Origin of the sequence: Streptomyces clavuligerus (genome assembly GCF_005519465.1) — a bacterium.
Taxonomy (GTDB): Bacteria; Actinomycetota; Actinomycetes; order Streptomycetales; family Streptomycetaceae; genus Streptomyces; species Streptomyces clavuligerus.
Genome location: NZ_CP027858.1, coordinates 4012488 through 4070158, shown reverse-complemented (window position 1 = coordinate 4070158; position 57671 = coordinate 4012488). Strand labels below are relative to the sequence as shown.

Below are 57671 nucleotides of genomic sequence, written 5' to 3'. Positions count from 1 at the left end.
TGACGAAGTTCTGCCCGCGCTGCTTGGTGGGGCGCACACCCAGCGCCGCCGCCAGTTCGCGGATGTCGGCGGGGCCGAGCAGCGCGGCGGTGTCGGTGCTCTCGGTGGTGCCGGTCGTCCCGGTCGCGTCGGTCGTCCCGGTCGCGTCGCCGGAAGGCTCGGAAGGCTCAGTGGTGCTCACCGATACAGCCTACGGGTGCCCACAGCCCACGGGCGCCCGGCGGAAGGACACGGCGGCTCGAAGGGCACGGCGACTCGAAGCACACAGCGGCTCACGGCACACGGCGGCTCACGGCACACGCGTCGGCTCAGCGGAAGAGCCGACGCCCGCAGTGCGGCCAGGGCGCGGCGCCCCGCCGCGCGTAGAGCCTCTTCGCGCGGTAGGTCTGCTCGGCGGCGGAGGCGTCCTGGGGCCGTCCGCTGCCGCCCGTCGAGTGCCAGGTGCCCTGGTCGAACTGGTAGAGCCCGCCGTGGGTGCCGGAGGAGTCCACCGCGCCCGCCCGGCCGCCGGACTCGCAGTGGGCGAGCGCCTGCCAGTCGAGCCCGTCCGAGCCGCCGGAACCCCCGGAGCCGGTGCCCGCCGTCCGCGCCCGCACGGGCGCGTTCCGGGTGCCGACGTGGACCCGGTGGGTGACCGGCGGCCGGACCACCACGTCCGCGATCCTGCGGGGCTCGCGGCGGACGCCGTCGACGGTGCGCAGCTCGTAGGTGACCCGGCGGACCCCGGGGACGCCCTGCTGGGCGACGGTCTCCGTCCCCGCCGCCAGCCCGGGGTCGGCGACCCTGACCACCTCGTAGGGGATGGACTCCTCACGGACCTCGCGGGCTCCGCTGATCCGCAGCACGCTCACGTTCTGCCCGTCGCGCGGGAAGGCGTCCAGGGGGACGGACGTGGTGTCCTCGTCGCGCAGGAGGATGCCCGCCTCGCTGAGCGCCTGGCCGACGGTGAGGGCGTGGGTGCGGACGCTGTGGGTGCGGCCGTCGGCGCGGAAGGTCACGGTCCGTTCGGTGCGGACGTCCAGCGCGAGGCCGGAGCGGGGGATGGGCCGGGAGCCGGGGGCGGAGAGCCGGGCGCCCGCCGTGGGGACGGCGAGCAGACGCAGGGCGTCCCCGACGGTGCGGGCGGTCGTCCACAGGGTGCGGCGGCGGCCGTCCAGGGTGAGCGAGAGGGGCCGACCATAGCGCACCTCGACGGCGTCTCCGCTGGTCAGCTCGGCGGTGGTGGCGGGGGACACCCGATCGTGCGCCCCGGTGCCGACGCCCGCGTCGGCCAGCAGCTCCCCCACGTCGTCGGCGAACGTGTGCAGGGTGCGGGTACGGCCGTCGACGGTGAGCCGGACGGCCTTGTCGCCCGCGACGAAGGCGGCGGTGCCCCCGGCGAGGACGGCGATCACCAGGGCCTGCGGGACGAGCCTGCGCAGCCCGGCGTCGGGCGCCCTGGTGGTGGACGGGGCGCGGCGGCGGCCCGAGGGCGCCCGGTGGGCGGGCTGCCGTCGGCGGGGCGGCGGGTCGGGCTCCCGCAGCGGACGGAAGGTGCCGAGGATCAGTTCGTCCGCCGCGCCCGCACCGGTCGCCTCGCTCAGCTCGTCCGGCTCGTGGCGGTCACGCGGGGGCGGGTGGGGCACCGGCGCGGGCGGAGGTGCCTGGGGCGGGTGGTACGGCGACTGCGGCGCGTACGGGGTTTGCGGCGCGTACGAGGGCTGCGGGGTGTACGCGGGCTGTGGGGTGTACGGCTCCTGCGGCGTGTACGCGGGCTGCGGAACGGTGGGGCCGTACCCCCAGCCGTACGCCTGCGGGTGGCCGTGGCCGTAGCCCTGGGGGCGCCCGTACCCGTACGCCTGCGGATGCCCGTAGCCGTGGCCGGGGGTGTACGCGGGCGGAGCGGTCTGCTGCGGCGGCACGGGCACGCCCCCGGGGCGCGGGTCGCCGACCGGGAAGGCCCGGACGAAGGGGTGTCCCCGGAGCGGACGGCCCTGACCGTCGGAGCGACCGGGGTGGTCCCGGTCGAGCAGGTGCTCCCCGGCGCCGTACCCGCCCTGCCCACCGCTGCCCACCTGGCTCAGATCGCTCACGACCACGCTCCGTAGGTCCGGGGTCCGGTGCCCTCGGAAGCGCTGCCGGACCCCGTGACGCTACCTGAGCGGCGGTCACTCTCCCAAGTGGTTCGACTACTCGGCGTTGCGAACGGTAGGCTCCAGCGGCCTTCGGGCCGGGCCCGGGGGCGCCGGAGCACGACCGGAGCACGGCCGCACCCGCCACCGGACCGGTCACCGGACCCGCCACCGGATCAGCGGTCCGGTCAGTGGCCGGATCAGTGGTCCGGTCAGTAGTCGAACGCCTCGGCCGTATTGGCCGCGACCGCCGCCGCGAGGGTGTCCTCGTCGAGCCCCTTCACCGCCGCCATCGCCCGCAGGGTCACCGGAATCAGATAGGGCGCGTTGGGCCGCCCCCGGTACGGAGCCGGGGTGAGAAAAGGGGCGTCCGTTTCCACCAGAACGAGTTCCTTCGGGGCGACGGCGAGAGCGTCCCGCAACGGCTGGGCATTCTTGAAGGTCACATTCCCGGCGAACGACATGTAGTACCCCGCGCCCGCGCACACCGCCGCCATTTCCGCGTCGCCGGAAAAACAGTGGAAGACCGTGCGCTCCGGCGCGCCTTCCTCCGCGAGAATGCGCAGGACGTCCGCGTGGGCGTCCCGGTCGTGGATGACGAGTGCCTTGCCCCGGCGTTTCGCGATCTCGATATGCGCGCGGAACGAGTGTTCCTGCGCGGCGATGCCCTCGGGACCGGTGCGGAAGTGGTCCAGGCCCGTCTCGCCGACCGCGCGGACCTGCGGCAGGGCCGCCAGCGCGTCGATCTCCGCCAGCGCCTCGTCCAGCGCGCCGGGGCCCCCGGACGGCCGCTCGCCCCGGCGCGACCAGCCGTCCGGGTCGCCCAGCACGATCCGGGGCGCCTCGTTCGGGTGCAGCGCCACCGCCGCGTGCACGCCCTCGTGCTCGGCGGCCGTCCGCGCGGCCCAGTGGGAGCCCTTGAGGTCGCAGCCCACCTGCACCACGGTGGTCACCCCCACAGCCGCCGCCCGGGCGAGCGCCTCCTCCACGGTGCCCTCCTGCATGTCCAGGTGGGTGTGGGAGTCGGCGACGGCGACACGGAGCGGTTCGGGCAGCGGCGGCGGGGTGGACTTCGAGGTCATGACCGCGATCCTACGAGGCCCGCGCGCCGGGCCCCGGGGGCGAGGGGCGAGCCTCCGGGACCCGGACGGAGGGCCCGACGACGGCGGGGCCCGGCCCTCGGGGCTGCTCGGGCGGCGCCGCTCAGCGGCGGCGGCCGGGCAGCAGGTCCAAGAAGCGCCAGTGGCGCTGGGGCTTGGAGGCCCGCTCCTCCCGTGCCTGGGCCTGGGGCGGGGACTGCGGGTCGGGCGGGGACTGCGGGGGCAGGGGCTCGGTCAGCGCCTCGGCGCCGATCGGCCCGGCGATGGGCGCGGGGCCCGTCTCCCGGACGGAACGGGGTGCGCGGGAGCCGCCCGAGCCCCGCGCCATCAGGTCCAGCACGGAGGAGACCTGTCCGGAGCGCATGATCCGGACAACATGGCCACCGCAGCTCATGCAGGTGGGACTCGACAGCGGGGACGGCACCCGGGCGCCGTTCGCCTTGTACACGACGTACTCGTGTCCGGCGGCGTCGATGTGGTGCTCTATTTCATAAGCCTGTTCCCAGCCGTAACCACACCGCATACAGGCGAAGGCGTATGCCTCATGGACCTTGGCGGCGCCTGCGATCTCAGTCATGCCAGCTCCTCTCCACCTGATCCAGTGGACGCCCATTCCGGCGGGAGCGCATCAATGACTGCCGAATGTTGAAGCGCTCTTTGGCCTTCCCTGGCCTTCCCGTTCCGAATCCGCCCCGGAGCCGGTCTGTGCTTTGCCTTCCACGGTAGTCCTTTACCGTTTCCGGGGTCCTGTCAAGCGAACGGGACCCCTCGGACAGGGGCACCCGGGGCCGGGGCGCGGGGCGGGGCAGGCAGGCCGGGCGGACGGGCGGGGAGCCGTCAGGCGGGGCAGGCGGGGCGGACCGGACGGGGAGCCGTCAGGCGGGGCCCGCCGCCTTCTTCGCCGCCACGACGGCGTCGAACACCACCCGCTTGGGCACCCCCGTCTCGGCGGCCACGGCGGCGATGGCCTCCTTGCGGCGCTCGCCCGCCTCCTCGCGCGTCCGGACCAGGGCGGCCAGCTCTTCCGGGCCGAGGTCCTCGGGCCGGGGCGCGGGCGCGCCCTCGACCACGATCGTGATCTCGCCGCGCACCTCGCCGTCCGCCGCCCAGGCCGCCAGCTCGCCGAGGCCGCCCCGCTTGACCTCCTCGTAGGTCTTGGTCAGCTCCCGGCAGACGGCGGCCCGGCGCCCGGCGCCGAAGACCTCGGCCATCGCCGCGAGTGTGGCCGCCAGCCGGTGCCGGGACTCGAAGTAGACGAGGGTGCGGCGCTCGGCGGCGTTCTCCCGCAGCCGGGCCAGCAGCTCGCCCTGCTTGCGCGGCGGGAAGCCCTCGAAGCAGAAGCGGTCGACGGGGAGCCCGGAGAGGGCGAGCGCCGTGAGCACGGCGGAGGGGCCGGGGACGGCCGTGACCCGGATGCCGCGCTCCACGGCCGCCGCCACCAGCCGGTAGCCGGGGTCGGAGACGGAGGGCATCCCGGCGTCAGTGACCAGCAGCACCCGGTCCCCCGCCGTCAGCGCCTCGACGAGCTGCGGGGTCCGGGCCGACTCGTTGACCTCGTGGTACGAGACCACGCGCCCCGACGGGCGGACGCCGAGCGTCTGGGTCAGCCGGCGCAGCCTGCGGGTGTCCTCGGCGGCGACCACGTCCGCGTGGGCCAGTTCGACGGCGAGCCGGGGCGGGGCGTCGGCGGGGTCGCCGATCGGGGTTCCGGCGAGGACCAGCAGTCCGGCGCCGCGCGCCGGGATCGGCGCCAGGTCCGCCACGGGCCCCGGCGCGCGCCCGTCCCCGTCGCCGTCCGCATCCGCGCCCCCGTCAGCGCTCTCGTTCCCGTCCCCGTTCCCGTCCGGGTCCGCGCCCCCGCGCCCGTCGCCGTCCGGGTCCGGGCCCCCGTCCCCGACGTCGTCCGGGTGGCCGCCCCCGTACACGGGGGAGGCGTCCGGGGCGGAGCTGTCGGAAACGGACCCGGCGGGGTCGGCGGAGGCATGCGCAGTGGTCACGCGCCCCATTCTCCCAGGGGACCCGCCCCCGCTCAGCCGGGCCCGTGCCACGGCGGCGCACCGCGCACACGGACGTTCCCTACCATGGCGCGGTGACCAGTACCGCGCCACAGACCCTCCAGGGCGGAGATGCCGACCAGCGGCCCCCGGGCCGACAGCAGCGGCTGCGCCGTTACGGCTATGTCCCCCCGTCCGTGATCGGGCTGCGCGAACGCCTGGTCCCGCCCTTCACCCGGCCCTCCGACCGGCTGTGGCCGGTCTTCGGACTCGGCCCCGGCGCCGCGGACGCCGTCGTCCGGGCCTCCGCCTGGCTGGGCCCCCTGCTCGTCGCGCTGATCGCGGGCCTGCTGCGGTTCTGGAACCTCGGCAGGCCCGACGCGGTGATATTCGACGAGACGTACTACGCGAAGGACGCGTGGGCGCTCGTCAACCAGGGGTACGAGGGCCACTGGCCCAAGGACGTCGACCGGAAGATCCTCGGCGATCCCTCGGCCGTCGCCGTCCCCACCGACCCCGGCTATGTGGTGCATCCGCCGGTCGGCAAGTGGGTGATCGGCCTCGGCGAGAAGATGTTCGACTTCACGCCCTTCGGCTGGCGCTTCATGGTCGCGGTGCTCGGCACCCTCTCCGTGCTGATGCTCTGCCGGATCGGGCGGCGGCTCTTCCGCTCGACCTTCCTGGGCTGTCTGGCGGGGCTGCTGCTCGCCGTGGACGGGCTCCACTTCGTCATGAGCCGGACCGCCCTGCTCGACCTGGTGCTGATGTTCTTCGTGCTGGCCGCCTTCGGCGCGCTGCTGCTCGACCGGGACTGGTCCCGGGCGCGGCTCGCCGCCGCGCTCCCCGAGGACGGCAGTGGGGTGCTGCGGCCGGACGCACGGCTCGCCGAGTCCTTCCGCTTCGGCTGGCGGCCCTGGCGGATCACCGCCGGGGTGATGCTGGGCCTGGCCGCGGGGACCAAGTGGAACGGGCTCTATGTGATGGCCGCCTTCTGTGTGATGGCGGTCCTGTGGGACGCGGGCGCCCGGCGCACGGCGGGCGCGCACCGCCCGTACCGTGCGGTGCTGCGCCGGGATCTGCTGCCCGCGTTCGTCTCGACGGTGCCGGTCGCGCTCGTGACCTATCTGGCCACCTGGTCGGGGTGGTTCGCCACGAAGGGCGGCTACTTCCGGGACTGGGCGGACCACCGCTCCGGGCTCTCCCCCGACCATCTCACGCTGCCCCTGCTGGGCCGGATCGAGCTGCCGCAGTTCGGGATGGACTGGGTCCCGGCGGCGCTGCGCAGCTTCTGGCACTACGAGTCCGAGGTCTACAGCTTCCATGTGAATCTGAAGTCCGGGCACACCTATGAGTCGAACCCGTGGAGCTGGATCGTCCTCGGCCGTCCCGTCTCGTACTTCTACGAGGACCCGGCGCCGGGCACGGACGGCTGTCCCGCGGGCGCCAAGGAGAAGTGCGCGAGCGAGGTGCTGGCGCTGGGGACCCCGCTGCTGTGGTGGGCGGCGTGCTTCGCGATCGCCTATCTGCTGTGGCGCTGGTTCTTCCGCCGCGACTGGCGGGCGGGCGCGGTGCTGTGCGGGATCGCGGCGGGCTGGCTGCCGTGGTTCCTGTACCAGGAGCGGACGATCTTCCTGTTCTACGCGGTCGTCTTCGTGCCGTTCCTGTGTCTGGCGGTGGCGATGATGATCGGGGCGATGCTGGGGCCGCCGGGTTCGGACGAACGGCGGCGCGCGGTCGGGGCGGTCGGCGCGGGGGTGCTGGTGCTGCTGATCGTCTGGAACTTCATCTACTTCCATCCGCTGTACACGGGTGCGCCGATCCCGATGGAGGAGTGGCGCGACCGGATGTGGCTGGACACCTGGGTCTAGGTCGTGTCGTCAAAATCCCGTCTGCGTCGCGACGCCTTGCACGCACATCTGCTGCGTTGTCGTCAGTCGCCGATGCTCCGCATGGACTCCCTCCTCCGCCTTGCATCTGCACGCACCATGCGCCGCACCGCCCGTCCTCCGGACAGACGACGCTATTTCGACGACACTCCCTAGCCCGGCCTGTCCCACGGGTCCGGCCCCGGGCCGGGCCGTGGGACGGCCCGTCGGCGGATGGTCAGTCGGTGAGGTTGCTGAGCGCCACGGCCTTGCTGACCCGGACCCTGACGGTCAGCTCCCCGGGGGTGCCGTTGCGGCGGCCGAACTCCTCGGCCTGCTCCTCCCCCATGTAGCGGGCGGCGATCCGGGTCGCCCAGTGCAGGGCCTGTTCCGGGTCGTCGCTCAGCTCGGCCTGGCCGTGGAGCAGGACGAAGCCGAACGGCGGCTGCTCGTCGTCCACGCAGATCGCGACCCTGCTGTCCCGGGCCAGATTGCGGCCCTTGACCGTCCCGGCACCGGTGTTGAACACCACCTCGTCCCCGTCGAGCAGAAACCAGACCGGGGCGACGTGCGGACTGCCGTCGGCCCGTACGGTCGAGAGCTTCGCCGTGCGCGTGCCCTCGGAGACAAACCCGTGCCACTCACTCTTCATCATAGTTTTAGCCATATGACCATATTCCGATGGTTCGGGATGACGGCCGGTCAGACGCGCCGGTGCGCACCCTCCGTGACCCCGCGTGTATGCCTTCCATGACGACCGTCCCGGGTCCGTAACAAGGAGGTCCCGGGTCCATGACGCCCTCAACCGAGTCCCTTAGGGTTCAGCGCGTATGACCTGCATGAACGTGACCTGCACGGATACGGGGGCAGACGGGCCGGGCGGGTCGGACGCCGAGGAGGGATGGCAAGCAAGTGCGCAGCGGAGCGAAGGTCGCCGTGGCCGGCGGGGTGTTTCTGATCGTCGCCGGAGGTGTGGGCTACGGGGGGTACACCGTGTTCGCCGGGGCGTCCGGGGAGACCAGAAAGACCGGGCCGCTGAGCACCGAGGAGATCGATCAGGCCGCCGGGGACTTCCTCACCGCCTGGGCGGGCGGACGCGGCGGTGAGGCGGCCCGGCTGACCAATCGGCCGGTGGAGGCGGAACCGCTGCTCAACGGGTACCGCAAGGACGCCCGGGTGTCCCGGGCCGAGATCACCCCGGGGACGCCGACCGGCGCCACCGTCCCGTTCACGGTGAAGGCGACCGTGACCCACGAGGGCGTCAGCAAGCCCTGGACGTACACCTCGCGGCTCACCGTCGTCCGGGGCGAGTCCACCGGACGGCCGCTGGTCGACTGGAAGCCCGCCGTGGTCCACCCCGAGCTGAAGCCGCACTCCCGGCTGCGGACGGAGGTGTCGGCCGCCCCGCCGATCAAGGCCCTGGACCGCGAGGGGCGCGAGCTGAGCCGGGAGACCTACCCGTCCCTCGGTCCGCTCCTGGACGTCCTGCGGCAGAAGTACGGCAAGGAGGCGGGCGGCACGCCCGGCGTGGAGCTGGTCGTCACCGGCAGCGGGGAGACCGCCGACCGCACCCTGCTCACGCTGGGCAAGGGGACGCCGGGGACGCTGAGGACCACCCTGGACGCCGAGGTGCAGGCGGCGGCCGAACGGGCCGTGAAGAAGCACGAGCAGGCGGCGGCGGTGGCCATCAAGCCGAGCACGGGCGAGATCCAGGCGGTCGCCAACAACCCGGCGCACGGCTTCAACGCGGCCATGCTGGGCAAGCAGGCGCCCGGGTCCACGATGAAGATCGTGAGCGCGGCGATGCTGCTCGACCGGGGGATCGTGGACGGTCCCGGCGCGAAGGTGGAGTGCCCGCCGACGGTCCAGTGGGACGGCGCCACCTTCCAGAACCTGGAGAAGTTCGGGCTGACCGACCCCACCTTCCGGCAGGCGTTCGCCCGTTCCTGCAACACGACGTTCATCAAGGCCATACCGGAGCTGGGCGCCGAGTCGGGCTCGGCGCTGGGCGCCACGGCGAAGAAGTACTTCGGCATCGGGCTCGACTGGAAGACGGGCGTCCCGAGCTTCGACGGCGATGTGCCGGTGTCCGCCGGGACCGAGACGGCGGCCTCGTACATGGGCCAGGGCCGGATCACGATGAACGCGCTGAACGTGGCGTCCATCAGCGCCACCGCGAAGAACGGCGCGTTCAAGCAGCCGGTGCTGGTCCCCGCGGACCTCGACGGCCGGAAGCTGGCGACGGCCGAGCCGCTGCCCGCGCCGATCGCCGCCGCGCTGCGGGAGATGATGAGGGCCACCGCCGTGGAGGGCAGCGGGGCCGTCGTGATGGGGGACGTCTCCGGCGACAAGGGCGCGAAGACCGGCTCCGCCGAGGTCAACGGGCAGAAGTCCAACAGCTGGTTCACGGCGTACGCGGACGATCTGGCCGTGGCGGCGGTCGTCCAGGCGGGCGGCCGGGGCGGTGAGGCCGCGGGACCGGTGGTCACCGAACTCCTCAACGCCCGCTGAGGGCGGGCCGGACGGCCGTGCGCCGGGGTCCGGCCCGGGTACCGGCCCCCCGGCGGCACCCGGTCCGCACGGCTGCCGCCGGCCGCGGTGACCGGTCCGGGAGCGCGCTCGCGGACCGCGCGGGCTCCGGCGGGGACGCGGACCGCGCGAGTTCCGGCGGGGACGGAGATCGCGCATCCTCGTCGCCCGGTCCGCGCGGCTACCGCTAGCGTGGCCGGGCATGAGCAACCCTGACACTTCCGAAACTCCCGCATCCCAGAACCCCGTTGCCCCGCAGGACCCGGCCCCGCAGGGTTCGGACGCCCTTCAGGACTCCGGCGCCCACCCGCGTTTCGCCGAGGCGCTGCGCGCGCTGGGCCTGGAGGTCCCCGTGCGCCGCTTCCCGGACGCGACCCGTACCGCGGCCGAGGCCGCAGCGGCCCTCGGCTGCGACATCAGCGAGATCGTCAAGTCGCTGGTCTTCGCGGCGGACGGCGTCCCGGTGCTGGTGCTGATGGACGGCTCGTCCCGGGTGGACGTGGAACGGGTCCGCGCCGAACTGGGCGCGGGCGCCGTCACCCGCGCGGACGCCGCCCTGGTGCGGAGCACCACCGGGTACGCCATCGGGGGCGTGCCGCCCTTCGGCCATGTCACCCGGACCCGGGTCCTCGCCGACCGGGGCCTGTTGAACCACCCGGTGGTGTGGGCGGCTGCGGGCACCCCCCACACCGTCTTCCCGCTCGAACCGAAGGCGCTGATCACGTACGCGGGCGGCACGCTGGTGGACGTCCGGGAACGCGCCGACGGCGTCTGAACGACGGCTTCCGCGCGGCGGGAGCGACCACGGCGACCGCCGTGACGACCGCCGTGACGACGGCCGCGGTGACCGCTGCGGTGACCGCTGCGGTGGCCGTCGCGGCGGCGAGCGGCGGCGGCGAGCGGCGGCGGTGGCTGAAAGTCAATGCCCGAGCATGCCCGGACTATTACCGAGAAATATTCATGTTCAGCGCAACCATGGTCATCGGTCGCGAGTCTGGAGTGAATGAGTCAGCAGACTCACCCGAACTCGGGTTCCTGGAGACGCGTGCACTCACCGCGTCTCGGAGCCCCTTGCGAACGGACTCATATGCGCTTCCGTGTTTCCGCGGCCGTGCTGACCGGCGCCCTCGCCGCCACGGCGCTCGCCGTGCCCGCCGCCGCGCACGCCGACGACAAGTCGGCCTTCCGCGCGGACCTGAAGAAGTACGCCGCCCAGGGCAAGGCCCGTGACGTCGCCCAGGGCGACACCCGCATCCTCAGCGCCTCCATCAACGGCGGCAAGCCGATCGTCCTCGGCACCCACGGTGAGAAGAAAGTCGACATCGTCATCACCGCGAAGGACAACAAGGGCATCGCCCGGGGCTACGCGCAGCTCTGGCGCGGCACCGACTTCGACAACCCCCAGGGAATCTTCTTCACCGACCAGGAGGATGTCGCCTGCTCCAACAAGGGCACGACGGGCACCTGCAAGCTGACGATGACCCTCGACCCGGAGCTGGAGTACAACACCGCCGCGGGCGGCGGCTGGAAGCTCCTCGTGGCCGCGCTGTCCAAGGACAACACCGCCGCCGCCAAGTACGCCGTCACGACCACCAGCATCCAGCGTGACTCCCGGCTGACCGTGGACGCCGCCCCGGAGCCGGTCACCAAGAACACCAACCTGACCGTCACCGGCGCCCTCACCCGCGCCAACTGGGACACCGGCACGTATACGGGCTACTCCGCCCAGCCGGTCAAGCTCCAGTACCGCGCCAAGGACGCCAAGACCTACACCACCGTCAAGACGGTGACGACCGACAACGTCGGCAAGCTCAAGACCACCGTCAAGGCCACCGCCGACGGCTACTACCGCTACAGCTTCGCCGGCACCTCCACCACCAAGCCGGTCACCACCGCGGGCGACTACATCGACGTCCGCTGACCCACAGCACACCACCCCACGGCGGCAGCCCGCGCACCCAGCGCCGGACTGCCGCCGTCGGCGTTCCCCCCTGCCGACGGGCCCGCGCACTCCCCGAAAAGAAGTGTCCCGGGGCGTACAACCATGGGACCCTCTTGCAGGTCTGAACCGGTGAGTCAATAGACTTATCGGACTTTCGGGGTTCTCACAGACGCGTGCACCCACGCGTTGCGGAGCCCCCCTGCCCACACAAGGACTTGCATGCGCTTCCGTGTTTCCGTCGCCGTGGTGACCGGCGCCCTGGCCGCCACCGCTCTCGCCGCCCCCGTGGCCACCGCCGCCGACAGCGTGCCGGCTCTCCCCGCCCTGTCCGGCAAGGGGTACGCGTCGAAGGCCAAGTCGGACGACGTGCGTGACGGCGACACCCGCATCACCAGCGTCAGCGTCAACGGCGGCAAGCCGATCGTCCTGCACGCGACCGACACGAAGAAGGTCACCGTGACCTTCACCGCGAAGGACAACCGCGGCATCGCCGCGGGCGACGTCTGGCTGTGGCGCGGCACCGACCCGTACGCCGCCGAGGCCCTCATCCTCTCCGACGGTGAGAAGGCGTCCTGCACCAACAAGGGCACCACCGGCACCTGCAAGGCGAACTTCACGTTCGACCCGTGGGACCACACCAACGACCTGGCGGGCGGCGGCTGGCGGGTGGCCATCTACGCCGAGGGCAAGGACGGCGACGGCGAGGTGAGGTTCCGCTATGGGAGCACCAGCATCCAGCGTGACTCCCGGCTGACCGTGGACGCCGCCCCGGAGCCGGTGAAGAAGAACGCGAACCTCACCGTCACCGGCGCCCTCACCCGCGCCAACTGGGACGTCAACCGCTACACGGGCTACTCCGCCCAGCCGGTCAAGCTCCAGTACCGCGCCAAGGACGCCAAGACCTACACCACCGTCAAGACGGTCACCACCGACAGCGTCGGCAAGCTCAAGACCACCGTCAAGGCCACCGCCGACGGCTACTACCGCTACAGCTTCGCCGGCACCTCCACCACCAAGCCGGTCACCACCGCGGGCGACTTCATCGACGTCAACTGACGTCCGCTGACCCACAGCACACCACCCCACGGCGGCAGCCCGCGCACCCAGCGCCGGACTGCCGCCGTCGGCGTTCTCCCGCCACCTGACCCGTCACCCGCCCACGGGGTCACACGGTGTGGATGTCCCGGGGCAGGATCGCCCCGTGGGGGGCCGGGGGAAAGGTCAGCCCGCTCTCCAGCAGGGCGGTGAGCCTGCGCCGGGGGACCAGGCGGAAGTAGGCGTCGCGCAGGGGGCGGCGGATCGGGTTCTCGGCCTGTTCGAAGTCGCTCAGCGCACGGGAGGCGGCGACCATGGCCCGGGTGCGCTCGCGGCGTTCGTCCTCGTAGGCGCGGAGGGCGGCGGGGATGTCGTCGGCGCCGCGCAGATGCTGGGCGAGGACCACCGCGTCCTCGATGGCGAGGCCCGAGCCCTGGCCGAGGCTGGTGAGCATGGGGTGGGCGGCGTCGCCGAGGAGGGTGACGGGGCCGCGGCCCCAGCGGTCCAGGAAGGCGCGGTCCCGGGAGGGCACCGCGAGCAGGGCGGACTCGTCGGTGACGTCGATGGCGTGCCGGACCTCGTCGGCCCACCCCGCGAAGGCGCGCGCCACATCCGCCTTGGTCCCCTGCCAGCCGTGGGAGAGCCGCGTGGGCATGTTCTGCGTGCCCCACCAGTAGAGCAGTCCGCCGCCCATGTCGACGAGGCCGAAGCGCTTGCCGCTGCCCCAGTAGTGGATGACGGACCCGGGCGGGAAGCCGGGGTGGCTGTACGGGGTGAGGGCCAGCCAGCAGACATAGCCGCTGTCCCGCGACTCCTCGGGGCCCACGAGCCGCCGCCGGACCGCCGAGTTGAAGCCGTCGGCGCCGATGAGGACGTCGCCGGTGGCCTCGGTCCCGTCGTCGAAGCGGACGGTGACCCGCCCCGTCGCCTCGTCCTCGGTGAAGTCCTCCGCGGTGGCGCCCAGCGTGATCGGAATCCCGTCCGCCGCCTCCAGCAGCGCCTCCTGGAGGGCGGAACGGGTGATCAGCACACTCGGCACCCCCAGCCTGCCGGTGATCTCCGGGAACGGGAACTCCCGGATGGGCCTGCCCTTCGGGGTCCGTACATGGTACGAGCGCAGCACCTCGCCGCGCTCCTCCAGCCGGAGGTCGAGCCCCCCGGCGGACAGGGCGGCGATCGCGTTGCTCATCACCGAGAGCCCCGACCCGGCGGCCCGCAGCCGCCCCGCCCGCTCGTGGACCCGCACGTCCCAGCCCGCGTCCCGCAGCGCGGCGGCGGCGGTCAGCCCGCCGATGCCCGCTCCGACGACAAGGGCCCTGCGCCTGCTCATCTCACTCCCCGATCAGTTCGGTGACGACCCGGGCGACGGCCGCGACCTGCGGCTCCTCCATGATCGTCAGATGGTCGCCCGGTACCTCGACCACGGTCAGCTCCCCGCTGGTGTGCCCCCGCCAGCCGTTGGCCGGGTCGCGGTGCAGGGAGCGCGCCGCGGTGTGCATGGTGTCGAGGACGGCGGGCAGCGGCTCGCTCGCGCGCAGCAGCGTCATGTCCTGGTCCACGACCCCGGGCCGGTACCCGGCGGCGGCCCGCCAGTTCGCCTCGTACACCTGGAACAGCCGGTGCACCACCGCGCCGGTGGCGCCCTCGGGCAGGACGCCCTCGTCGATCGCGAGCCGGGCGATGAAGTCGAACTTCTCCTCCAGCGTGGTCAGTTCCGGCGGCAGCGCCTCCTGGGGCGAGGCGCCGCCGCGCTGGAGCCACAGCAGCTCCCAGAAGAACCAGCCGAGCAGGGCCTCGTCGTCGGTTTCGGGGCGGTCGCCCGGGTTGAGGGCGGTGGTGTCCAGCAGGATCAGCCGCTCCACCTCCTGGCCCGCCGCGCGGAGCTGCCGGGCCATCTCGAAGGCGACGAAGCCGCCGAAGGACCAGCCGCCGATCAGATACGGGCCCTCGGGCTGCACCTGGCGGACACGTTCCAGATAGCCCGCGGCGATGGCCTCCAGCGTGCGGCGGGGCTCGGTGCCCGCGTCGACCCCGGCGGCCTGGAGCGCGTAGAACGGCCGCCCCGGCGGCAGATGTGCCGCGAACCGCACATAGCAGAGCACGTTCCCGCCCATCGGGTGGACGAGGAACAGCGGCGTCCGTCCGTCGGCGGCCCCGTCGCCGGGGCGCATCGGCACCAGCGGATCGAAGCCCCGGACCGCGTCGCCGCCCCGCAGCCGCGCGGCCAGCGCGGCGACCGTGGGCGCGGCCACGAACTCCGACAGCGGCACCCCGACCCCGTACCGCTGCTCGATCAGGACCACCAGCCGCATCGCGGTCAGCGAGGTGGCGCCGAGGCCGAAGATGTTGTCGTGGACGCCCACGGAGGGCAGTCCCAGCAGCTCGCCCAGGATCTCCGCGAGGGCCCGCTCATAGGCGTCCCGGGGCGCGGCCTGCGCGCCGGAGGAGGCCCGGTCCCGGGCGGACACCAGCGGCAGTCCGCCGAGCGCCCTGTCGTCCCGTTTGCCGCTCGGGGTGAGCGGCAGCGCGTCCACCCACTGGAAGTGGGACGGCACCAGGTGCCCGGGGAGCACGGAACGGAGCTGCTTGGCGAGGAGGTCCAGGTCCGCCCGGTCCGGGTCGCCGACGAGGAAGGCGGCGAGGAAGGAGTCGTTGCCCTCCCGGCCGCGGGCGACGACCGCCGCCTCCGTGAGCCCCGGGTGGTCGGCCGCGAACCGGGTGATCGCGATCTCCACCTCGGCCGGTTCCACCCGGAAGCCGCGCACCTTGACCTGGGAGTCCACCCGGCCCGAGCAGACCACCGAGCCGTCCGGCAGCCGGAAGCCGAGGTCGCCGGTGCGGTACAGCCGCTCCCCCGGTACTCCCGAGGGGCGCGGGACGAACCGTTCCTCGGTGAGGTCGGGGCGGCCCGCGTAGCCGTGGGCGAGGCAGCTCCCGCCCAGATACAGCTCGCCCGTGACCCCGTCCGGCACCGGCCGCATCCGGCCGTCCAGGACGAGCACCTCCGCCCCGTCGACCGGGGTGCCGATCGGCGGCAGCGCCGGGAACGCGTCCGGGTCGCCGCTCATCGTGTACCGGGTGACGACATGGGACTCGGTGGGCCCGTACTGGTTCTCCAGGAGCACCCCCGGCAGCGCCGCGCAGAGCGCCCGGATCTCGTCCGTCACCCGGAGCTGCTCCCCGGAGGAGAGCACCGCCCGCAGATGGCGGGGGACGGTGCCGAGCGCCTGCGCGGTCTCGGCGAGCTGCTGGAGGGCGACGTACGGGAGGTACAGCCGTTCCACGCGGGCGCGGTCCAGCAGCCGCAGCAGGGCGGGCGGGTCGCGGCGCTCGGCCTCGGGGACGAGGAGCAGGGTGCCGCCGCCGCACAGCGTGGAGAAGATCTCCTGGAACGAGACGTCGAAGCTGAGCGGGGCGTACTGGAGGGTGACACCGCCGACGACACCGCTGGGGACGGCGTTCTGCCAGGCGACGAGGCCCGCCAGGGAGCGGTGGGGCATCTCGACGCCCTTGGGGACGCCGGTGGAGCCGGAGGTGAAGAGGAGGTAGGCGACGCCGTCCGGGTCGGCCCCGGGCAGCTCCCCGGCACCGTCGGACACCCCGGCGCCGTCGGGCGCACCGCCGCCACCGCCGCCGGAGCCGCTGTCGGAGCCGCCGGAGCCGCCGCCGTCGAGGAGTTCGGCGACCGTGATCCGGTCGGTGCCGCCGGGGACGCAGGTGTCCTGTGCCGACCGGGTGACCACCGTGACCGGGCGCGCCTGCCCGATCATCGCGGCGATCCGTTCGCAGGGGTACGAGATGTCCAGCGGCACCGTGGCCGCCCCGGCCCGCAGCGCCCCGAGGAGGACGGCGATCGTCTCCGGCGCGCGGTCCAGACAGACGCCGACCCGGCTGCCGGGGCCCGCGCCCAGGGCCCGCAGCCGCCGGGCGGCCCGGTCGGCGGCCCGGTCCAGTTCCGTGTAGCTCCACCGCCGGTCGCCGTGGACGAGGGCGGTGGCGCGCGGGGTGCGCGCGGCCTGCGCGGCGAAGGCCGTGACGACGTCCGGCGCGTCGGCTGCGGCCCCCGCCCCCGGCCGCCGCCGCGGCTCCGGGGCGAGGAAGGAGAAGTCCACCGCCTCCCCGGGGTGTTCGACGGTCCGGCGCAGGACCCGCAGGAAGGTGTCCCCGTACAGCTCGGCCTGGGCCGGGGTGAAGGTGCGCGCCGCGTGGTCCATGCGCAGCCAGATGCTCTGGTCGCCGGGGTCGGTGACGGCGTTCACCAGCAGCGCGAAGTTGGTCTCCTCCCAGGTGCGGAAGGACAGCACCCGGATGCCGGGCAGCGCGTACACCTCGGTGAGCTGCCGGAAGTGGATGTAGTTGAAGGCACTGTCCAGGACGGTGCGGCCCGACTCCTCCTGGATGGCGCTGAGCGGGTAGCGGCGGTACGGGTGGCTCTCCTGCTCCTGCCGGAACGCCTCGCGGACCACCGCGAGCCAGCTCCCCCCGCCTCCGTCCGTACCGGTCGCGGTGTCGACCCGGATCGGCAGGGTGTTGAGGAAGAGTCCCGTCATCCGCTCGGCCCCGGCCCGGTCCGGGCGGCCGTGCGTCACCAGACCGGTGACCACGTCGGCGCTCCCGGAGAACAGCCGCAGGGTGAGCACGTGCGCCGCGAACAGCACCGACTTCACCGGCAGGGTGTGGACGCGGGAGAACTCCCGTACGGCGGTGACGAGATCGGCCGGGAGGTCGACCCGGCGGGTGATCTGCTGGTCGCTCCCCGGCGTCTCGTGCGGACGGAAGCCGGTGGGCTGCACGAGCGGCGCCCCGTCCAGGCGGCGGCCCCAGTACTCCTTGGCCTCGGCGGAGCGCAGCGCCTCCCGTTCGGCCAGGATGTGGTGCGCGGCCCGGACGGGGGCGGCGTCGGACACGGCGGGGACGTCCTCGCCGAGCAGGTGCGTGTAGTCCTGGAGGAGTTCCTGGACGAGGGTGGCGACGCTGCCGCCGTCGAGGATGGCGTGGTGGAAGCTGAGCACCAGCTCCGCGCTCCCGGGCAGCAGATGGACCCGCAGGTGGTACAGCGGGGCCTGTTCGAAGGCGTAGGGGAAGAAGCGGCGCTCCTCGATGTGGGCGGCGATCCGGGTCTCCGCCTCCGGCACGGTCGCGGACCGCAGATCCACGACGGAGAGGGAGCGTTCCACCTCCGGGTGCACGATCTGGAGCGGTTCGGAGCAGCCGCCGAGGTCGAACGAGGAGCGCAGCGCCGGGTGCCGGGCGGTGAGCCGGTCGAACGCGGCGGTGAACTGCTGCTCGTCCCAGGGCAGGAGAAAGCTGTAGCGGAAGACGTCCCGGTAGACGGCTGAGCCCTGTTCCACGACGCTGTGGTAGAGCAGGCCGAGCTGGAGGCGGCTGACCGGGAAGGCGTCCTCACGGCCTTCGAGCCGGGCCCGGTCCACGCTGGAGACCAGGGCGAAAGGCCCCAGCTCCGCTCCTTGTTCCGCCTCGTCGCCGATGGCTTCGGTGAGCGGTGCGAGCGCGGCGACCGTGGGGTTGCGGACCAGGTCGCTCACCCCGAAGCGGAATCCGCGCCGCGCGGCCAGGGCGCGGATGCGGAGCATGAGGATCGAGTCGCCGCCGAGGGCGAAGTAGTCGTCGTGGACGCCGACCCGCTCCGTGCCGAGGACGGTGGCCCAGACGGCGGCCAGCGCCTCCTCGGTGGTGTCGCGGGGCGCGGTGTACGGGCGGGGGCCCGGGGCGGCGGCCGGGTCGGGGGCGGGCAGGGCGCGCCGGTCGGCCTTGCCGTTGGGGGTGAGCGGCACCGCGTCGATGCGGACGAAGTACGCCGGGATCATGTACTCGGGGAGGCTGCGGGAGAGTTCCGTCCGCAGCCGCAGCGGATCGATGACGGCGTCGGCGACGTAGTAGCCCGCGAGGCGGACGCCGCCGTCGCCGCCGTGGTGGTCGACGACGAGGGCGTCCCGGACGCCGGGCAGGGCGGCGAGGGCATTCTGCACCTCGCCCGGCTCGACCCGGTTGCCGCGGATCTTCACCTGGCCGTCGATGCGGCCCAGATACTCGACCGACCCGTCCGCGAGGAAGCGCGCGAGGTCGCCGGTGCGGTACATCCGGCCGCCGGGGCGGAAGGGGTCGCCGGTGAATTTCTCGGCGGTCAGCCCGGGCCGCTCCAGATAGCCGCGCGCCACCTGCACACCGCCGATGCACAGCTCGCCGGGGAGGCCGGTGGGCTGCGGTCTGCCGTGGGGGTCGAGGACGTACAGGCCGGTGTTGGCGACGGGGCGGCCGATGGGGACGCGGCGGACCGGCTGCCCGGGGACGGTCGGGCAGTCGTGGTAGGAGACGTCGACAGTGGCCTCCGTCGGCCCGTACAGATTGGTGAGCCGGGGCGCGGTGCCGCCGGGGGCGGCCGGGGTGCCGAGGACGCGGGCGAACTGCTCGACGCGCGCCGGGGGCAGCGCCTCGCCGCTACAGAAGACCTGCCGCAGGGTCGCCGCCTCGGCACCCAGCTCGGGCCGCTCCTCCAGGAGGTCGAGGAAGGGGCCGAGCATGGACGGGACGAAGTGCAGCACGGAGACGCCGTGTTCGGCGACGGCCCGCAGGATGGTGCGCGGGTCGCGTTCGCCGCCGGGCGGCAGCAGGGCCAGCCCGGCGCCCTCGACACCCCACCAGAACAGCTCCCAGACGGACACGTCGAACGAGACGGGTGTCTTCTGGAGCAGGGTGTCGGCGGCACCGATGGGGCAGTGCCGCTGCATCCAGGCGAGCCGGTTGACGACGGAGTGGTGTTCGACCAGGGCGCCCTTGGGGCGGCCGGTGGAGCCGGAGGTGTAGATGACGTACGCGAGGTCGCGCGGCCCGGCGGCCGGAGGCACGGGCCGGTCGGTGCCCCCGGAGGCGTCGGCGGCGAGCAGGTCGGCGCGCAGGACGGGGACGCCGTCCGGGATGTCGGGCGGCGCCTCGGTGCCGGGGCCGGTGAGGACGGCGCGGGCGCGGCTGTCGGCGAGGAGGAAGGCGATCCGGTCGGCGGGGTGGCCGGGGTCGACGGGGACGTAGGCGGCGCCGGACTTGAGGACGCCGAGCAGCGCGGGCAGGGTGTGCGGCCCCCGTTCCAGGAGGACCGCGACCCGGTCGCCGGGGCCGGTGCCGCGGGCGCGCAGGGCGTGGGCGATCCGGTTGGCGCGGACGTCGAGTTCCGCGAAGGTGAGCGCGGAGCCGTCGGCGGCGGTGACGGCGGTGCGGCCGGGGGTGCGGGCCGCCTGCTCCTCGATCAGGGCGTGCAGGGTGGTGTCGTCGCGGTAGGGGACGTCCGGGCCCTGCCCCGCGCGGACCGTTCGGGCCTCCTCGTCCGCGCTCATCAGCGGCAGCGTCACCGCCGCCCGTTCCGGTTGCGCGGCGCCCGCCCGGATCAGCGTGGCCAGATGGCCCGCGACGGCCTCGATGGGCAGGTCCGCGTCGAAGACGTCCGGCGCGTAGTAGAGGTCGATCCGCAGCTCGGAGTCGTCGTCGTAGGAGGTGATCCCGACCGTGAGGGCGCTCTGCGCGTGCAGCGGCGCGCTGATCAGGCTCTCGCGTTCGGCGTCCGGCAGCGGACCGGGGCGCGGGAAGCGCAGGTACGACAGGGTCACGTCGTAGAGCCGGCGTTCGCCCGAGCTGTCGGCGGGCAGATCGCGCAGGATGTCGCCGAGGGGGAAGCGCTCGTGTTCGCGGAGCGCGGCGACGCGGTCGCGGACGCCCGCCGCGAGGGTGTGCAGCGAGGCGTCCGCGGGCACCGGGACGCGCACCGGCAGACTGTTGGCGCAGTGCCCGGCGGTGCCGCGTTCGGCGGCGGAGGGCCGGTTGAGGAACGGGACGCCGATGACGACCTCGTCGCTGCGGTGCACCCGGGCGAGACAGGTGGCGAGGGCGGCGGTGAGGAACGCGAACGGGGAGCTGCCGCGGGCGCGGACGCCGCGCACCACGGACGCGTCGACGGTGAACGTGTGCAGCCCACTGCGGCGGGCGGCCCCGGCGGTCGTCGCCCCGGCGGCCCGGGGGAAGAGCGCGGGGGCGACCCCGGCGAACTCGGCGCGGTGGAAGGCGCGGTCGCGCTCGTACCGGGGGGACGCGCGGTAGGCGGTGTCGCGCTCCGCGAGGTCCCGGCAGGAGGGCGCGGGCTCCTCGGGCGCGGCGCCCCCCTCGGTGAGCCGGGCGTAGCCGTCCCACATCTCGTGGCTCAGCGCGTTGGCCGTCCAGCCGTCGGCGGTCAGGTGGTGCGCCTTCACATGGAGCCGCAGCACGGCCGGGCTCTCCCGCACCAGGGCGGCGGTGACCGCCGGGCCCCCGTCCAGTAATCGGAAGGGCTGCCAGAAGGAACGCTCCCGCCACGCCCGCCACGCCCCGGCCGGATCGTCCGCGCCGGACAGGTCGACCCACTCGACGGGCACGGCCTCCGGCTCCTCGGCCACCCACTGGTACGGAACGCCGTCCCGCTCCCCGAACCGCAGCCGGAACGTGTCCCGCCGCCGCAGCACCCGGGCCAGTGCCGTCCGCAGGGCCCCGGTGTCGACGGTGCCGTCGATCCTCTCGTCCAGGACGACGTTGTACTGCGGGTCGTCGGGGGTCCGGGACGCGGCGGCCCAGATGTCGCGCTGGTACGAGGTGAGCGGAAACGTGCGGCGAACGGCCACGGCCGGTCCTTCCGTCGTTCTCCGCCGGGCACCCGCGCGGGGCAGGGGACCCGGGGAAGCGAAGGGAGACTCACGCCCCGCCCGCGCCGGACGATCAGCGTCCGCCCGGCTCGGGCCGTGTGCGTGGGGGGAGCCGCCTTGGGGGTGGATCCGCAGGTCACCACCGTTTGCTAAAGCGGACATTGGGTACGGCGGGAGGCGTGCCCGGTATGAGCCAGGGCGAGGAACGCCCGCGCGCCGAAGGCCCGTCGGACCCCGGCCATCCAGGACACGCGATGCCTGTTCCGGACCGCCGGTGCGTACCGGCCACCGGCATCCGCGCAGCCCGCCACCTTGGCTTCTTCCTACCCGGCACGGGCCGGGCGGTGAACCGTCCCGGGGATATCCGGGTACGCCCGTGCGCGGAGGGCCGACGGCGCCGTGAACGGGGGACGGCGGGGGCTGGGCTCGGCGCACCCGCCCCCGTTCAGGTCCCGCCCCCAGCACCACGCTCCCCTGGGTCGGCGCGGAGGCACGGGAGACCCCCGCCCCGACTCCGGCAGGCACCGGTCCCGGTCCCGGTTCCGGTCAACGGCGAACAGCGAACGGCGAACAGCGAACAGCGAACGGCCCTGTTATCACCGGGCATTCACACTTCTCACGTCTATTTCACCACTGTATGTTCCCTGTCACAGCACTCATTCGAACGCACCCACCCACCCGAGACACGCGCCGCCTCCGGCGCTGTCACACACTTCTCGGCGAAGGGTCACGCAATGGCTGACGAGCTGGTCCGCAGGGCTCAGCGTTTCATCAACACGCAGTACGGCAACGGCGCGACGCTCGGGATTTCCAAGCTGGAGGAGGACGGCCGAACCGGCTGGACCACAATGTACGCCCTGACCCGGGCGCTCCAGTACGAGATGGGAATCTCGGCCCTGTCGAATTCGTTCGGCCCGACCACCCTGTCGACGCTTCAGGCGAGACATCCAAAACTCGACGACACGACTGTCCCCTCGGCGATCTTCTGCCGCATACTCCAGTCCGCCCTCTACTGCAAGGGTTACGACGGCGGCGAGATCGACGGACTCTACAACTCCCGGGTGAAGGCGGCCGTCACCCGACTCAAGCAGAACATGGGTGTCGACACCCTGTTCCCGGGCAGCTCCCTTGAACCAAAGGTCGTCAAGGGCCTGTTCAATATGGATGCCTATGTCACCGTCAACAGTGGCTCAGACGCCGTCCGTTCCGTCCAGCAGTGGCTGAACAGCCGTTATGTCCACCGCAGGGACTTCTTCATCATCCCCGCCGACGGTCATCACTCACGTGATGTCGCCAAGTCCTTGCTGCTGGCGATCCAGTACGAGCTGGGCATGGCGGATGGCACCGCGAACGGCGTGTTCGGGCCCGGCACCCAGAACGGGCTGCGGTCCCACACGCTCTCCGTCGGCTCCACCGGCACCTGGTCGATGCTGTTCACGGGCGCGATGATCCTCAATAAACGGAACGTCGCTTTCGGGAACTTCACCGCCGGGGTGAAGACCGCGGCGGAGCAGTTCCAGTCCTTCTCGAAGCTCCCCGTCACCGGACTCGGCGACTTCCAGACCTGGGCTTCGCTACTGGTCTCCTACGGCGATCAGTCCCGCAAAGGCACGGCATGCGACGGCGTGACGAAGATCACAACCGCCCGTGCGCAGACACTCAAGGACAACGGCTATCTGTACATCGGCCGGTATCTCTCCAACGCCTCCACCACGAGTCTGCCCGAGAAAATGATCCAGCCCGGCGAACTCGCCACGATCAAGGCGAACGGACTGCGCTGCTTCCCGATCTACCAGACATGGAGCCGTTCGGCGGACTATTTCAGTTACCCCCAGGGCACCGCGGACGCGTCCGCGGCGATCGAGTGGGCCAAGTACCACGGCTTCAAACCGGGGACCATCATCTATTTCGCGGTCGACTACGACGCGATGGATGGTGAGATCACCGATTTCATCCTTCCGCACTTCCGCGCGATCATGCATATGATCGGGGAGAACTCCGCCTACGGCGTGGGCGTCTACGGACCGCGCAATGTCTGCCAGCGGGTCGGGGACGCCGGGTACGCGGCGGCGAGTTTTGTGTCCGACATGTCGAGCGGGTTCTCCGGGAACCTCGGCTATCCCCTGCCGACCAACTGGGCGTTCGACCAGATCGCCACGATCACCATCGGCTCGGGCGCCGGGGCCATCGAAATCGACAACAACATCGCCTCGGGCCGCGACACCGGGCAGGGCGACTTCAACCCCGGGGAGGCGCCCCTCGCCGGTCTGGACGTCGGTCTCAAACCCGCCTACCGCGCGCCGATGCTCACGGACGTCAAGACCTATCTGACGTCCATCGGCGTCCCGGAGACCGGCGGTTCCGGCTGGACCGACTCCGACTGGGCCACGTACAAAGGGATCTCCACCACCGATGCGTTCGACAAGGTCCTGTCGATGGACGTGCTGTTCACGGAGTTGGCGCGGCAGCTCAGACTCCGCAAAGCGCTGATCCAGGCTCCGGTGCTCTGGGAACTCCGGAAGTGGAACCCGCTGGACTATTTCGCCGACAACGCCGTCAAGAACGGACTGAAGGACGACAGCAGCACCGGCTGGGGACAGATCTTCGCCTGGGTGACCATCGAAGCCCGCAACTACTGCGTCCAGCAGGGGATCTTCAACGGTCCGCTCCTGGCCGGCAGCGACAAGGGATGGGTCTGGAGAAGGAACCACGAGGAATCGGAGTACAACATCCGCTCGGTCGCCTATCTGACCATCTACAACGCGCACCAGATCAATCAGCCGAGGCCGAGCCTCACCACCAGCCAGGCCGACACCCAGGCCCTGCTCGCCCGGTACAACGGCACCGGCGGGGACGCGGAGCAGTACGGGCGGGAGCTGATCGGCCTGTACAACGTGCTGGAGAACTACAACAATCTGTCCCGCAGCCAGTGACGCCGGGCATGAGCGTGAACAATGGGGCGCATGCGAACGTGGTCACTGACAGCGGTGGGCGTGAATCTGCTTCTCGGTATCCCCGGGATCGTTCCGGTGTGGTTGCTCTGGTATTTCGCGTCGAACTGGCCACTGGCTGCTCTCGGGTTGACCCAGCGGGAGCCCACGGAGAACGACGGCGCACTTCCGGTGCTGATGGCCATGGTGCCGGTACTGGTGGTGTCCGCCCTGCTGTGGTGGCTCGCCAACCGTCCCCTGCGGCGCAGGACGGAGCTGGCTTCCCGGCTGTACTGGCCGTTGAGCCTGCTGGCCACCCTGCTGCCCTCGTTCGTGCTCATGGCCGTTCTGTGAGAAGGGAATCAAAGCCATGCAGAACGACATGACAAGGCGGAATGTGGTGCGGACCGCCGCGGCGGCCGGTGTCCTGGCCGCCGCGGGCTCTCTCGTACCGGGTACGGCATCGGCAGCTTCGCGAGCAGGGACGCGGCAACCGCGGAAGCTGCCGACGTCCGCGAACGGCTGGACGGTCGAGAAGGAGGCGAACCGCATCTCGACGGTGTGGACGCGCCCGGTCGCCGGTACCGGGCTCTCGGTCGACGTCCGGATCGGCGACGTGGAGGCGATCCTCGTCCATGTGATCCGCCGCTTCCACTACGAGATCGAGCAGCTCCACCGGGGCGATCTGGTCGGCTGGCAGCCGGCGCGCGGGCTCCGCGGACATCTGCCGGAATCCAATCTGGCGTCCGGCACGGCGGTACGTATCCGTCCGGGCTCCCGCGCGAAGGGCGGGTTCTTCGCCCCGCAGCTACTGGTGCTCCGGGACATCCTCGCGGAATGCGAGGGCGTCGTGCGCTGGAGCGGCGATGACAGGAATGTCGACGAGTCGCTGTTCTCCATCGCCGCCGGACCGGACGACGGGCGGGTACGCGTCCTCGGTGACAGGTTCCGCCGCTGGGGCGAGATGCCCGGTGAGGGCGCGGGCAGCCCGGTGGATGTGCGCGCACCGGCCCGGCTCCGCCGCGCGGAGGGCCTGGCCCGCGCCCAGAGCCAGAGCTGATGATCCGCACCCCGCGTACGGAACGTTCCCGTGTCGCTACCACCCGTCGGGGTTGCAGGACGAGCAGGGCACACTGAACGGCTGGAACGGCTCCCCGGCCTGCGGGTGGACCATCAGCACCACCCGCAGGCCGCCGCAGAGCCCGCAGGGAAGACCGCCCCGGCCGTGCTTCGTGGCGCGGACCTCGTCCATGAGGTGGTCGACGACATCGCGGTAACGGGGGTCGGCCCAGTGGCGGCGGGCCCCGTTCTCGTCCGTGCTCATGTCCTGCTGCCCCCTGTGCCGTCGTGGCCCGTGTCCCGGTGAACCCCGTCGGGGTCGATACCGGGTCCCATCCTGCCTGGTCGGTCCCGCCGGGGTCGGTCCCGCCGGGTCGGGTCCTGCCCGGTCAGTCCTGTCCACTGGAGCGCCGGTGCTCGCCGACGGGGGACTTCAGGTCCCGCTGGATGTCCGGCTCCTCCGCGAGCAGGGTGGCGATGGCCGAGGAGATCGACAGGCCGGTCCTCCGCTCCAGCCAGCAGAACGGGCCGTTCGGATCGCACCCCACGAAGTGCCAGGTCCCCTCCGGGCACACGGTGAAGTCGAGCACCGCGTAGTAGAGCCCGTACCACTCCATCAACCGGTACACGGCCCGGACGACCGCCCGGGGCACCGCCACCGGCTGGAACACCGCGTCCGGGTCCCGGCGCCAGTCCGGGAGGGCCGAGACGATCCGGCAGGGGAAGAGCCGCCCGCCGACGGCCGTGACCCGGAGGTCGTATTTCTTGCGGATGCGTTTCCCTCCGGCGAGCGCGAGCCCGCACTCGGCGGCGGCCTCGGACTGCTCCTCCGCCCGGCACGCCCGCTCCGTGCTGTCGGGGTGGTTGACCCACACCAGGTCGGGCAGGGCCCGTAACGACCCGATCAGCTCCCTGGCCCGCGCGGACTCGACGGGCCCCGCGCAGCGCCAGTAGACACTGCGGGGATTGGCCGTTGTGCGATGGGCGTCCTTGACGACGAGCTGCCCCGGGGTCGCGCTGAGGGTCACGTCGTCGTCGAGTGCGAACCGGTGGACCTTCCGGTGTCTCGCGGTGAGCCGCCGGACCACGAGGTCGGCGGTCGCGTCGTCCCGGTCGGCGAGGATCAACACGGTCATGGCTGGACCTGCCCCCCTACCTGCTTGTCTCCGCCCCTCGCGGCCCGCCTTCTCCCCCTGATGTCCGGGATCGTAGGTGCATTCCACCGCCCCGGCTGGCCGGTGGCGCATCTCCCCACGTACGAGTGATCAGGGTCGGTGCGCTTCCCCGGCAGCCCGGTGCGGACCGGGACACTGTGCCCGCCATGGCCCGCTTCGGCCGCACGGCGGACGAGGTCGTACAAGGGTGCCAGGCAGGTGCCGCCGACACCGGTCTCTTCGGTCAACTCCGCCACGCCCGGAAGACCGGAAGACACGAACACCACGGCGCGGATGGGTTTTTGCTCCCGCCACCGGGCTCCGGGATCATGCGTCCATGGTCTCCCAGAAACAGTTCGACCCCGCCTCCGGCACCCGCGACTTCCTCGCGGCCGAGCACGAGAGGCGCGAGCGCGCCTTCGCGACCATCCGCGAAGTGTTCGGACGGTACGGATTCCAGCCCCTGCAAACCCCCGCGTTCGAACGGCTGGAAGTCCTCACCGGGAAGTACGGTGACGAAGGCGACAAACTGATCTTCAAAATTCTCCGTCGGGGCGAGCACGAGGCCACCGGTGAGGCGGACCTCGCGCTCCGCTACGACCTCACCGTGCCTCTCGCCCGCACGGTCGCCGCGTACGGCAACCAGCTCCCCTCGCCGTACAAGCGCTACGCCATCGCCCCGGTATGGCGCGCCGACCGGCCGGGCAAGGGCCGTTTCCGCGAGTTCGTCCAGTGCGACCTGGACATCGTCGGCTCCTCCTCGCCGCTGTCCGACGCGGAAGTCGTCCTCGCGCTGCACGACGCGCTCGACGCCCTCGGTGTACCCGGGTTCCGCTTCCTGCTGAACTCGCGTCGGGTCCTGTTCGGGCTGCTGGAGGCGTACGGCGTCCCCGCCGACCTCGGCCCGGGGGCCCTGATCACTCTCGACAAGCTCGACAAGCTGGCGCCGGAGCAGGTCGTGGCCGAGCTGGTCACGGGACGCGGGCTGGCGGAGGAGGTCGCTCAGGGGCTGGTCGACGACCTGACCGCACCGGACGCCGTCGAACGAATCCGGGGCGAGCTGAAGGGCAGCGAGACGGGTCAGGCGGGTCTCGCCGAGATCGATCGGCTGCTCCGGCTCACCAAGGACACGATCCCCGCCGAGCGCATCGCCTTCACGCCAAACCTGGTCCGTGGGCTCGACTACTACACGGGGATCATTTTCGAGGTCTCCGCTCCCGGCATGCCGGGCAGCATCGCATCGGGCGGCCGGTACGACAACCTGATCGCCACCCTCGGCGGCAAGGACGCACCCGCCTGTGGGGGCTCCCTCGGTATCGAGCGCATCCTCCCCCTGCTGGACCACGGCGACGCCGACGGCTACGCGCAGATCGACGTCGCGGTCACGGTCATGGGCGAGGAACTGGCCGCCGACACCTTCCGGCTGGCGGCGGAAATCCGCCGCGCCGGCGTCCGCACAGGCGTCTACCTCGGAGCGAGCGGGAAGTTCCGTACCCAGATGAAGTGGGCCAACGATCAAGGAGCCCGCTTCTGCGTGATCTACGGCGCCGCCGAGCGCGACGCCGGCACGGTCACCGTACGGGACATGGAGAGCGGCGAGCAGACCCCGTTCCCGCTCGATCAGGCCGCCACGGAACTCGCGCGGCGGTGCGCACGACCCCACTGACGCGCAGCGGATCAGCTCCGCTGGCGGCTCGTCGCAAGGAGGAGCATTGGGAGCGCAAGGAGATCGCATCTTCGAGATCACCGCCGAACGTGGCTTCCCCGACCCCTGGTTGAGCTTCGGGGATTCACTCTGCGACGAAGCCGCCCTGAGCACGGAGCTGACCCGCGCCATCACCAAGGCGCGCAAGAATCCGTCCAGCCGGACACGCACCGAGGTCGACCGGGTCTTCGCCTCCAAGGAGGCGAACATCCGGCGGTGCGGAGGCATCCTCGACCAGGTACTGGACGACTACGACCGCTCAGGCATGTGGAGCGCCCTGGACGAGAAGGCCGAGCGGCTCAACATCGCGGACGTCCTGGAGACCTGGGGCCGCACCCAGGCTCTCCATCCGTTCCCTGTCGTCCTCAGGAGCCTGGAGTTCAACTGGGGCTACATGAAGCAGCACGGCGTACGGGCCTTCTACGCCATGACACGCGGCTACATCGAACGCCTCCAGGAGAACACCGCGCGCTGGCACATCGCATGGGACGCCGAGGTCGCGACCGGCGCGGTGGACCGCATCACCTCCATCGAGTGCGACCTCGCGAGCATCGAGGCGCCAATGCACTGCGACGTGTGCAAGAAGACGATCACGGCACTGCTCTATCTGGACGAGTGAACGACCGGCCTCTGGAAACGGAGACACCCGTGTTACTCATCTCCACGTCCCCCGGGGGCCGTTGGGACACCTGTACGAGGCCCAGGGCCCCCGGGGGTGCCGCTCCGGGCGGCGACCGATTCCGCAGCGGAGCGACAGGGGTGCCCCGACCGGCGGGGCGTGGTGGCCGGCCGGGGCGGGCCCGGGCCCGGGGGCCTGTCCCTTGCGGAGAGGACGGCCTACCGGCGGGACCGGGGGCTTTTTTAAACGGCGTTAAACGAGGTAGGGGACGGAGCCGTAGATGCTCGGGCGCAGGACGCCCGTGAGCAGTAAGGCGACCGAGCCCAGATAAACCACCGCGTAGAGCAGGACTATGCAGCGGCGGCGACGGCGGGAACGGATCACTCGTCCGGACCGTCGCCCGGCACCGCCTGGTTGCGGCGGAACTCGCGCGGCCTGCGGCGGCTCTCGTTCGCCGCGCGCAGGACCTCGATCAACTCCGAGGCCAGCGACTCCGCCTCGTGGGTCGCGAGATACAGGCCGGTGGGGCGACCCATACTGCCGTCCGACACCGTGAGCGGCAGATAGACCTGCGGGGCGTCGTCGGGGAAGTTCACCAGCTCGACGCGGCTGCCCAGCGTGCGGTTCACGGCCCAAGCGGCCAGGGCCTCGTGCCGGGTCGGCAGGGAAAAGATCTCGCGAGGGTTGTCCGTGGGGAGCACGAGATCCTCACCTCCTTCGGGGGGTGTTGTTGCGGAATGTGCCTACAGAGTGACGCTCGGCAGCTAGCCTCCGGAAGGGAAACGGGGTCATCAACCGACCTGACGTGAGAGGTACCCACAAACCATGGAAAATGAGGACAACCCGTACACGGGGAAAACAAGGGACTTCATGGGGGAAGAGCTACGGCGCCGCCGCAAGGCGCACGGGCTCTCCCAGCGGGAGTTGGGCGACCGGATGTTCCTCTCCGGTGGCTACGTCGGACAGATCGAGGTGGGCAAGCGGCGGATGACGGAGGACATCGCCGGTCGCCTGGACGTCGAGCTGAACACCGACGGCTTCTTCGGACGGCTGGTGAACGCCCTGGAGAACAGCCACCACGAGGACTACTTCGCCGATGCTGCTGAGTTGCAGACGCTGGCCAAGGCGATCTGCGAGTACTCCTGCACGTTCATTCCTGGGCTGTTCCAGACCGAGGACTACGCCCGGGTGGTCATTCGGTCCGGCCACCCGACCGCGCCGCAGGAGAAGATCGACGAGATCGTCAAGTGGCGATTGGAGCGACAGCAGCTCCTCAAGGGCCCCGAGCGGCCCGATACGTGGATCATCCTGCATGAGACCGCTCTCCGTATGGTCGTCGGGGGTCCAGCGGTGATAGGGGCACAGTTGCGGAAGATTGCGGAGATCATTCGCGCACACCACGCCGTGGTCCAGGTCGTTCCGTTCTCCGCCGGGCCGCATGGATGTGCCGGTGGCATGCTCACCCTCATGTCCTTCGTGGACGCCCCCGATGTCGCGTATGCCGAGAGCGCTCACTCGGGCCAACTGCTCGATAATCCAGCCCTGGTTGCCCGGCATCGAAGGGCCTACGATCACGCCAGGGCCGTCGCGCTCTCGCCGAAGGCGTCCCTGGAACTGATCGAGTCGGTGGCGGAGGAATTCGAACGATGCGCACAGAAACAGACCTGAACGGCGCCGTCTGGCGTAAGTCCAGCTACAGCAACTCCGAGAGCGCGAACTGCGTCGAAGTCGCCGACGGCTACCCCGGCCTCACCCCCGTACGAGACAGCAAAGTCCCCCACGGACCCGCCCTCCTCATCGGCACCGAAGCCTGGACCACCTTCGTCCACGGCCTCAGCACGTGACCCCGCGGACGACCTCCTGACAGGAGTGCAACGTGATCACTGCACGGGACCTGAACGGCGCCGTCTGGCGTAAGTCCAGCTACAGCAACTCCGAAAGCGCAAGCTGCGTCGAAGTCGCCGACGGCTACCCCGGCCTCACCCCCGTACGAGACAGCAAAGTCCCCCACGGACCCGCCCTCCTCATCGGCACCGAAGCCTGGACCACCTTCGTGCACCACCTCAGCACGTGATCTGTTGTGACCGGCCCCCGGCGAGCCTTCCGCTCCCCGGGGGCCGACTCGCGTCCGGCGCCTAACCCCCGATCGGCGAGCCCGGTATCGGTATCCGTCCCTTGCCGCCCGCGTCCGCCGCGCAGGTCACATCGGCCGACGGGTAACGCCCCTCCGCCAGATACGCGGTTGCCAGCTCATCCGCGCAGCGGTTGCGGCCCAGGGCGTAGATGCCATGGCCCTCGCCCCCTGCCACGACGGCCAGCCGGGAGTTCCTCAGGGCCGCGCGCAGCTCATGCGCGCCCGGGAGCGGGGTCGCGTGGTCCCACTCGTTCTGGAGGATCAGCGCCCGGGTGTCGTTCCGCACCTGCGTCGGCGGTTCGACCGGGGGCTTCCAGAAGGCGCAGGGCGTGATGTTGGAGGCGTAGTCGCCGAAGAACGGGTAGCGCTTCTTGTCCCGGGCGGCGTCCCTCGCGTACACCGACGGGTCCCGGGGCCAGGCGCTGTCATTGCAGTTGATCGTCCAGAACTTGGTCTGCTCGCCGTCCTCCCACGCCGCGTCGAAGCCCGGGAGGTCCCCGGACGGCTTGCCCTCCGCGCCCTTCTTCATCAGGACGACCGCCTCGGCCAGGCCCTGCGCCGAGTAGGTGTTCATCCGTGCCATCAGCCGGAGCTGATCGGCGTCGTACGTCCGGGAGCCGATCCGGATCGGCTCCCGCTCGGCCTGTTCGACGATCTTCCAGAAGGTCCGGGAGACCTCGGCGGGGGTGTCGCCCAGCCCGTAATCCGCCGAGCGCTCGGCCGTCCACCGCGCCCAGTGCGCCAGCGTCTTCTCGCCCTCCGGGCCGTAGCGGCGGATGTCCTCCCGCCAGACCCGGTTGGCGTCGACGGCGCTGTCCAGGACGAAGCGGTCGGCGCGCTGGGGGAACATCTGGGTGTAGACGGCGCCCAGATAGGTCCCGTACGAGAAGCCCAGGTAGCTGATCTTCCGCTCGCCGAGGGCGGAGCGGATCAGATCCATGTCCCGGGCGGTGTTGCGGGTGGTGAACTGCGCGATCGCGTCGCCGTACTTGGCCCGGCACTTCTCGGCGAAGCTGCGCGTCGCGGCCACGTCCGCCGCGAATCTCCCGGGCCGGTAGGGGCGCTCGGGCTCCAGCTCCGCGCCGGTCAGGCCACAGGCAAGGGAGTTGCTGCGGCCCATCCCCCGGGGGTCGAAGCCGATGACGTCGTACCGGGAGGTCACCGAGTCCGGGAGCTTCAGCCCGGGGTCGAACGGCATCTCCAGGCCGGGCCCGCCGGGGCCGCCCGGGTTGAGCAGCAGGACGCCCCGGCGGCGGTCGGGGTCGGTCGCCTGGCGGCGGGAGATCTCCACCTCGATGGTCCGGCCGCCGGGATCGCGGTAGTCCAACGGCACGGTGAGCGTGGCGCACCGGGCGGAGGCAGGCACACCAGGGATCTCGCACGGCTTCCACTCCGGCGTCTGGCGGGCGAGGGCCTGCGGCAGAGCACCGCCCGCCGCGCCTGACCCGTCTGACGCGGCTGTGGGGGCGGCGGACGCCGCAGCGGGGCCGACCGCCGGGGCGAGCGCCGCCAGCGCGCTCACGGCGAGCGCGGGGGCCAGCACCCGGCGGGTCCGGCGGGTCCGGCGGGCCCTGGGCGTGGGTGTGGGCGCCCCGCCGACTCCTCGTTGCTCCATGGGGCCGATCTCCTTGCCTTCGGTGGATCAGGACACCTACGACCTTGTCCTGTCCCACCGGCCCGGCGAATCAGCCCCCGGATGTCTCTTCCGTACCACCTTGGAGGTATGACGTGGTTCCGGCTACTACCGCCCGAGTCTGATCGACTTCCAGCCACCGGCCGCGTGCACCGCGTACACACTCACCGGCCCCACCAGCTCTGTTTCCCGGGCCCCAGCAAACGATCTGATGCGAGTGCCCCCGGAACGGAACGCCGCCGACTCCCCCGGGAACACCCCCTGGTTCACGCCTTCTTCGCCGCCTCCAGGATCGGCTGGAAGGACTGGTTCACGGCGAGAATCCCGCCGTCCACCCGCAGCGTCGTCCCCGTGATCCACGCCGCGTCCGACGAGGCCAGGAACGCCACCGCCGCCGCGATGTCCTCCGGCTCCCCGACCCGGCCCAAGGGGTAGAGGCGGCGGCCCAGTTCCGCGAGGCCCTCGTCCTCGCCCTCCCAGGCGCGGGTGCGGATCGTGCCCGGGTTGATCTGGTTGACGCGGACGCCGCGCGGGCCCGCGTCCCCCGCGAGCGTGCGGGTGAAGGACGCCAGGCCCGCCTTCGCGGCGCTGTAGGCGTGGCCGCCGAAGTCGACTTCCGCGTTCACGGAGCCGATGTTGACGATCGCGCCCCTGCCGGACGCCTCCAGGTGCGGCAGGGCCGCGCGGGCGCAGCGGAAGGCGCCGGTGAGGCAGATGTCGAGGACATGGGTCCAGGAGCCGTCCGGCTGGTCCTCCAGCCGCTCGGCGTCCTCGGTGTTGGCGAAGGCGTTGTTGACGAGGACGTCGAGGCGGCCGAAGCGTTCCACCGCGTACGCGACCGCCGCATCCACCCGTTCCGGGTCGGAGACATCGCACAGGACGAAGTCCGCGCCGGGGATCGTGGCGGCGGTCCGCTCCGCCGTCTCCGTGTCGATGTCGGCGATCAGCACGCGGGCGCCCTCGGACGCGAGCCGCCGCGCGGTGGCCTCGCCAACTCCCCTGGCACCGCCGGTGATCAGCGCCGCGTGTCCGTCAAATCGTTTCAGCGACTCACTCATAGGGCCGAACGTACAGCGCGGATCATGGCCTGACCACGGATATCCGCGGTGACTCCGCCGCGCAGACCGTTGGTGACATACCCGAAGGAGACACCGGACTCCGGGTCCGCGAAGCCGAGGGAGCCGCCGCGCCCGGGGTAGCCGAAGGAGCCGGGGCCGAGCAGCGGACAGGCCGCGCCGTGCAGCATGAAACCGAGGCTGAAACGCGTCGGCACCATCAGGACGCGGTCGGGGCCCGCCGACTCCTCCGTACGGGCCAGGGTGAGCGTCGCCGGGGCGAAGAGGCGGGGGCCGCCGTCGACGGGGCCGATGAGGGACGCGTAGAAGCGGGCGACGGCGCGCGCGGTGGAGATGCCGTTCGACGCGGGGAGTTCGGCGGCGCGGTAGGCGGAGCCGTTCTCGTCGGGCAGCGGGTCGATGACACCGAAGGCGCGGCGGGTGAGCGAGCCGGGGTCGCGGTACGCGTCGGCGACGGAGCGCTTGGGGCGCAGGGTGACACCGGGGTGGCCCTGGAGTTCGGGGAGTTTGCCGATACGGCCGACGCGGTGGGCCTCCTCGGGCGGCAGGCCGATCCAGAAGTCCAGGCCGAGCGGGCGGGCGATCTCCTCGGCGACCCAGCGGCCGATGGTGCGGCCGGTGACCCGGCGGACGAGTTCGGCGATGAGCCAACTGAAGCTCTGCGGGTGGTAGCCGTGGTCGGTGCCCGGCGCCCAGGCGGGCGCCTGCGCCGCCATCGCGGCGGGGCCGCTGACCCCGTCGAGCGCACGCTCCGGGGTGAGCGGGTGATCGAGCACGGGCAGCCCGCCCCGGTGGGAGAGCAGATGGCGCACCAGGACCCGGTCCTTGCCCGCCGCCTTGAACTCCGGCCAGTACGTGCCGACGGGCGCGTCCAGGTCGATCTGTCCGCGCTGGTGGAGCAGGAGGACGACGGCGGAGGCGACGCCCTTGGTGACGGAGCGGACGATCTGCGCGGTGTCCACGGCCCAGGGCTCGTGGCCGTCGACGTCCCGCGTCCCCGCCCACAGGTCGACGACCTTGTGCCCGTGGCGGTGGACGGCGACGGCGGCGCCGCGCTCGCCGCGTTCCCGGAAGTTGCGTACGAACGCGTCACGTACGGGCTCGAAGCCCTCCGCCACCGTGCCCTGGACGTCCACTGGGTGCCTCTCCCGCCGCTGTCGACCTGCCCCGCCGTTTCCCCCATGGTGCAACGGACGACAGGAGTCCTGGTTCAGCGGGGGCGGACGGTCCGCACGGCGGCGGCCGGATCGAAGCCGTACGGCAGCTCCAGCCGGTGCCGGTGCAGCAGCTCCGCGTCCGTCAGCAGCTCACGGGTGGGGCCGTCGGCGACGATCACCCCGCCGCTGAGGATCACGGAACGCGGGCACAGCTCCATCGCGTACGGCAGGTCGTGGGTCACCATCAGCACGGTGACCGGCAGGGACCTGAGGATGTCGGCCAGTTCGCGGCGCGCGGCCGGGTCGAGGTTGGAGGAGGGCTCGTCGAGCACCAGGATCTCCGGCTCCATGACGAGCACCGTGGCGAGCGCGACCCGGCGGCGCTGCCCGAAGGAGAGGTGGTGCGGCGGGCGGTCGGCGTATCCGGCCATCCCGACCCGGTCGAGCGCCGCCGTCACCCGGGCGTCGAGCGCGTCGCCCCGCAGCCCCGCGCCCGCCGGGCCGAAGGCCACGTCGTCGCGGACGGTCGGCATGAAGAGCTGGTCGTCGGGGTCCTGGAAGACGATGCCGACCCTGCGGCGGATCTCGGCGAGATGGGGGCGTCCGACGGGGAGACCGGCGATGTGGACCTCGCCCGCCCCGCCGCCCAGGATGCCGTTCAGATGGAGGACGAGGGTCGTCTTCCCGGCGCCGTTGGGGCCGAGGAGGGCGACGCGCTCACCGCGCGCGACGGTGAGGTCCACGCCGAAGAGCGCCTGATGCCCGTCGGGGTAGGCGAAGGCGAGCCGGCTGATGTGGAGTGATGCGGTGGCGGGGGTCATGCCGGCCCTTTCGGTCGTACGGTTGATCGCTGCGCGGGGCGGGTGCCCAAGGCGGGCGCGGGGCGGGTGCCCGGGGACGCGGGACGGGCACGGGTGCCCGGCCGGTCGCGCGGCCCGGTCCTTGCGTACGGCGTACTACGGTCCTTCCCTACGTCGTACGCCGTCTGTACGGCTGCCGCCGGGGCCTCGTTCACGGGATCACCGGGTCGTCCAGCCCATGAGACAGACGGCGAGGGCGGTCGCCGGGAGCGCCAGCGCGGACGACCACTGGGCCCGGGTCGCGGTGGTGTCGGCGAGCTGCGGCAGCGCCCCCGTACCGCCCCGGCTGATCATCGCGAAGTGGACGCGTTCCCCCCGTTCGTACGCCCGGACGAAGAGCGCGCCCGCCGACGCCGCGAGCACCCGCCAGTGCCGGGGGCCGCGCGCCGTGAAGCCCCGGGAGCGGCGGGCGACGGACATCCGTCGCATCTCCTCCGTGATGACGTCCGCGTACCGGATCATGAACGCGGTGATCTGCACCAGCGCCGGGGGCAGCCGCAGCCGCTGAAGGCCGAGGAGGAGCGCGGTCAGTTCGGTGGTGGCGGCGAGGATCACGGAGGCGGCGACGCCCAGCGTGCCCTTGGCGAGGATGTTCCAGGCACCCCACAGGCCGGGGACGCTCAGCTCCACCGCCCCCACCGGTGCGACCGTCTCGCCGGGCACCGTCAACGGCAGCAGCAGCGCGAACACCACGAACGGGGTTTCGATCAGCAGCCGCCGCAGGACGAGCCCGAACGGCAGCCGTGCCACCGCCACGACGGCGGCCAGCAGCAGCGCGTAGAGGCCGAAGGCCCACACCGCCTCGCGCGGGGTGCTGACGACGGCGAGGACGAAGCAGAGGACGGCGAGGAGTTTGCAGTGGGCGGGGAGGGTGTGGACGGGGGAGTCACCGGGGCGGTGGAGCCGGTGGGCGGCGTGGCCCGCGCCCATCTCAGGCGCCCTGTTCCGGGAGCCGGGTGCGGCGGGCCGCCCTGCGGCTGCGGACGCGGCTGCCGCTGCCTCTGTTGTTGCCCCTGTCTCGGTCGCTGCGGACGCGTTCCCGGCTGCGGACGCGGGTGCGGACGGGCCCGGGGCGGTGACGGCGTCTGCGGACGACCGGGTAGAGCACGGCGGCTCCGACGGCGGCGGTCGCGCCGACGCCGATGACGCCCGCGAGCCCGCCGGAGAGCCGGGCGTTCGCGATGGCGCCGATGCCGTAGTCGGCGAGCGGGGAGCCGTCGGCGGCGTGCTCCTTCGCCCGGGTGTCCATGCCGTGGTCGGCGGCGACCTTCTCCAGCCCGTCGGGGCTGGCCGACGCGTAGTACGAGACCCCTCCGGCGAGGACGAGCGCGACGGCGAGCCCGCCGAGGAGGACACGGCGCGAGGAAGGGGCCGTCCGGGAGCGCCCCGTCACCGGCACCGGCACCGGGGCGGGGGCGGAGGCGGGGCCACCGCCGCCATGCCCGGTCTCGTCACCGGTCCCGTCACCGGTCTCGCCCCGGGTCTTGCCCCGGGCCCTGTCACCGGCCCTGTGGCCGCCGCCGTCCCCGGTGCTGTGCCCGGTCTCGTCCCCGGCCCCGTCCGCGCCGCCGTGCCCGTTGCCGTGCCCGCCGCCGTTTCCGTGCCCGCCGTGCCCGTTGCCGTTCCCGTTCCCGCCGTCCTCGGTCTCGGCCCTGGTCTCGTCCCCGCTGTCGCCACGGAGCGTGAGCGGGCCGCGCAGCCCGCGCGCGCCATGGACGAGATCCGGCCGTACCGCGAGCACCGCCCCGACCGTGAGCATCGTGATCAGGGCTTCCCCGGTCCCGATGAGGACATGGACCCCGACCATCGCGCCGAGGACCGTCCCCACGGGTATGTCCGTCGTCCCGCCGACCGCGTAGAGGAGGGTGAACGCGGCGGCCGCCGCCGGTACGGAGACCAGCGCGGCGACGAACGTGGCGACGGAGACCGCGCGCCGCCCACGGGGCAGGACGGCGAGCAGGGCACGGAAGACCCCGTAGCCGACCAGGACCGTGATCACGCCCATGATCAGCACGTTCACCCCGAGCGCCGTCAGGCCGCCGTCCGCGAAGAGCAGGGACTGGACGAGCAGGACGACGGCCAGGCACAGAACGGCCGTGCACGGGCCGACGAGGATCGCGGCGAGCGTGCCACCGAGGAGATGTCCGCTGGTGCCGCCCGCGACGGGGAAGTTGAGCATCTGGGCGGCGAAGACGAAGGCGGCGACGAGCCCCGCGAGCGGGGCCAGCCGCTCGTTCCCCCCGGGGCCCGTGGGGGGAGAGGCGGCGGAGAGTTCCTGTCGGGCCCCCCGCAGGCAGACGCCGACGGCTGCCGCCGCCACGACGCCCGCCGCCAGGGACACGGGTGCGTTGATGAATCCGTCGGGTACATGCATGACCGGCTCCGCAGCGGAAAGACGCCTACAGGCGCAAGGGCGTACCTACAGAGGCAGGAGTGAGCAGCAGACAGGCACAGCAGACAGACAGGTACAGCGGACAGACAGCGGGCAGACAACGGCACAGCAGCAGACAGCCACCGAAAACGACAGAGCAGTATCGGACGACTACGGGGCGGTGACCCCTGGTCGCCCTCGATAGTGGGCCTGCTGCACAGCCCCCGCAAGAGCGCGCCGGTCGTAAAAACAGACCAATCGCGGTCCGCTCGCACGCATGACCGGGCAGGACTCGTCCCCGTTAGGCAAAATATGGGACATTAGAGGGCAAATAAGACGAGTGTGAGGAGCGTCCGATGTCCGCCACCGCCACCGTCGAAGAGCACGCCTGGGGCCGGATCGTCACGGACGCTCCGCAGTACCGGCCCGTGCGCGTGGCCCTCCGCTACGCGCCGTCCGAGGACCCCCGGGCGGTCCATCTCACCTTCCCCACCGGGACCGACTTCCCCAGCGGAACGGACTGGTCCCTGCCGCTCGACGTGCTGGAGAACGGGCTGCGCGCCCCCGCCCGCAGCGGCAATGTGGAGGTCTGGCCCTGCGGCCGGGTGCAGGCCGTGGTGGAGCACCACACGGCGGACGGCGTGGACGTCGTCCAGTTCGACAGCAGCGCCCTGAGCCGCTTCATCCGCCACACCTACGCGGCGGCGGCCGGAGCCACCCTGGAGTAGCCGCCCGCGCATGCGCGTGGCCGCGCCCGCCGCCCCCTTCGGGGCAGTGGACGCGGCCACGGTGTATCCTCCGGGACGCCCCGAGGGGGGCGCTTCGGGATCAGACGCCGACCAGGCGGCGCTCCCCGTCCGGGTCCTCCGGGGCGTCGGCGAGCTGCTTCGACAGCTTCTCGCCCTCGACGTCCACGTTGGGCAGGACACGGTCCAGCCAGGACGGCAGCCACCACGCCTTCTCGCCGAGCAGCGCCAGCACCGCCGGGACGATCGCCATCCGGACCACGAACGCGTCGAAGAGGACCGCGATCGCGAGGCCGAAGCCCATCATCGTGACCATCTGGTCGCCGGAGAAGATGAAGCCGGAGAAGACACCGATCATGATGACGGCGGCGGCGGTGACCACACGGGCACCGTGGTTGAAGCCGGTGACGACCGCGTCGCCCGGGCGCTCGCCGTGGACGAACGCCTCGCGCATCCGCGTCACGAGGAACACCTCGTAGTCCATGGCCAGACCGAAGACGACACCCACCATGAAGATCGGCATCATCGACATGATCGGGCCGGGCTGCTCCACGCTGAACAGGTCGGCCAGCCAGCCCCACTGGTAGACCGCGACGACCGCGCCCAGCGCCGCGAGGACGGAGAGCAGGAAGCCCAGCGCCGCCTTCAGCGGGACGAGGATGGAGCGGAAGACCAGCACCAGCAGGAGGAAGGCGAGGCCGACGACGAGGGCCAGATACGGCACCAGCGCGTCGTTCATCTTCTGCGAGAAGTCGATGTTCAGCGCGGGGGTGCCGGTGACCAGGATCGAGGCCCCGGTGTCCGCCTTGATCGAGGAGCCCGCGGCACGGATGTCGTGGACGAGGTCCTCGGTCGCCGGGGCTGCCGGGCGGTCCTTCGGGATCACGGTGATGATGCTCGCGTCGCCCGCCTTGTTCAACGGACCGGGGGCCACGAAGGCGACGTTGTCCAGCTTGCCCAGGCGCTCGGCGATCTCATCGGCGGCGGCCTTGGGGTCCTCGCTCCCCTTGAGGTCGGTGACGGTCATCAGCGGACCGTTGAAGCCCGGGCCGAAGCCCTCGGACAGCAGGTCGTACGCCTTGCGCGGGCTGGAGGACGGCGCGGAGGCGCCCTCGTCCGGCAGACCGAGCTGGAGCGAGGAGACCGGCAGCGCGACCACACCGAGGCCGACGACGGCGGCGACCAGGACGGCGACCGGGCGGCGCAGCACGAAGCGGGCCCAGCGGGTGCCGCCGTTGGGCTTGCCGTTCGCGGCCTGCGCGGCAGCGGCGGCGGGCTCGATGCCGGCCTTCATCGCCTTGCGGGTCTTGCGGCTGAACGCCATCTTCCCCGCGAAGCCGAGCAGCGCCGGGATCAGGGTCAGCGCGATGACCACCGCGATGACGACGGTCGCGGCGGCGGCGAAGCCCATCTTGGTGAGGATCGGGATATTGACGACGGCGAGGCCGCACAGGGCGATGACGACGGTCAGACCGGCGAAGACCACGGCGGAGCCCGCCGTACCGGTGGCGCGGCCGATCGCTTCCTCACGGCTGTAGCCCTCGGCCACCTCGGCGCGGTAGCGGGAGACGATGAAGAGCGCGTAGTCGATGCCGACCGCGAGACCGATCATCGTCGCCAGGGTGCCGGTGGTGGTGCCCAGGTCGAGGACGTTCGCGAGCGCGGTGATCGAGGAGATGCCGATACCGACACCGATGATCGCGGTGAGCAGCGGCAGACCGGCGGCGACCATCGAACCGAAGGTGATGACCAGGACGACGGCCGCGATACCGATACCGATCATCTCGGCGGACGAGGGGTCCATCTCGGCCATGGCGGCGTCGCCGCCGATCTCGACCTGCATCCCGGAGGCACGGGCCTTCTCGCCCGCCTCCTTCAGCGCCTCACGGCTGTCGTCGGTCAGCTCCATGGCGTTGGCCTTGTAGCTGACGGTGACATAGGCGGTGGAGCCGTCCTTGGAGACGGCACCGGTGGTGAACGGGTCGGCGGCGTCGGCGACCTGCTTCGAGCCGGACTTCAGCTCTTCGACGGTCTTGGTGATCTGCGCCTTGTTGTCGGCGGCGGTCACCTTCTGGCCGTCCGGTGCCTTGAAGACCATACGGCCGACCGCACCGTCGGCCTGGGCACCGGGGAAGCGCTCTTCCATCAGGTCGAACGCTTGCTGGGACTCGGTTCCGGGCAGGGCGAATCCGGGGTCCTTGGCCTTGGCGGCGGTGGAGGCGCCCACACCGGCGAGCAGCAGGAGCGCCACCCATGTCAGGAGGACGAGCCAGCGGCGGCGGAAGGATATCCGGCCGAGCTTGTAGAGGAACGTGGCCACGAGGGCTTTCTCCCGTTGAGTGAGACGTAACAGGGCATGGGGAGTCGGCCCGACGGACGAGAGCGGCGCGCGTCAGGTGCGGTACTGCGGATACTGCGCGGTTACTGCTGAGCGGGTCTCCCGGTGGGGACCGGGCGCTCCCGGCGGGGTGCCGGGCTGTCCGGCGGATGCCGGGGGTTCTTCCCGGTGGGGACCGGGAGGGGGAGTTCGAAGGGGAGCCGGTGGGGACGGCTCCGGAAGGCCGGGGCGGGCGTCAGCCGCTACACATAGGGCATCACGCCTCCAGCGCCGGCAGGACGACGGAGTCGATGTACCGGGTCAGGAACTCCCGGTCCGGGAACTGGTCATCGATGATCTCCCGGGTGAAGAACGCGCCGAGCAGCATGTGCGCGGCCAGCTCCCGGGCGGGGTTGTCGGAACGGACCTCGCCCCGGGCGACCGCCCGGTCGACGACCTCCGTCAGCCTGCTGATCTCCGGGCCGATGAACCTCTCCTGGAGGGCCTCGTAGAGATCGCGGTCCTCGTGGACGGCCTGGAACAGGCCACGGATCAACTCGGAGTCCTGCTTCATCTGAGCGTCGTCCGAGTGCGAGAGCAGCGCGTGGAAGTCGCCCCGGAGGCTTCCGGTGTCGATGTCGATGTCACCGTGCGGCGGACAGCGCTGGAGCGCGGTGGCGACCAACTGGGGCTTGCTGCCCCACTGGCGGTAGAGGGTCGCCTTGCTGGAACGGGTACGGGCGGCGACGGCGTCCATGGTCAGCGCGCTGTAGCCGACCTCGCGCAGCAGCGCGAGCACGGCGTCGAACAGCTCCACCTCGCGTTCGGGTGTCAGCCTGCTGCGTGCGGTCGTCATGGACGGTCCTCCCCCCGTGTTCCGTGCTCCGGTACCGCGTTCCGTCCACTGCCACTTGCCGAACGAAACGGTTTCGTACACCTAGACGCCAACGGTAACCGAGACGGTTGAGCGAAACTAAATCGTTTCGCTGTGGTGTCGGTCACTCGGGGCAAAAGGGGCGCTCCGCTCCGGTACGGCGCCTCCCGTGCGGCTCCGGCGGGGCTCACGCGGGGCTCCAGAAGTTGCCGGGGCCCCGGGGCCCGGAAAGCATTGAGGGGTGAGCGACAGCGACGACGACCCGGCGTATCTCCGCTTCCCTCATCTCCACGAGGATCTGCTGTGCTTCGCCGCCGAGGACGACCTCTGGGTCGCTCCGCTGGTCCCGGCGGGCCACCGCCCCGGGCGCGCCTGGCGGCTCACCGTGGACCGGACCCGGCTCGGCCACCCCCGCTTCTCCCCCGACGGCCGCCGGATCGCGTACACGAACTGGCGCAGCCTGGACCCCGAGATCCATCTGGTGCCGGTGGCGGGCGGACCGGCCCGGCGGCTCACCCACTGGGGCTCCGCCGACACCCGGGTCTGCGGCTGGGCCCCCGACGGGCACGTCCTCGCCGTCTCCTCGCGCGGACAGCCGTTCTCGTACTTCTCCTGGGCCTACAGCGTGCCCACGGACGGCGGCCCCGGCGGACGGCTGCCGTGGGGACCGGTCTCGGACATCGCCGTCGCCGACGTCGAGGGGGAGCACCGCACCCTGCTGCTGACGGGACGGCCGCCGCACGAGCCCGCCTCCTGGAAGCGGTACCGGGGCGGCGCGACGGGTCGGCTCTGGCTGCACGGGCGGCGGCTGCTCGCCGGTCTCGGCGGACAGCTCGACTGTCCGATGTTCGTCGCGGGCCGGATCGCGTTCCTCTCCGATCACGAGGGGATCGGCAATCTCTACTCCTGCCGGCCCGACGGCGGCGATCTGCGGCGCCACACCGACCACGACGCGTTCTACGCCCGCCATGCGTCGAGCGACGGGCGGCGGGTGGTGTACCAGTGCGCGGGCGAGCTGTGGATCGCCGAGGATCTGGCGTCGCCGGACGCGGTGCCGCGCCGTCTGGAGGTCCGGCTCGGCGGCCCGCGCACGGGGCGGCGCCCGTACCAGGTCCCGGCGGCCAGCCATGTCGACGCCGTCTCCGTGGACACGACGGGACGGGCCTGCGCCGTGTCCGTGCGCGGCAGTCTGTACTGGCTCACGCACCGCGACGGGCCCGCGCGGACGATCGCGGACACCCCGGGGGTACGGGTGCGGCTGCCGGTGATGCTGGGCGGCGGCGGCCGGGTGGCCTATGTGACGGACGCCGGGGGCGAGGACGCGGTGGAGATCGCGTATCTGCCCCGGGCGAGCGGGGAACGGGAGCCGAGGCGGCTGGCCCGGGGGCTGCTGGGGCACGTGCACGAGCTGGTGTCGGACCCGGCGGGCGAGCGGCTGGCAGTGGCCTCGCACGACGGGCGGCTGCTGCTGCTCGACACCGAGGAAGCAGAGGAAGCAGAGGAAGCAGAGGAAGGGGCGGAAGGGGAGGAAGGGGCAGGGGAAGGGGGTGTGAGCGGGACCGGGACCGGTGCGGCGGGTGGGGGCGCGGCGGCCCCGTCGACCACCTGGGCCACAACGGCCACGGCGGCCACGGCGGTCGACGCGGACATCGTCGCCGACGGTGTCGTCGAGCTGATCCGTTCCGTCAACGGCCCCGTGCGCGACCTCGCCTTCTCCCCCGACGGCTCCTGGCTCACCTGGTCGCACCCCGGTGTGGGCCGCTCCCTGCGCCGCGTCAAACTCGCCCGCATCCAGGACCGGACGATCGTCGACGTCACCGACGGCCGTTTCGAGGACGAGAACCCCGTCTTCACCGGCGACGGCCGCTACCTGGCCTTTCTCTCCTGGCGCGGCTTCGACCCGGTGTACGACGTCCACACCGGCGACCTCTCGTTCCCGCTGGGCTGCCGCCCCTATCTCGTCCCCCTGTCGTCCGCGACCCCCTCCCCCTTCGCGCTCTCGCCGGACGGACGGCCCGCCGCGGGGGGTCTCGATCCGCTGGAGGAGCCCGTTCCGGCCGATGAGGCCGAAACGGATACGGGGCCGCGGCCGACGCCGGTCATGGTGGAGGTGGCGGGGCTGGCGAGCCGGGTGACGCCGTTCCCCGTCGCGGCGTCGAAGTACTCCTCGCTGGAGCCGGTGAGCGGCGGCGGTCTGGTCTGGCTGCGCTGGCCGATCTCGGGGGCGCTCGGCGAGACCTTCGTCAACCCCGCGGACACCTCCGGCCGCCCCACCCTGGAGCACTTCGACATCTCCCGGGCCAGCCGCACGGAACTCATGTCGCACATCGACTGGTTCGACGTGAGCGGGGACGGCACCCGGCTGGTGGTCATGGACGAGGACGAGCTGAGCGCCGTGCCCGCGACCGAGCCCGGGGACGCGGAGTCGACCGTTCTCATCGATCTGCGGCGGATTCTGCACGAGGTCGACCCGCCGTCCGAGTGGCGGCAGTCCTTCGCGGAGGCGGGCCGGGCGGTGCGGGCGTACTTCTGGGACCCGGGTCTGAGCGGGGTCGACTGGGACGGGGTGCTCGCCCAGTACCGGCCGCTGGTGGAACGGGTCGCGGCGCCGGACGAGTTCGCGGATCTGCTCCGGGAGGTGCTGGGCGAGCTGGGCACCTCGCACGCCTATGTCGCCGCCGCCCGGCGGAACGAGGGCCCGCCGCACTATCAGCGGCCGATGGGGATGCTGGGTGCCGATCTGGTCCGCCGGGACGGCCGGTGGGTGGTCCGGCGCATCCTGCCGGGCGAGTCGTCCGACTCCAAGGCGCGGTCCCCGCTGGCCGGGACGGGCATCCCGGAGGGCGCGGTCATCACCCATGTCGACGGACGGCCGGTGGACCCGGTCGCCGGTCCCTTCCCCATGCTCGCGGGGGCCGGGGGCACCACCGTCGAGCTGACCTTCCGCACCGACGACGGGGGTGCCCGGCGGGTGGCGGTGATCCCGCTGGTGGACGAGCGGCCCCTGCGCTACCAGCACTGGGTGGCCAAGCGGCGGGCGGTGGTACGGGAGTTGAGCGGGGGCCGCTGCGGCTATCTCCACATCCCGGACCTGGGCGGCTCCGGCTGGGCGCAGTTCAACCGGGATCTGCGGCTCGAAGTCTCCCGCCCGGCGCTGATCGTCGACGTCCGGGGGAACGCGGGCGGCCACATCAGCGAGCTGGTGGTGGAGAAGCTGACCCGGCGCATCCTCGGCTGGGACCTGACCCGGGACGCCCAGCCGGTGTCGTACGCGTCGAACGCGCCGCGCGGCCCGGTGGTGGCGCTCGCGGACGAGGCGACCTCGTCCGACGGGGACATGATCACCGCCGCGTTCAAGCTGCTGGGGCTGGGGCCCGTGGTGGGGACGCGGACCTGGGGCGGGGTGGTCGGGATGACCGGGCGGCACCGGCTGGGGGACGGCACGGTGATCACGGTGCCGATGAACGCGGCCTGGTTCGACGCGTACGGCTGGTCCGTGGAGAACCACGGCGTCGAACCGGACGTGGAGGCCCTGCGGACCCCGCTCGACTGGGCCGAGGGCCGCCACGCCGGACTCGACGAGGCGGTGGCCCTGGCCCTCGCGGCCCTGGCCGACCACCCGCCCGCCCGCCCCCCGGGCTACGAACAGGTCCCGGACCGCGGCCGACCGCGGCTGCCACCGCGCTGAACGGGGCGGGGCGCCCGGGGCCGGGGGGCCTGGAGTCCTCGGGTCCGTCGGGCCCGAGGACCGGGTGCCCGGGGCGTCCCGTACCCGACATGCTCCGGGCACGGACGCCTGAGCGCCGGGGGCCGTACCCGGAACCGCTCAGGGCCCGGGCCCGGCACAGGACGGTGACCAGTAGCCCGGCACCCGGGGCGCCGGACGCCCGGGGCTACAGGCCGGAGCCGGGTACCGGACCTCTCGGACCGGGTACCGGAACGCACGGCCCCCTCGGTCCAGGGCCGGTGGCCCGGGCTCCGGAGCCGGAGACAGCCCGGCCGACGCCCGCCACCCAGGACCCCGGACCCGGCGGCGGGAGTCGGACACCCCGATCGCGGACCGACACCGGGCACCGCACGGAAGCGGGCGGGCGCCGGGTACCGAGGCAGTGGCCCGATGCCGGACCCCTCAGGCCGAGTACCGGAACCGGGCCGCAGCCGGATGCCAGGGCCCCGGGCCGGAGGCAGCCCACCCGAGGGGCGACCGGGCGCCGGACCCGGAACCACTCAGGGCCCGGGCCCGGCACAGAACGGTGACCAGTAGCCCGGCACCCGGATACCGGGCCGCAGACCGACACCGGGCACCACACGGAAACAGGCGGGCGCCGAGTACCGAGGGTGCCCGGTGGGGTCAGGCCGTGGTGCCCCGCGCCGCCTCGTCCGCCTCGCCGCCCGCGCCGACGAGGCGGCCCGGGTCAGGGCCCAGCTCCGCCAGCTTCGGGGCGAAGGACCGCATCTCCCGCCGTGAGGCACGGGCGACCAGTCCCGGCACCGCGCCCCGCAGCGGCTGCATCGCCCGCACCCACGGCTGCCCGTAGACATGCGCGGCACGCCGCTCTATCCCCGCGACCAGCCGGTCCGTGGTCGGCCCGATGGGATAGGTCCGGCCGATGGGCCAGGGCAGCCGCCGCCGCAGCTCGGCCAGGACCGCGTGCTGGTCGACTCCGCGCACCATGTCCGTGTCGGTCCAGGACAGATACGCCACACCGACCCGCACCCCTTGGTGGCCGACCTCCGCGCGCAGCCCGTGGGCGAACGCCTCGACACCCGACTTGGAGGCGCAGTAGGCCGTCATCAGCGGCATCGAGGAGATCGCGGCGAGCGAGGCGATCTGGAGCAGATAGCCCCGGCTCGCCGTGAGCGCCGGGAGGAAGGCGCGGGCCGTGACCGCGCTGCCGATGAGGTTGACCTCGATCACCCGCCGCCAGGCGACCGGGTCGGACCCGGCGAAGGCCCCGCCGGTCGCGACACCCGCGTTGGCGACGACGGTGTCGACCTTGCCGAACCGCTCCTTGACCTCCGCCGCGACCCGGGTCATCACCTCGTGATCGGTGACGTCGGCATGCCACCACTCGGCGTCGCCGTGCAGCCGGGCGGCGACCCGCTTCAGCTCGTCGGCCTCCAGCCCCACCAGCGCCAGCCGCGCGCCGCGCGCGGAGAGCTTGCGGGCCATCAGCTCCCCGAGGCCCCGCGCCGCGCCGGTGACCACGACGACCTGCCCGTCCAGACCCACCCTGCTCATACGGCCCTCTCCCGTTCGCCCGTGTCCGTGCCCATCCCGGTACCGATCTCCGCGCCGATCTCCGTGCCCGTGCCCAGGTCCGTACCGGTGTCCGCGGGCGCGCCCGTACCCGTGTCCCGGGGAACGGGAAGGTGGTCGCGGACGAGCCCCCGGACGAGGGAGCTGACGGTCAACGGTGTCTCCACCGGGGTCATATGGCCCGCCCCGGAGATCTCCACCAGCTCCACGCATTCGGGCAGCGTCGCGGCGAGCCGCCGGGCGTGCACCATCGGGGTGAGCCGGTCCTCCGTGCCCACCGCCACGACGGTGGGCACGTGCAGCGCGCGGACCTCCATGTCGAGGTCCAGCTCCGCCAGCACCCGGGCCCAGGCGGCCCGCACCCGGGGCGGGCACGCCCGCACGATCCGGGCGCACGCGGCGACCTGCTCCGGGGCCGAGGTCCGGGCCATCGTGGCGTAGCGGAGCAGCCGCCGGGAGACCGGGTTGACCGGCCCCATCGGGACCGTGGAGCCGAGGAGCGCGAGGGTGAGGCGCTCCCGCAGCGGTGTGCGCCGCCCCGGGAACACCAGGGCCTCCTCGACCAGACGGGAGCTGCCGGTGCTGAGCAGCAGCACGGCGGCGGCGTGGCCGTTGAACGCGGCCCGGCGGGAGGAGGCCATCACGGTCATCCCGCCCATGGAGTGCCCGGCGATCACGGCGGGTTCGCCGGGTTCGAGCACGGCGGTGAGCACGGCCTCCAGATCGTCGGCGAGGATGCCGGGCCCGGTGGGTCCGGCGGGGCTGCGGCCGTGACCGCGCTGGTCGTAGACGACGACCCGGCAGTCCGCCGACAGCTCCCGTATCTGCTCGCGCCAGAACTCCGTCGAGCAGGTCCAGCCATGGACCAGGACGACCGCGGGCGCGCCGTCGGGGCCGTAGACCTGCGTGTGTATCCGGGAGCCGTCGGCGGAGACGGCGTAGAGGGTGCGGTGGTCGAGCCCGCCCGCCGGGGACAGATCGTCCCGCCACTCCCGTCCCGCACGCCCTGCCTGCCCCATGAGCCCTGCCCGTTCCCGCTGTTCCATCTGCTCTGTCCGCTCTGTTCGCTCTGTCCGTCCCACCGGCCCGGCGCCCGTCCGGGCGCCCGTCCGAGGGCCCGGCCGGGGGCCTGTTTGGGCGCTCATCGCGCGGCCTCCACGGCCGGAACGGAGGCGTCCGCCCGGACGCGGGCGCGGAGGATGTCGTACTCGGCCAGATCGACCTCGCGGGTCAGCCTGCGGAACTCGCCGGTGCTGCCCGGCCAGATGGTGGTGTTGCGGCCCTGTGCGTCGAGGTACCAGCTCGTGCAGCCACCGCTGTTCCACACGGTGCGCTCCATCCTCGCCTGCACCTTCCGGTTCCAGGCGGCCTGGGCCGCCGGGCGCACGGCGAGCGCGGTGCCGCGGCCGAGCACGGTCAACTGCCGCAGATAGTCGGCCATGTAGTTCAGATGGGACTCGATCATGAGGATCATCGAGGAGTTCCCCAGGCCGGTGTTGGGGCCGATGACCGTCATCCAGTTGGGGAACCCGGCGGTGGTCGCCCCGCGCAGGGACTGCATCCCGTCCTTCTCCCAGGCTTCGGCGAGCGTGCGCCCGTCCCCGTCGACGACCCGTTCCGCGATGGGCACGTCGGTGACGCGGAAGCCCGTGCCGAAGACGAGCACGTCGGCCTCGCTCTGCGTGCCGTCCGCCGCGATCAGCGTCGAGCCCCTGACCTCGCTCAGGGCCGAGGACACCACGGTGACATTGGGCCGGGTGAGCGTGGGGTAGTAGTCGCTGGACAGCAGGATGCGCTTGCAGCCGATGCGGTACGAGGGGGTCAGCCTGGCGCGCAGCCCGGGGTCCTTGATGGACCTGGCCAGATGGAGACGGGCCAGCGCCTCGACCGGCACGAGCCGGGCGGGCTGCCTGGTGAAGGCGGAGACCTGGATTTCGCGCACGCCCCAGAGCAGACCGCGGCGCAGCGTCCCGGTGGCGGGGAACTGCCGGTGGAGCCAGCGCTCGGCGTCGCTGATCCGCCGGTCCATCCGGGGCATCACCCATGGCGGGGTCCGCTGGAAGAGGGTCAGCCGCTCGGCCCGCGGCTGGATCGCGGGGACGATCTGGATCGCGGAGGCGCCCGTGCCGACCACGGCGACCCGCTTGCCGCGCAGATCGAGGCCGTGGTTCCAACGGGAGGTGTGGAAGACCTCGCCCGGGAAGCCGTCGATACCGGGGATGTCGGGGACCTTGGGGTCGGAGAGCGGACCGGCCGCGGAGACGACCACGTCCGCCGTGAACACGCCCCCGCTGGTCTCGACGGTCCAGTGGAGCGCGTCGGGGTCCCAGGCCATCCGGCGCACCTCATGGCCCAGCCGCAGATGGGGGCGGACGCGGAAGACGTCCGTCACATGCTCCAGATAGGCGCGGATGTGCTCCTGGCCGGAGAAGGTGCGCGGCCAGTCGGGGTTGGGGGCGAAGGAGAAGGAGTAGAGGTGGGACGGCACATCGCAGGCGCAGCCGGGGTAGGTGTTGTCGCGCCAGGTGCCGCCCACGGAGTCGGCGCGCTCCAGGACGACGAAGTCGGTGATGCCCTCGCGGCGCAGCCGTACCGCCGCGCCGATGCCGCCGAAGCCGGCGCCGATGACGGCGACGCGGACATGGGTCCGTTGTGCGGACTCCCGTTCGTCCTCGTACTGCCGTTCCTGCTTCCGCTGGTGTTTCTGTCCGTGCTGTTGCTCATGTCGTTGCCGGCTCATGCCGCCTCCACCGAACGCCACCACTGAACGTCACAAACGGGACGTTCCCACGGAACGTCACAACCGGGTCCAGAACGCTGGACCATGCCAGCAATCACTGGCGCAATGGGAGGGTAGAGCAGCGGAGATACCCAGCGGTAGAGGGAGGACCCGCCAAGTTACCCACCCGACAACATAGGCTTTACCCGTGGCAGAAGGACGCGAATACCGCATGGAGGAGCTGGCCGACCGGGCCGGCGTCACGGTGCGCACCGTGCGCTTCTACCGCGAGCGCGGACTGCTGGCCCCGCCCCGCCGACAGGGCCGGATCGCCTGGTACGGCGACCACCATCTGGCCCGGCTGCGGACGATCTCCGCGCTGCTCGAACGGGGCCACACCCTGAACGGAATCGCCGATCTCGCCAAGGCGTTCGAGAGCGGGCGGGACGTGGGCGAGGTGCTGGGCCTGGGCGAGCCGAGCGAGGAGACCCCGGTCCGGCTCACCCCCGAGGACCTGGCCGACCACTTCGCGGGCGAGGTCACCCCGGAGAATCTGGCGACCGCGCTCGACCTCGGCTATCTGGCCACCGACGGCGGCGAGATCGTGCACATCAGCCGACGGCTGCTCGATGTGTCGGCGGCGCTGGTACGGGAAGGGGTGCCGCTGGCGACGGTGCTGGACGCCGGACGGCGGGTGCGGACGCACGCGGACGCGCTGGCGGAGCTGTTCGTCGGCGTGCTGCGGACCCATGTCCCGGACGGGGACGCGGACCGGCTGCGGCCCCTCGCGAGGAGCGTCGTCGAGGCGGAGCTGTCGATGGCGCTGGACCGGCGGCTGCGGCAGCCCCATGAACCGGCGGCGGAGTGCCGGGACGCCCGGGGGCGCCACGAGATGCCACGGGCCCGGGAGGTGTCGCGGCGACGGGACGTGCCGGGGCCGCGCGAGGTCCAGGACCACCGGCGCACCCCCTGAGCCGCGCGCCGCGCCACGGGGCGCGCACGCCGCATGCCGTGTGCCGCGACCGGGCTACAGCTCGTAGACGACGGTCACGGGCGCGTGGTCGCTCCAGCGCTCCTCATGGGTGGCCGCGCGCTCCACGTACCCCTTGACCGCGCGGGCCGCGAGGGACGGCGTCGCCGCCTGGAGGTCGATGCGCCAGCCGCTGTCGTTGTCGAAGGCGCGGCCCCGGTAGGACCACCAGGTGTAGGGGCCCTCCTGATCGGGGTGGAGCGCGCGCACGACATCCACATATCCGGCATATCCGGCACTGTCGCCGCCCTCGCCGCCCTGGTCGCCCTCGCCTCCGTCGCCGCCGTCGAGGACCCGGGAGAGCCAGGCGCGCTCCTCCGGCAGGAATCCGGCGTTCTTCTTGTTGCCGCGCCAGTTCTTGAGGTCGGCCTCGTGATGGGCGATGTTCCAGTCGCCGCAGACGACGACCTCCCGCCCGGCCGCCGCCGAGCGGGCCCGCAGCTCGCTCAGATACGGCAGAAAAGCGTCCATGAAGCGGTACTTCTCGTCCTGGCGCTCCGTCCCCACCTCACCGGAGGGAAGGTAGAGGCTGGCCACGGTCACCCCGGGCAGATCGGCCTCGATGTACCGGCCGCTGTGCGCGAACTCGGGGACGCCGAATCCGACGCGCACCTCGTCCGGCTCCCGGCGGGTGTAGAGGGAGACGCCCGCGCGGCCCTTGGCCCCGGCCGGGGCGTGCGCCGTGAACCACCCCTCGGGCCGCCGCACCCCCTCCGGAAGCTGCTCCGGCTCCGCCCGGACCTCCTGGAGGCAGATCACATCGGCGGCGGCGCCCGCGAGCCACTCCACGAAGCCCTTCTTCGCGGCGGCACGGAGCCCATTGACATTCACGGAGGTCACGGTGAGCATCCAGGCACTTTACCCGGGACGGCCCGCCCGGCCCTATTCCGTACCACCACATTTCGTGCACCCGTACCCTCTGACCATGGACACCCGTTCCCTGGACATACGCCCCACCTCCTTCGACCATCCGGACGCCGTCCTGCTCAACGAGCGGGTGCAGCGCGAGTACGACGAGCGGTACGAGGACGGCGGCGACGCGACCGTGATCCACCCCGCGCATTTCGCCCCGCCGACCGGGCTCTTCCTGCTGGTGTACGACGTGGAGGGCAGGCCCGTGGCCAGCGGCGGCTGGCGGACCCAGCGCGCGGGCGAGGAGGGGTACGCGGACGGCGACGCCGAGCTGAAGCGGATGTATGTGGTCCCCGAGGCCCGGGGGCGGGGGTACGCGCGGAAGCTGCTCACCCTGCTGGAGGAGGACGCCCGCGCGGCGGGCCGGGCCCGGATGGTCCTGGAGACCGGGGACCGGCAGCCCGAGGCGATCGCCCTGTACGCCTCCAGCGGCTACGCACCGGCGCTGCGGAAGTTCGGCCACTACCGGCACTACGACGCGAGCCGCTGCTATGTGAAACCGCTCACCTGATCGCCGCGGGCCAGCTCCCCCGCGCACGGCGGCACGGCCCAGGCGCAGCCCGGACGCGGTCCAGGCGAGGGCCAGGCGCGGCGGGCGGCCCGGACGGCGTCCGGGGTGCATCCGGGGTGTGCCCCGGCTTTCGCGGGGCTCCCCGGGGCCTCCCGGGCGGGTCCGGTCCCTGTCGCCCTAGAACGGCAGCGGGGTCACGGGCGCCGTCGTCACGGTGCACTCGAAGAGGCATGCGTCCCGCTGGAGGGCGACGACCCGGGTCCGGCTGTCGCCCCGGGCGTCCGGGGCGATCGGGACCGCCTCGATCCAGCAGTCGTCGTCCAGCTCCACATACCGGTGGAACACCGCCTCGGTCCCCACCGGCACGACCGGCACCGGCGGGCTGACCGCCAGCGCGGCCTGCCGGGCCGCCTCCAGCAGCAGCATCCCCGGGGCGTGGTCCTGCGGATGGTCGAAGAGAATCGGGTGGCTGGTGTCCGCGCGCAGTTGCCAGCGGTCCCTGACCCGGGTCGGGGCGAGGACGACGTCCTCGGGGCGCGAGCGCCCCACCAGCGCGGGCGGCACCGGCGGCGGCAGCGGCAGCGCCTTCGTGGCGCCCTTCCAGACCTCGGCGTGGGGGCCTCTGAGTCTGCGGTACACCGTTCTCGGGAGGGAGGTCACGCTGCTGACCGCGCTGCCGAGGTAGTGGCCGTCCCGGCGGCCCGTCACCTCCATCCGCATCCCGCGCAGCGCGCTCCCGCGCCGCTCCACGTCGGCGCAGCGGATGTCCAGCTCGATGGAGGCGGGGGTGTCCCCCACGAACAGCGCGTCCCGGTCGAGGTCGACGCTGAGGTGGCGCCAGATCTGGTGGTGGTCCATCGGCGCGGCGTAGACGGTGTGCGTGATCAGGTTCACGGCCTGGCGCAGGCTCTCGATGAACATCAGCGGGTCGTGGACCCCGGCCGTGGGTCCGTAGAAGGTATGGGCGCGCGGCCACTGGGCGGTCACCGTGAGACTGTCGAGGCCCGTGGGGTGAATACCGGTGAGGAACACCTCGGCGAGTGCCGCCCGGTGGACGTACTCCCGGGGAACCGTGGTGGTGAACGGCCCGTGCGCGACGGGGCGATCGACGACGGCGAGGCTTTCCCGGCGTAACGGCATGGTCATGTCCCTCCCACAAGAAACGTACTGCGGCGAACGCGACACTCTTCAACGTACAGACTGAGCCGAGCTATTCAAGCCCTAGCAAAGATCCGGTAAAGGTGCCAGAATCACGAGCGCCCACCGGCCATTTACGTCAACGTCGGTGATTTACCCCGGACCGAGGTCATTGGAACGACCACCTACCTCGGCGGGCTGGGCTGTTGGTCCCCGTACGGCTTGCTGTTCGACCAGCGCCCGTCATCCGCGCTGTCAATAACTCCCCAACCGGTCCGCAGGGATAGGACACACGTTTTGTCCAAGGAACTGAGCCGACTGAGCCTCGCTGCCGTCAACATCGACGGCGTCCTGCTGAACGACACGTTCAGTCCTATGATCCATCGCTTTGTGACGAGCCGTGGCGGTCTGTACACCGCCGAGTTGGAACGCCGGGTCTTCTCGCAGACACGGCTGGTGGCCGGGCGGGTGCTCGCCGAGGTCACGGGGTCGGGGGCGAGCCCGTCGGCCACCATCGACAGCTATCTGCGGGAACGTGAGGAGTTCCTCAAGGAGCATCCGGTACGGATGCGGGACGGCGCCGAAGAACTGCTGGAGCGGCTGCGCGCGCTGGGCCTGCCCGTGATCTGCTACGGAGGGCTGGACATCACCCACTTCGAGCGCCATCTCGGGCGAGTGGCGGAGCTGTTCGACAAACCTCGCTATGTGTGCACGAACGACTTCCGCCCCGGGCTGCGGGAGATCGCCGAGGACATCTTCGGACTCGCCCCGGAGCGGGCGCTCTTCATCGACGACGTGGCCAGGGTCGGGGAGGAGGCCCGGCGGCTCGGCACCGCGTTCATCGGCGCGCCGAGCGACTTCCCGCAGGGCTTTCAGCCAGAGTTGATGCGGGAGGTGGGGGTGAGGCATGTGGTGACGTCTGTGGCGTCGATCGACGAGGAGCTGATCCGGCGGGTGGACGCGGAGGCGGCGGCGGGGACCCTCTGGGAGCCCGCGCCCGGCGGCGGGGCGCGGTGACCGGCTCGTCCGGCGCCGCCGACACCCCGGTGGGCGGGCTGCTGCCGGGGAAGAGAGTGCTGGTCACCGGGGCCAGCAGCGGTATCGGGGCCGCCGCGGCGCACGTCTTCGCCGCGCAGGGCGCCCGCCTGGTGCTGCTCGCCCGGCGCGCGGACCGGCTGGACGCGCTGATCCGCACCCTGCGGGCCACCGGGGCCGAGGCCCATCCGGCGGTGGGCGACGTCCGGGACCCGGCCGCCGTCGCCCGCGCCGTGGACCTCTGCGTCGACCGTTACGGCGGGCTCGACGGAGCCTTCAACAACGCCGGGACGGTCACCCCGGCCGCCCCGCTGCACACCACCGAGGACGCCGATTACGACCTCGTCATGGAGACCAATGTGCGGGGCGTGTGGAATTGCCTGCGGTACGAGATTCCGGCCCTGCTAGCAGGTTCGGGCGGCGCAATCGTGAACAACAGCAGTACGGCCGGTGTACGGGCGACGTCCATGGGTCCCGCTTATATCGCGTCAAAACATGCGGTAGTGGGGCTGACCCGGTCGGCCGCGATCCAGTACGCCGACGCCGGTGTCCGGGTCAACGCCCTGGCCACCGGGCTGACCCTGTCGGAGATGACCGAGGCCGTCTTCGCCCGCGACCCCCAGGCCGGGCCCCGGATGCGCGCGAAGGTCCCCCAGGGGCGGGCCGCCGCGCCCGAGGAGGTGGCCCACGCCGCCGCCTGGCTCCTCAGCGACCTCGCCTCCTTCGTCACGGGCGCGGTCCTCCCGGTCGACGGCGGCTCGACGGCCCGCTAGCCCGGACGCCCGGCCGGACCGGGCCCGCGCCCGGCCTCCGCCCGGCCGGGGCGGCCTGTGCCGGCCCCGGCGGGCCGCCCGGGGGACCCCGTCCGCCGGGCACTGCACCGCCGTACAACAGCGCCGGAAATGGCCCGGAGCCCGGGGACGCTTATCGGCCATTCTCCCGGGGGCCCGCTGCTGCCTTCCTCCCCACCTCAAGCGTTTTTCGGTATCGTGCAGATCATTTTTCCGGAACGGCGCCGCATTTCTTCTTTTGCATCGGCTATTTCCGGGCCGCACGCAATTCCCGCCCCCGCCTCCGAATTGAGACCTCCGGATGTCCGCCCCGCGCACAACCGCGCGACCGCGCGGGACCCCCGGCGCCGAAGACGCCATCGGAGTACGGATATCCACCGCCCCGGAAGGACGGCCGGAAACACCCCCGCGGAGATCCGGGACCGCGCCGCCGCCGGGAGGGGGTGAGGAGGCCCGTCCGCGGGCCGGTGTCCGGCCCGCGCGGGAGCGGACGGGCGCCCGCGCGGAGCCCCGAGCGCGAAGCCGGTCGTCCGGGCAGCGCGAAGAGTGCCGGGACAGAGCGAAGACCCCGCACGATCGCGATGATCGTACGGGGTCTTCGTTGCGGTGGACCTGAGGGGATTTGAACCCCTGGCCCCCTCGATGCGAACGAGGTGCGCTACCGGACTGCGCCACAGGCCCTTGCAACGAGTGAAACTCTAGCATCCCCATCGGGCTGCTCGGAAATCCGCTCCCGCGCTGGTCACGGGGGACCGGAGGGCGGCCGCGAGACGGCCGCCCCCGGGGTCACTCGTTGGCCGCCCGCGGCCGGTCGTCGTCGGCGTACTGGTCGAACAGCGGGGTCCGGCCGCGCTCGCGGGTGGTGCGCCGGGGCGGCGCGGCGGCGGCCTGGTCGGCCGGGGCGGGGTCCGCCGGGGAGGACCGGGCGGAGCTCCAGGTGTCGGGGTCGCTCAGGTCGACGCCGCCCGTGGAGCGCGGGGCGACCGGGGCGGTGACATAGGTCGGCAGCGGCACCGGGACGGGGTCCCAGCTACCGCCGGACGCCGGGCCCGAGGCCCGCTGCTGGTCCACCCACTCCGCGTGGTCGGTCTGCTCGACCAGGGCCCGCCGGTCGGCGGTCTGCGGGGAGAGCGGGGGCGGCTCCGGCTCGGCGCGGACGGCCTCGGGCTCGGCGAGCTGCTCGGCCGGGGCACCGGGGGCCGGGGCGGGCCGGCGGCCCCGCTCGCGCAGCCGCTGGGCCGCGACCTCGGCCCGGCGGCGGTCCATCACCACGACGAAGCGCTGGCGCTCCTGCTTGCGCAGATAGGCGATATAGGCGCTGAGGAGGACGGCGGGGACCGCCGGGGCCCACAGGAAGCCGAGCCCGCCGACCGCGGCGGCGACCGAGCCGAGCGTGAACGTCAGGAACAGCAGGGTGGTGGTCCGTCTGCGCCGGGCCAGCACCTTGCCGCGCCGGGCGCGTTCGGCGGCGACACCGGGGCGCGGACGGCGCGCCCGGACCGCGGCCGGTGCCGGTGCCGGGGCGCCCGGCGACGGGGCCGCCGGGGACGGGGACACCGGCGACGGGACCGCGGGTGCCGGGGCCGCCGCCTGGGCCGCCGGTGCCTGGAGGCGCGCCGCCGCTTCCGGCCTGCCCTCGCCCCGGGGCGCGACGAAGGGCCGGACGTCCACCGCGTTCAGGCGGTCCGTGACGGCGTCCGGGTCCACAGCGGGACCGGCCTCCCCCGCGGTGCGCTCGCGCAGCTCCTTGGCGTACCGGCGCTCCATCGCACCGCGGCCCGACAGCAGCCGGATGGCGGTGGAGAAGCGTTCCGTCGGACGAGCCTCGTTCAACTCGTCCTGCCTGCGGAGCCACATCGGCACCAGGTAGGCGGCCCAGGCCCCGACGATGACTGCGTAGATGAGGCCGCTGCTGCTCACGGTCACACCGTAGAGGGATTCTGAAGGCGGCATCCGCCAATTGGCCCGGTGTGTCGCACGTTCCCGCTCATATCAATGACTTTTTTCTGATAGGTGCGATCAGCACATGGATGACGGCGCTTGCATTCGAACACATGTTTCATTTTCCGGCTTCGGCCCCCTCTTCCGGGTGGTGCGCGCCTTCTTCCGGGTGGTGCGCGCCCGGCCGGGCCCGGTGCCAGCGGCGCAGGAGCCCGTCGGCGGCCTCCTCGGCGGTGAGGGCGAAGACCAGGTGGTCCCGCCAGGCACCGTCGATATGGAGATAGCGGGGCCGCAGCCCCTCCTCGCGGAACCCCAGCTTCTCCACCACCCGGCGGCTGGGGACGTTCTCCGGCCGGATGCAGACCTCCATGCGGTGCAGACCGACCGCGTGGAAACAGTGGTCGACGGCGAGCGCGACGGCGGTCGGCATCACCCCTCGTCCG

General features: G+C 72.4%; 45 protein-coding genes and 1 tRNA gene (2 of these 46 cut by a window edge). 19 read left to right on the top strand and 27 right to left on the bottom strand.

The window, feature by feature from the left end:
• From rsmA to rsmI, 5 genes are all read right to left on the bottom strand, one after another.
• Window positions 1–82 carry the 5' portion of a 16S rRNA (adenine(1518)-N(6)/adenine(1519)-N(6))-dimethyltransferase RsmA gene (gene rsmA / locus CRV15_RS17130; RefSeq protein ID WP_029182946.1) on the bottom strand. 752 nt of this gene lie to the left of the window's left edge, so only the first 82 of its 834 coding nucleotides appear in the window; it begins with the start codon at window positions 80–82; its stop codon lies off the left edge, out of view.
• 226 nt (window positions 83–308) lie between these two features.
• Window positions 309–2072: a ubiquitin-like domain-containing protein gene (locus tag CRV15_RS17125; protein WP_009996429.1), complete on the bottom strand. Its 1764-nt coding sequence runs from the start codon at window positions 2070–2072 to the stop codon at window positions 309–311.
• Between the two features lie 251 nt (window positions 2073–2323).
• Window positions 2324–3193, bottom strand: coding sequence for a TatD family hydrolase (locus CRV15_RS17120; RefSeq protein ID WP_003953773.1), 870 nt, complete (start codon window positions 3191–3193; stop codon window positions 2324–2326).
• Window positions 3194–3314: 121 nt separating this feature from the next.
• Window positions 3315–3788 carry a hypothetical protein gene (locus CRV15_RS17115; protein WP_003953774.1) on the bottom strand — a complete coding sequence of 158 codons (474 nt, stop codon included), beginning with the start codon at window positions 3786–3788 and terminating at the stop codon, window positions 3315–3317.
• A gap of 298 nt (window positions 3789–4086) precedes the next feature.
• Window positions 4087–4956 (bottom strand): 16S rRNA (cytidine(1402)-2'-O)-methyltransferase, encoded by an 870-nt coding sequence (rsmI, locus tag CRV15_RS17110; RefSeq protein ID WP_044972393.1) that lies wholly within the window; start codon window positions 4954–4956, stop codon window positions 4087–4089.
• Between the two features lie 344 nt (window positions 4957–5300).
• Between rsmI and CRV15_RS17100 the strand changes: the two genes are divergently transcribed.
• Window positions 5301–7073 (top strand): dolichyl-phosphate-mannose--protein mannosyltransferase, encoded by a 1773-nt coding sequence (locus tag CRV15_RS17100; RefSeq protein WP_003953776.1) that lies wholly within the window; start codon window positions 5301–5303, stop codon window positions 7071–7073.
• A gap of 235 nt (window positions 7074–7308) precedes the next feature.
• Here CRV15_RS17100 and CRV15_RS17090 read toward each other — a convergent pair whose 3' ends face one another.
• Entirely contained in the window at window positions 7309–7737 is a 429-nt protein-coding gene (locus CRV15_RS17090; RefSeq protein WP_003953777.1) for a PPOX class F420-dependent oxidoreductase, read from the bottom strand.
• 245 nt (window positions 7738–7982) lie between these two features.
• On the opposite strand from CRV15_RS17090, the gene CRV15_RS17085 reads away from it, so the two are divergent.
• From CRV15_RS17085 to CRV15_RS17070, 4 genes are all read left to right on the top strand, one after another.
• Window positions 7983–9581 (top strand): penicillin-binding transpeptidase domain-containing protein, encoded by a 1599-nt coding sequence (locus CRV15_RS17085; protein WP_003953778.1) that lies wholly within the window; start codon window positions 7983–7985, stop codon window positions 9579–9581.
• A gap of 220 nt (window positions 9582–9801) precedes the next feature.
• The gene (locus CRV15_RS17080; protein WP_003953779.1) at window positions 9802–10374 is read left to right on the top strand and encodes a YbaK/EbsC family protein; all 573 of its coding nucleotides are present in this window, start codon (window positions 9802–9804) and stop codon (window positions 10372–10374) included.
• A 312-nt stretch (window positions 10375–10686) separates the two neighbouring features.
• Window positions 10687–11520, top strand: a complete 834-nt coding sequence (locus CRV15_RS17075) for a hypothetical protein (RefSeq protein WP_009996438.1) — start codon at window positions 10687–10689, stop codon at window positions 11518–11520.
• A 240-nt stretch (window positions 11521–11760) separates the two neighbouring features.
• Entirely contained in the window at window positions 11761–12597 is an 837-nt protein-coding gene (locus tag CRV15_RS17070) for a hypothetical protein (RefSeq protein WP_009996440.1), read from the top strand.
• 109 nt (window positions 12598–12706) lie between these two features.
• Here the strand turns inward: CRV15_RS17070 and CRV15_RS17065 are convergent, their stop codons facing one another.
• Window positions 12707–13906: an FAD-dependent oxidoreductase gene (locus CRV15_RS17065; protein ID WP_003960768.1), complete on the bottom strand. Its 1200-nt coding sequence runs from the start codon at window positions 13904–13906 to the stop codon at window positions 12707–12709.
• 1 nt (window position 13907) lies between these two features.
• Window positions 13908–21236: an amino acid adenylation domain-containing protein gene (locus CRV15_RS17060; protein WP_003953783.1), complete on the bottom strand. Its 7329-nt coding sequence runs from the start codon at window positions 21234–21236 to the stop codon at window positions 13908–13910.
• Between the two features lie 755 nt (window positions 21237–21991).
• On the opposite strand from CRV15_RS17060, the gene CRV15_RS17055 reads away from it, so the two are divergent.
• The 3 genes from CRV15_RS17055 to CRV15_RS17045 are packed head-to-tail and all read left to right on the top strand — an operon-like array spanning window position 21992 to window position 25247.
• The gene (locus CRV15_RS17055) at window positions 21992–24190 is read left to right on the top strand and encodes a glycoside hydrolase domain-containing protein (protein WP_003953784.1); all 2199 of its coding nucleotides are present in this window, start codon (window positions 21992–21994) and stop codon (window positions 24188–24190) included.
• A 21-nt stretch (window positions 24191–24211) separates the two neighbouring features.
• Window positions 24212–24541, top strand: a complete 330-nt coding sequence (locus CRV15_RS17050) for a hypothetical protein (protein WP_003953785.1) — start codon at window positions 24212–24214, stop codon at window positions 24539–24541.
• Window positions 24542–24557: 16 nt separating this feature from the next.
• Window positions 24558–25247: a twin-arginine translocation signal domain-containing protein gene (locus CRV15_RS17045; protein ID WP_003953786.1), complete on the top strand. Its 690-nt coding sequence runs from the start codon at window positions 24558–24560 to the stop codon at window positions 25245–25247.
• A 36-nt stretch (window positions 25248–25283) separates the two neighbouring features.
• Here the strand turns inward: CRV15_RS17045 and CRV15_RS17040 are convergent, their stop codons facing one another.
• Window positions 25284–25511, bottom strand: coding sequence for a hypothetical protein (locus CRV15_RS17040; RefSeq protein WP_003953787.1), 228 nt, complete (start codon window positions 25509–25511; stop codon window positions 25284–25286).
• 124 nt (window positions 25512–25635) lie between these two features.
• The gene (locus tag CRV15_RS17035) at window positions 25636–26382 is read right to left on the bottom strand and encodes an MvdC/MvdD family ATP grasp protein (protein WP_009996441.1); all 747 of its coding nucleotides are present in this window, start codon (window positions 26380–26382) and stop codon (window positions 25636–25638) included.
• A 355-nt stretch (window positions 26383–26737) separates the two neighbouring features.
• Between CRV15_RS17035 and hisS the strand changes: the two genes are divergently transcribed.
• On the top strand, window positions 26738–28066 hold the full coding sequence (gene hisS / locus CRV15_RS17030) for a histidine--tRNA ligase (RefSeq protein ID WP_003960770.1): 1329 nt from the start codon (window positions 26738–26740) through the stop codon (window positions 28064–28066).
• A 46-nt stretch (window positions 28067–28112) separates the two neighbouring features.
• Window positions 28113–28724, top strand: a complete 612-nt coding sequence (locus CRV15_RS17025; RefSeq protein ID WP_003953790.1) for a hypothetical protein — start codon at window positions 28113–28115, stop codon at window positions 28722–28724.
• A 380-nt stretch (window positions 28725–29104) separates the two neighbouring features.
• On the opposite strand, the gene CRV15_RS17020 is transcribed toward CRV15_RS17025, so the two are convergent.
• Window positions 29105–29425: a hypothetical protein gene (locus CRV15_RS17020; protein WP_003953792.1), complete on the bottom strand. Its 321-nt coding sequence runs from the start codon at window positions 29423–29425 to the stop codon at window positions 29105–29107.
• Window positions 29426–29549: 124 nt separating this feature from the next.
• On the opposite strand from CRV15_RS17020, the gene CRV15_RS17015 reads away from it, so the two are divergent.
• The 3 genes from CRV15_RS17015 to CRV15_RS17005 are packed head-to-tail and all read left to right on the top strand — an operon-like array spanning window position 29550 to window position 30798.
• Entirely contained in the window at window positions 29550–30392 is an 843-nt protein-coding gene (locus tag CRV15_RS17015; protein WP_003953793.1) for a helix-turn-helix domain-containing protein, read from the top strand.
• Complete coding sequence (locus CRV15_RS17010) at window positions 30371–30568, top strand: DUF397 domain-containing protein (protein ID WP_003953794.1); 198 nt, start codon at window positions 30371–30373, stop codon at window positions 30566–30568. Before CRV15_RS17015 ends, CRV15_RS17010 begins: the two co-directional genes overlap by 22 nt.
• Before the next feature lie 32 nt (window positions 30569–30600).
• A complete protein-coding gene (locus tag CRV15_RS17005) occupies window positions 30601–30798 on the top strand; it encodes a DUF397 domain-containing protein (protein WP_003953795.1) in 198 nt (65 codons plus the stop codon).
• 61 nt (window positions 30799–30859) lie between these two features.
• On the opposite strand, the gene CRV15_RS17000 is transcribed toward CRV15_RS17005, so the two are convergent.
• The 6 genes from CRV15_RS17000 to CRV15_RS16975 all read right to left on the bottom strand — a co-directional run bounded on the left by CRV15_RS17000 (window position 30860) and on the right by CRV15_RS16975 (window position 37958).
• Complete coding sequence (locus tag CRV15_RS17000) at window positions 30860–32473, bottom strand: alpha/beta hydrolase (protein ID WP_003960771.1); 1614 nt, start codon at window positions 32471–32473, stop codon at window positions 30860–30862.
• 284 nt (window positions 32474–32757) lie between these two features.
• Window positions 32758–33549, bottom strand: coding sequence for an SDR family NAD(P)-dependent oxidoreductase (locus CRV15_RS16995; protein ID WP_003953797.1), 792 nt, complete (start codon window positions 33547–33549; stop codon window positions 32758–32760).
• Complete coding sequence (locus tag CRV15_RS16990) at window positions 33546–34703, bottom strand: serine hydrolase domain-containing protein (RefSeq protein WP_009996446.1); 1158 nt, start codon at window positions 34701–34703, stop codon at window positions 33546–33548. The genes CRV15_RS16995 and CRV15_RS16990 overlap by 4 nt, the downstream gene beginning before the upstream one ends.
• Before the next feature lie 74 nt (window positions 34704–34777).
• Window positions 34778–35545, bottom strand: a complete 768-nt coding sequence (locus tag CRV15_RS16985; RefSeq protein ID WP_003953799.1) for an energy-coupling factor ABC transporter ATP-binding protein — start codon at window positions 35543–35545, stop codon at window positions 34778–34780.
• 198 nt (window positions 35546–35743) lie between these two features.
• Window positions 35744–36514, bottom strand: a complete 771-nt coding sequence (gene cbiQ / locus CRV15_RS16980) for a cobalt ECF transporter T component CbiQ (RefSeq protein ID WP_003953800.1) — start codon at window positions 36512–36514, stop codon at window positions 35744–35746.
• A 1-nt stretch (window position 36515) separates the two neighbouring features.
• Window positions 36516–37958, bottom strand: a complete 1443-nt coding sequence (locus CRV15_RS16975; protein WP_003960773.1) for an energy-coupling factor ABC transporter permease — start codon at window positions 37956–37958, stop codon at window positions 36516–36518.
• Window positions 37959–38311: 353 nt separating this feature from the next.
• On the opposite strand from CRV15_RS16975, the gene CRV15_RS16970 reads away from it, so the two are divergent.
• On the top strand, window positions 38312–38683 hold the full coding sequence (locus CRV15_RS16970; RefSeq protein WP_003953803.1) for an SsgA family sporulation/cell division regulator: 372 nt from the start codon (window positions 38312–38314) through the stop codon (window positions 38681–38683).
• A 100-nt stretch (window positions 38684–38783) separates the two neighbouring features.
• Here CRV15_RS16970 and CRV15_RS16965 read toward each other — a convergent pair whose 3' ends face one another.
• Window positions 38784–41021, bottom strand: a complete 2238-nt coding sequence (locus tag CRV15_RS16965; protein WP_003953804.1) for an MMPL family transporter — start codon at window positions 41019–41021, stop codon at window positions 38784–38786.
• Window positions 41022–41295: 274 nt separating this feature from the next.
• Window positions 41296–41874 carry a TetR/AcrR family transcriptional regulator gene (locus CRV15_RS16960; protein WP_003953805.1) on the bottom strand — a complete coding sequence of 193 codons (579 nt, stop codon included), beginning with the start codon at window positions 41872–41874 and terminating at the stop codon, window positions 41296–41298.
• A 259-nt stretch (window positions 41875–42133) separates the two neighbouring features.
• Here CRV15_RS16960 and CRV15_RS16955 point away from each other — a divergent pair, with 259 nt between their 5' ends.
• The gene (locus tag CRV15_RS16955; protein ID WP_003953806.1) at window positions 42134–45580 is read left to right on the top strand and encodes a S41 family peptidase; all 3447 of its coding nucleotides are present in this window, start codon (window positions 42134–42136) and stop codon (window positions 45578–45580) included.
• Window positions 45581–46243: 663 nt separating this feature from the next.
• On the opposite strand, the gene CRV15_RS16950 is transcribed toward CRV15_RS16955, so the two are convergent.
• From CRV15_RS16950 to CRV15_RS16940, 3 genes are all read right to left on the bottom strand, one after another.
• Complete coding sequence (locus CRV15_RS16950; RefSeq protein ID WP_003953807.1) at window positions 46244–47134, bottom strand: SDR family oxidoreductase; 891 nt, start codon at window positions 47132–47134, stop codon at window positions 46244–46246.
• Window positions 47131–48198 carry an alpha/beta fold hydrolase gene (locus CRV15_RS16945; RefSeq protein ID WP_003953808.1) on the bottom strand — a complete coding sequence of 356 codons (1068 nt, stop codon included), beginning with the start codon at window positions 48196–48198 and terminating at the stop codon, window positions 47131–47133. Before CRV15_RS16945 ends, CRV15_RS16950 begins: the two co-directional genes overlap by 4 nt.
• A 95-nt stretch (window positions 48199–48293) precedes the next feature.
• Window positions 48294–49892, bottom strand: coding sequence for a flavin-containing monooxygenase (locus tag CRV15_RS16940; RefSeq protein ID WP_003953809.1), 1599 nt, complete (start codon window positions 49890–49892; stop codon window positions 48294–48296).
• A gap of 211 nt (window positions 49893–50103) precedes the next feature.
• Here CRV15_RS16940 and CRV15_RS16935 point away from each other — a divergent pair, with 211 nt between their 5' ends.
• Window positions 50104–50844 (top strand): MerR family transcriptional regulator, encoded by a 741-nt coding sequence (locus CRV15_RS16935; protein WP_003953810.1) that lies wholly within the window; start codon window positions 50104–50106, stop codon window positions 50842–50844.
• A gap of 54 nt (window positions 50845–50898) precedes the next feature.
• On the opposite strand, the gene CRV15_RS16930 is transcribed toward CRV15_RS16935, so the two are convergent.
• A complete protein-coding gene (locus CRV15_RS16930) occupies window positions 50899–51750 on the bottom strand; it encodes an exodeoxyribonuclease III (RefSeq protein WP_003953811.1) in 852 nt (283 codons plus the stop codon).
• 76 nt (window positions 51751–51826) lie between these two features.
• Between CRV15_RS16930 and CRV15_RS16925 the strand changes: the two genes are divergently transcribed.
• Complete coding sequence (locus CRV15_RS16925; RefSeq protein WP_003960776.1) at window positions 51827–52324, top strand: GNAT family N-acetyltransferase; 498 nt, start codon at window positions 51827–51829, stop codon at window positions 52322–52324.
• A gap of 177 nt (window positions 52325–52501) precedes the next feature.
• Here CRV15_RS16925 and CRV15_RS16920 read toward each other — a convergent pair whose 3' ends face one another.
• Window positions 52502–53470, bottom strand: a complete 969-nt coding sequence (locus CRV15_RS16920) for a ScbA/BarX family gamma-butyrolactone biosynthesis protein (protein WP_003960777.1) — start codon at window positions 53468–53470, stop codon at window positions 52502–52504.
• Between the two features lie 288 nt (window positions 53471–53758).
• Between CRV15_RS16920 and CRV15_RS16915 the strand changes: the two genes are divergently transcribed.
• Together CRV15_RS16915 and CRV15_RS16910 are read left to right on the top strand one after the other, a co-directional pair.
• Window positions 53759–54478: a hypothetical protein gene (locus CRV15_RS16915; protein ID WP_003953814.1), complete on the top strand. Its 720-nt coding sequence runs from the start codon at window positions 53759–53761 to the stop codon at window positions 54476–54478.
• Window positions 54475–55269, top strand: coding sequence for an SDR family NAD(P)-dependent oxidoreductase (locus CRV15_RS16910; RefSeq protein ID WP_003960779.1), 795 nt, complete (start codon window positions 54475–54477; stop codon window positions 55267–55269). The genes CRV15_RS16915 and CRV15_RS16910 overlap by 4 nt, the downstream gene beginning before the upstream one ends.
• A gap of 625 nt (window positions 55270–55894) precedes the next feature.
• On the opposite strand, the gene CRV15_RS16905 is transcribed toward CRV15_RS16910, so the two are convergent.
• From CRV15_RS16905 to CRV15_RS16895, 3 genes are all read right to left on the bottom strand, one after another.
• Window positions 55895–55968, bottom strand: a tRNA-Ala gene (locus tag CRV15_RS16905).
• Between the two features lie 105 nt (window positions 55969–56073).
• The gene (gene sepX / locus CRV15_RS16900) at window positions 56074–57207 is read right to left on the bottom strand and encodes a divisome protein SepX/GlpR (protein WP_029182949.1); all 1134 of its coding nucleotides are present in this window, start codon (window positions 57205–57207) and stop codon (window positions 56074–56076) included.
• A 139-nt stretch (window positions 57208–57346) separates the two neighbouring features.
• A protein-coding gene (locus CRV15_RS16895) for a GNAT family N-acetyltransferase (protein WP_003960782.1) crosses the window boundary here: on the bottom strand, window positions 57347–57671 show its 3' portion. Its footprint extends 326 nt past the window's final position; 325 of the gene's 651 nt are visible here — the last part of the coding sequence; its start codon lies beyond the right edge, outside the window; it ends in the stop codon at window positions 57347–57349.

Bases quoted from the DNA above. Each gene is read 5' to 3' on its own strand.
- CRV15_RS16930 (WP_003953811.1), bottom strand. From the start codon at position 51,750: ATGCTCACCGTGACCTCCGTGAATGTCAATGGGCTCCGTGCCGCCGCG.
- CRV15_RS17115 (WP_003953774.1), bottom strand. From the start codon at position 3,788: ATGACTGAGATCGCAGGCGCCGCCAAGGTCCATGAGGCATACGCCTTC.
- CRV15_RS16940 (WP_003953809.1), bottom strand. From the start codon at position 49,892: ATGAGCCGGCAACGACATGAGCAACAGCACGGACAGAAACACCAGCGG.
- CRV15_RS17070 (WP_009996440.1), top strand. From the start codon at position 11,761: ATGCGCTTCCGTGTTTCCGTCGCCGTGGTGACCGGCGCCCTGGCCGCC.
- CRV15_RS16985 (WP_003953799.1), bottom strand. From the start codon at position 35,545: ATGACCCCCGCCACCGCATCACTCCACATCAGCCGGCTCGCCTTCGCC.
- CRV15_RS16970 (WP_003953803.1), top strand. From the start codon at position 38,312: ATGTCCGCCACCGCCACCGTCGAAGAGCACGCCTGGGGCCGGATCGTC.
- CRV15_RS17120 (WP_003953773.1), bottom strand. From the start codon at position 3,193: ATGACCTCGAAGTCCACCCCGCCGCCGCTGCCCGAACCGCTCCGTGTC.
- CRV15_RS16935 (WP_003953810.1), top strand. From the start codon at position 50,104: ATGGAGGAGCTGGCCGACCGGGCCGGCGTCACGGTGCGCACCGTGCGC.
- CRV15_RS16975 (WP_003960773.1), bottom strand. From the start codon at position 37,958: ATGCATGTACCCGACGGATTCATCAACGCACCCGTGTCCCTGGCGGCG.
- CRV15_RS17035 (WP_009996441.1), bottom strand. From the start codon at position 26,382: ATGACCGTGTTGATCCTCGCCGACCGGGACGACGCGACCGCCGACCTC.
- CRV15_RS16950 (WP_003953807.1), bottom strand. From the start codon at position 47,134: ATGAGCAGGGTGGGTCTGGACGGGCAGGTCGTCGTGGTCACCGGCGCG.
- CRV15_RS17000 (WP_003960771.1), bottom strand. From the start codon at position 32,473: ATGGAGCAACGAGGAGTCGGCGGGGCGCCCACACCCACGCCCAGGGCC.
- CRV15_RS17010 (WP_003953794.1), top strand. From the start codon at position 30,371: ATGCGCACAGAAACAGACCTGAACGGCGCCGTCTGGCGTAAGTCCAGC.
- CRV15_RS17090 (WP_003953777.1), bottom strand. From the start codon at position 7,737: ATGGCTAAAACTATGATGAAGAGTGAGTGGCACGGGTTTGTCTCCGAG.
- CRV15_RS17015 (WP_003953793.1), top strand. From the start codon at position 29,550: ATGGAAAATGAGGACAACCCGTACACGGGGAAAACAAGGGACTTCATG.
- CRV15_RS17050 (WP_003953785.1), top strand. From the start codon at position 24,212: ATGGGGCGCATGCGAACGTGGTCACTGACAGCGGTGGGCGTGAATCTG.
- CRV15_RS16920 (WP_003960777.1), bottom strand. From the start codon at position 53,470: ATGACCATGCCGTTACGCCGGGAAAGCCTCGCCGTCGTCGATCGCCCC.
- cbiQ (WP_003953800.1), bottom strand. From the start codon at position 36,514: ATGGGCGCGGGCCACGCCGCCCACCGGCTCCACCGCCCCGGTGACTCC.
- CRV15_RS16960 (WP_003953805.1), bottom strand. From the start codon at position 41,874: ATGACGACCGCACGCAGCAGGCTGACACCCGAACGCGAGGTGGAGCTG.
- CRV15_RS17075 (WP_009996438.1), top strand. From the start codon at position 10,687: ATGCGCTTCCGTGTTTCCGCGGCCGTGCTGACCGGCGCCCTCGCCGCC.
- hisS (WP_003960770.1), top strand. From the start codon at position 26,738: ATGGTCTCCCAGAAACAGTTCGACCCCGCCTCCGGCACCCGCGACTTC.
- CRV15_RS16925 (WP_003960776.1), top strand. From the start codon at position 51,827: ATGGACACCCGTTCCCTGGACATACGCCCCACCTCCTTCGACCATCCG.
- CRV15_RS17055 (WP_003953784.1), top strand. From the start codon at position 21,992: ATGGCTGACGAGCTGGTCCGCAGGGCTCAGCGTTTCATCAACACGCAG.
- CRV15_RS17045 (WP_003953786.1), top strand. From the start codon at position 24,558: ATGCAGAACGACATGACAAGGCGGAATGTGGTGCGGACCGCCGCGGCG.
- CRV15_RS17040 (WP_003953787.1), bottom strand. From the start codon at position 25,511: ATGAGCACGGACGAGAACGGGGCCCGCCGCCACTGGGCCGACCCCCGT.
- CRV15_RS17065 (WP_003960768.1), bottom strand. From the start codon at position 13,906: ATGAGCAGGCGCAGGGCCCTTGTCGTCGGAGCGGGCATCGGCGGGCTG.
- CRV15_RS17080 (WP_003953779.1), top strand. From the start codon at position 9,802: ATGAGCAACCCTGACACTTCCGAAACTCCCGCATCCCAGAACCCCGTT.
- CRV15_RS16995 (WP_003953797.1), bottom strand. From the start codon at position 33,549: ATGAGTGAGTCGCTGAAACGATTTGACGGACACGCGGCGCTGATCACC.
- CRV15_RS16945 (WP_003953808.1), bottom strand. From the start codon at position 48,198: ATGGAACAGCGGGAACGGGCAGGGCTCATGGGGCAGGCAGGGCGTGCG.